55 protein-coding genes and 4 tRNA genes (1 of these 59 only partly in view) are annotated in these 55,220 nt (G+C 70.0%); 33 read left to right on the top strand and 26 right to left on the bottom strand.

The window, feature by feature from the left end; all coding sequences use genetic code 11:
- The first annotated feature begins 93 nt into the window (after positions 1-93).
- The 3 genes from J3S20_RS17770 to J3S20_RS17780 all read left to right on the top strand — a co-directional run bounded on the left by J3S20_RS17770 (position 94) and on the right by J3S20_RS17780 (position 3,692).
- Positions 94-1,266, top strand: a complete 1,173-nt coding sequence (locus J3S20_RS17770; protein WP_216837855.1) for a thiolase domain-containing protein — start codon at positions 94-96, stop codon at positions 1,264-1,266.
- A 5-nt stretch (positions 1,267-1,271) separates the two neighbouring features.
- Positions 1,272-1,670 carry a Zn-ribbon domain-containing OB-fold protein gene (locus J3S20_RS17775; protein WP_216837856.1) on the top strand — a complete coding sequence of 133 codons (399 nt, stop codon included), beginning with the start codon at positions 1,272-1,274 and terminating at the stop codon, positions 1,668-1,670.
- Between the two features lie 135 nt (positions 1,671-1,805).
- A complete protein-coding gene (locus tag J3S20_RS17780) occupies positions 1,806-3,692 on the top strand; it encodes a hybrid sensor histidine kinase/response regulator (protein ID WP_216837857.1) in 1,887 nt (628 codons plus the stop codon).
- 61 nt (positions 3,693-3,753) lie between these two features.
- Here the strand turns inward: J3S20_RS17780 and J3S20_RS17785 are convergent, their stop codons facing one another.
- The 7 genes from J3S20_RS17785 to rfaD all read right to left on the bottom strand — a co-directional run bounded on the left by J3S20_RS17785 (position 3,754) and on the right by rfaD (position 9,809).
- Complete coding sequence (locus tag J3S20_RS17785; RefSeq protein ID WP_216837858.1) at positions 3,754-4,068, bottom strand: hypothetical protein; 315 nt, start codon at positions 4,066-4,068, stop codon at positions 3,754-3,756.
- Positions 4,069-4,171: 103 nt separating this feature from the next.
- The gene (locus tag J3S20_RS17790) at positions 4,172-5,104 is read right to left on the bottom strand and encodes a ribose-phosphate pyrophosphokinase (protein WP_216837859.1); all 933 of its coding nucleotides are present in this window, start codon (positions 5,102-5,104) and stop codon (positions 4,172-4,174) included.
- A 159-nt stretch (positions 5,105-5,263) separates the two neighbouring features.
- Positions 5,264-6,208 (bottom strand): hypothetical protein, encoded by a 945-nt coding sequence (locus tag J3S20_RS17795; protein WP_216837860.1) that lies wholly within the window; start codon positions 6,206-6,208, stop codon positions 5,264-5,266.
- 59 nt (positions 6,209-6,267) lie between these two features.
- On the bottom strand, positions 6,268-7,038 hold the full coding sequence (gene pgeF / locus J3S20_RS17800) for a peptidoglycan editing factor PgeF (RefSeq protein ID WP_216837861.1): 771 nt from the start codon (positions 7,036-7,038) through the stop codon (positions 6,268-6,270).
- Positions 7,035-8,030 carry a class I SAM-dependent methyltransferase gene (locus tag J3S20_RS17805; RefSeq protein ID WP_216838152.1) on the bottom strand — a complete coding sequence of 332 codons (996 nt, stop codon included), beginning with the start codon at positions 8,028-8,030 and terminating at the stop codon, positions 7,035-7,037. Before J3S20_RS17805 ends, pgeF begins: the two co-directional genes overlap by 4 nt.
- 2 nt (positions 8,031-8,032) lie before the next feature.
- Positions 8,033-8,827 carry a prolipoprotein diacylglyceryl transferase gene (gene lgt, locus J3S20_RS17810; RefSeq protein WP_216838151.1) on the bottom strand — a complete coding sequence of 265 codons (795 nt, stop codon included), beginning with the start codon at positions 8,825-8,827 and terminating at the stop codon, positions 8,033-8,035.
- Between the two features lies 1 nt (position 8,828).
- On the bottom strand, positions 8,829-9,809 hold the full coding sequence (rfaD, locus tag J3S20_RS17815) for an ADP-glyceromanno-heptose 6-epimerase (RefSeq protein ID WP_216837862.1): 981 nt from the start codon (positions 9,807-9,809) through the stop codon (positions 8,829-8,831).
- A gap of 219 nt (positions 9,810-10,028) precedes the next feature.
- Between rfaD and J3S20_RS17820 the strand changes: the two genes are divergently transcribed.
- The 5 genes from J3S20_RS17820 (at position 10,029) to J3S20_RS17840 (ending at position 13,334) form a co-directional block, all read left to right on the top strand.
- Positions 10,029-10,343, top strand: coding sequence for an accessory factor UbiK family protein (locus J3S20_RS17820; protein WP_216837863.1), 315 nt, complete (start codon positions 10,029-10,031; stop codon positions 10,341-10,343).
- A 173-nt stretch (positions 10,344-10,516) separates the two neighbouring features.
- Complete coding sequence (locus J3S20_RS17825; protein ID WP_216837864.1) at positions 10,517-11,023, top strand: type III secretion system chaperone family protein; 507 nt, start codon at positions 10,517-10,519, stop codon at positions 11,021-11,023.
- 94 nt (positions 11,024-11,117) lie between these two features.
- Positions 11,118-11,918, top strand: a complete 801-nt coding sequence (proC, locus tag J3S20_RS17830; RefSeq protein ID WP_216837865.1) for a pyrroline-5-carboxylate reductase — start codon at positions 11,118-11,120, stop codon at positions 11,916-11,918.
- Between the two features lie 239 nt (positions 11,919-12,157).
- Complete coding sequence (locus tag J3S20_RS17835; protein WP_216837866.1) at positions 12,158-12,754, top strand: TetR family transcriptional regulator; 597 nt, start codon at positions 12,158-12,160, stop codon at positions 12,752-12,754.
- A 148-nt stretch (positions 12,755-12,902) separates the two neighbouring features.
- Positions 12,903-13,334, top strand: a complete 432-nt coding sequence (locus J3S20_RS17840; RefSeq protein WP_246602969.1) for a phasin family protein — start codon at positions 12,903-12,905, stop codon at positions 13,332-13,334.
- 47 nt (positions 13,335-13,381) lie between these two features.
- On the opposite strand, the gene J3S20_RS17845 is transcribed toward J3S20_RS17840, so the two are convergent.
- Genes J3S20_RS17845 through J3S20_RS17855 form a run of 3 tightly spaced genes read right to left on the bottom strand, consistent with a single transcriptional unit; the run spans position 13,382 to position 16,094 of the window.
- Positions 13,382-14,779, bottom strand: a complete 1,398-nt coding sequence (locus J3S20_RS17845) for an ATP-binding protein (RefSeq protein WP_216837867.1) — start codon at positions 14,777-14,779, stop codon at positions 13,382-13,384.
- The gene (locus J3S20_RS17850) at positions 14,776-15,483 is read right to left on the bottom strand and encodes a response regulator (protein WP_216837868.1); all 708 of its coding nucleotides are present in this window, start codon (positions 15,481-15,483) and stop codon (positions 14,776-14,778) included. Before J3S20_RS17850 ends, J3S20_RS17845 begins: the two co-directional genes overlap by 4 nt.
- Positions 15,480-16,094: a MarR family winged helix-turn-helix transcriptional regulator gene (locus J3S20_RS17855; protein ID WP_216837869.1), complete on the bottom strand. Its 615-nt coding sequence runs from the start codon at positions 16,092-16,094 to the stop codon at positions 15,480-15,482. Before J3S20_RS17855 ends, J3S20_RS17850 begins: the two co-directional genes overlap by 4 nt.
- Before the next feature lie 202 nt (positions 16,095-16,296).
- On the opposite strand from J3S20_RS17855, the gene J3S20_RS17860 reads away from it, so the two are divergent.
- Together J3S20_RS17860 and J3S20_RS17865 are read left to right on the top strand one after the other, a co-directional pair.
- On the top strand, positions 16,297-16,821 hold the full coding sequence (locus tag J3S20_RS17860; protein WP_216837870.1) for a GNAT family N-acetyltransferase: 525 nt from the start codon (positions 16,297-16,299) through the stop codon (positions 16,819-16,821).
- A gap of 62 nt (positions 16,822-16,883) precedes the next feature.
- The gene (locus tag J3S20_RS17865) at positions 16,884-17,237 is read left to right on the top strand and encodes a nuclear transport factor 2 family protein (RefSeq protein ID WP_216837871.1); all 354 of its coding nucleotides are present in this window, start codon (positions 16,884-16,886) and stop codon (positions 17,235-17,237) included.
- A gap of 10 nt (positions 17,238-17,247) precedes the next feature.
- On the opposite strand, the gene J3S20_RS17870 is transcribed toward J3S20_RS17865, so the two are convergent.
- The 9 genes from J3S20_RS17870 to J3S20_RS17910 form a co-directional block, all read right to left on the bottom strand.
- Complete coding sequence (locus J3S20_RS17870) at positions 17,248-18,663, bottom strand: hypothetical protein (protein WP_216837872.1); 1,416 nt, start codon at positions 18,661-18,663, stop codon at positions 17,248-17,250.
- A complete protein-coding gene (locus J3S20_RS17875; protein ID WP_216837873.1) occupies positions 18,660-20,009 on the bottom strand; it encodes a hypothetical protein in 1,350 nt (449 codons plus the stop codon). The genes J3S20_RS17870 and J3S20_RS17875 overlap by 4 nt, the downstream gene beginning before the upstream one ends.
- Positions 20,006-20,467, bottom strand: a complete 462-nt coding sequence (locus J3S20_RS17880; RefSeq protein WP_216837874.1) for a molybdenum cofactor biosynthesis protein MoaE — start codon at positions 20,465-20,467, stop codon at positions 20,006-20,008. The genes J3S20_RS17875 and J3S20_RS17880 overlap by 4 nt, the downstream gene beginning before the upstream one ends.
- A 1-nt stretch (position 20,468) precedes the next feature.
- Entirely contained in the window at positions 20,469-20,720 is a 252-nt protein-coding gene (gene moaD / locus J3S20_RS17885) for a molybdopterin converting factor subunit 1 (protein WP_216837875.1), read from the bottom strand.
- Positions 20,721-20,730: 10 nt separating this feature from the next.
- Entirely contained in the window at positions 20,731-21,453 is a 723-nt protein-coding gene (locus tag J3S20_RS17890; RefSeq protein ID WP_216837876.1) for a hypothetical protein, read from the bottom strand.
- Between the two features lie 8 nt (positions 21,454-21,461).
- Positions 21,462-22,109, bottom strand: a complete 648-nt coding sequence (gene pgsA / locus J3S20_RS17895; RefSeq protein ID WP_216837877.1) for a CDP-diacylglycerol--glycerol-3-phosphate 3-phosphatidyltransferase — start codon at positions 22,107-22,109, stop codon at positions 21,462-21,464.
- A gap of 26 nt (positions 22,110-22,135) precedes the next feature.
- On the bottom strand, positions 22,136-24,088 hold the full coding sequence (gene uvrC, locus J3S20_RS17900; protein ID WP_216837878.1) for an excinuclease ABC subunit UvrC: 1,953 nt from the start codon (positions 24,086-24,088) through the stop codon (positions 22,136-22,138).
- A 315-nt stretch (positions 24,089-24,403) separates the two neighbouring features.
- The gene (folB, locus tag J3S20_RS17905) at positions 24,404-24,814 is read right to left on the bottom strand and encodes a dihydroneopterin aldolase (protein WP_216837879.1); all 411 of its coding nucleotides are present in this window, start codon (positions 24,812-24,814) and stop codon (positions 24,404-24,406) included.
- Complete coding sequence (locus J3S20_RS17910; RefSeq protein WP_216837880.1) at positions 24,811-25,596, bottom strand: SDR family oxidoreductase; 786 nt, start codon at positions 25,594-25,596, stop codon at positions 24,811-24,813. The genes folB and J3S20_RS17910 overlap by 4 nt, the downstream gene beginning before the upstream one ends.
- 117 nt (positions 25,597-25,713) lie before the next feature.
- Here J3S20_RS17910 and J3S20_RS17915 point away from each other — a divergent pair, with 117 nt between their 5' ends.
- Positions 25,714-26,040 (top strand): hypothetical protein, encoded by a 327-nt coding sequence (locus tag J3S20_RS17915; RefSeq protein ID WP_216837881.1) that lies wholly within the window; start codon positions 25,714-25,716, stop codon positions 26,038-26,040.
- A gap of 119 nt (positions 26,041-26,159) precedes the next feature.
- Here J3S20_RS17915 and J3S20_RS17920 read toward each other — a convergent pair whose 3' ends face one another.
- Both J3S20_RS17920 and uvrB read right to left on the bottom strand, forming a co-directional pair.
- A complete protein-coding gene (locus J3S20_RS17920; protein WP_216837882.1) occupies positions 26,160-26,402 on the bottom strand; it encodes a hypothetical protein in 243 nt (80 codons plus the stop codon).
- A gap of 101 nt (positions 26,403-26,503) precedes the next feature.
- The gene (gene uvrB / locus J3S20_RS17925; protein ID WP_216837883.1) at positions 26,504-28,717 is read right to left on the bottom strand and encodes an excinuclease ABC subunit UvrB; all 2,214 of its coding nucleotides are present in this window, start codon (positions 28,715-28,717) and stop codon (positions 26,504-26,506) included.
- 63 nt (positions 28,718-28,780) lie between these two features.
- On the opposite strand from uvrB, the gene J3S20_RS17930 reads away from it, so the two are divergent.
- The 5 genes from J3S20_RS17930 to mdoH all read left to right on the top strand — a co-directional run bounded on the left by J3S20_RS17930 (position 28,781) and on the right by mdoH (position 34,931).
- The gene (locus J3S20_RS17930; RefSeq protein WP_216837884.1) at positions 28,781-29,266 is read left to right on the top strand and encodes a CYTH domain-containing protein; all 486 of its coding nucleotides are present in this window, start codon (positions 28,781-28,783) and stop codon (positions 29,264-29,266) included.
- A 133-nt stretch (positions 29,267-29,399) separates the two neighbouring features.
- Positions 29,400-30,293: a hypothetical protein gene (locus J3S20_RS17935; protein ID WP_216837885.1), complete on the top strand. Its 894-nt coding sequence runs from the start codon at positions 29,400-29,402 to the stop codon at positions 30,291-30,293.
- A gap of 46 nt (positions 30,294-30,339) precedes the next feature.
- Positions 30,340-31,032 carry a hypothetical protein gene (locus J3S20_RS17940; RefSeq protein WP_216837886.1) on the top strand — a complete coding sequence of 231 codons (693 nt, stop codon included), beginning with the start codon at positions 30,340-30,342 and terminating at the stop codon, positions 31,030-31,032.
- 204 nt (positions 31,033-31,236) lie between these two features.
- Entirely contained in the window at positions 31,237-32,757 is a 1,521-nt protein-coding gene (locus J3S20_RS17945) for a glucan biosynthesis protein (RefSeq protein WP_246602970.1), read from the top strand.
- A complete protein-coding gene (gene mdoH / locus J3S20_RS17950) occupies positions 32,745-34,931 on the top strand; it encodes a glucans biosynthesis glucosyltransferase MdoH (protein WP_216837888.1) in 2,187 nt (728 codons plus the stop codon). Before J3S20_RS17945 ends, mdoH begins: the two co-directional genes overlap by 13 nt.
- 3 nt (positions 34,932-34,934) lie before the next feature.
- Here mdoH and J3S20_RS17955 read toward each other — a convergent pair whose 3' ends face one another.
- The 5 genes from J3S20_RS17955 to rlmB all read right to left on the bottom strand — a co-directional run bounded on the left by J3S20_RS17955 (position 34,935) and on the right by rlmB (position 37,287).
- Positions 34,935-35,099, bottom strand: a complete 165-nt coding sequence (locus J3S20_RS17955) for a hypothetical protein (protein WP_216837889.1) — start codon at positions 35,097-35,099, stop codon at positions 34,935-34,937.
- Between the two features lie 78 nt (positions 35,100-35,177).
- A tRNA-Thr gene (locus J3S20_RS17960) sits at positions 35,178-35,252 on the bottom strand.
- Positions 35,253-35,320: 68 nt separating this feature from the next.
- On the bottom strand, positions 35,321-35,548 hold the full coding sequence (locus J3S20_RS17965) for a hypothetical protein (protein ID WP_216837890.1): 228 nt from the start codon (positions 35,546-35,548) through the stop codon (positions 35,321-35,323).
- Between the two features lie 120 nt (positions 35,549-35,668).
- Positions 35,669-36,436, bottom strand: coding sequence for a 2-keto-4-pentenoate hydratase (locus tag J3S20_RS17970; RefSeq protein ID WP_216837891.1), 768 nt, complete (start codon positions 36,434-36,436; stop codon positions 35,669-35,671).
- A complete protein-coding gene (rlmB, locus tag J3S20_RS30315; RefSeq protein WP_246602998.1) occupies positions 36,433-37,287 on the bottom strand; it encodes a 23S rRNA (guanosine(2251)-2'-O)-methyltransferase RlmB in 855 nt (284 codons plus the stop codon). Before rlmB ends, J3S20_RS17970 begins: the two co-directional genes overlap by 4 nt.
- An 813-nt stretch (positions 37,288-38,100) precedes the next feature.
- Here rlmB and J3S20_RS17980 point away from each other — a divergent pair.
- The 17 genes from J3S20_RS17980 to rplC all read left to right on the top strand — a co-directional run.
- Positions 38,101-38,182 (top strand) — tRNA-Tyr (locus J3S20_RS17980).
- Positions 38,183-38,274: 92 nt separating this feature from the next.
- Positions 38,275-38,348: transfer RNA gene (locus tag J3S20_RS17985), tRNA-Gly, on the top strand.
- 91 nt (positions 38,349-38,439) lie between these two features.
- Positions 38,440-39,627: an elongation factor Tu gene (gene tuf / locus J3S20_RS17990; RefSeq protein WP_216837893.1), complete on the top strand. Its 1,188-nt coding sequence runs from the start codon at positions 38,440-38,442 to the stop codon at positions 39,625-39,627.
- Positions 39,628-39,778: 151 nt separating this feature from the next.
- Positions 39,779-39,855: transfer RNA gene (locus J3S20_RS17995), tRNA-Trp, on the top strand.
- 105 nt (positions 39,856-39,960) lie between these two features.
- Complete coding sequence (gene secE / locus J3S20_RS18000; protein WP_216837894.1) at positions 39,961-40,158, top strand: preprotein translocase subunit SecE; 198 nt, start codon at positions 39,961-39,963, stop codon at positions 40,156-40,158.
- Between the two features lie 8 nt (positions 40,159-40,166).
- Complete coding sequence (gene nusG, locus J3S20_RS18005) at positions 40,167-40,703, top strand: transcription termination/antitermination protein NusG (protein WP_216837895.1); 537 nt, start codon at positions 40,167-40,169, stop codon at positions 40,701-40,703.
- A 333-nt stretch (positions 40,704-41,036) separates the two neighbouring features.
- Positions 41,037-41,471, top strand: a complete 435-nt coding sequence (gene rplK, locus J3S20_RS18010) for a 50S ribosomal protein L11 (RefSeq protein ID WP_216837896.1) — start codon at positions 41,037-41,039, stop codon at positions 41,469-41,471.
- A gap of 3 nt (positions 41,472-41,474) precedes the next feature.
- The gene (gene rplA, locus J3S20_RS18015; RefSeq protein ID WP_216837897.1) at positions 41,475-42,176 is read left to right on the top strand and encodes a 50S ribosomal protein L1; all 702 of its coding nucleotides are present in this window, start codon (positions 41,475-41,477) and stop codon (positions 42,174-42,176) included.
- A gap of 307 nt (positions 42,177-42,483) precedes the next feature.
- The gene (rplJ, locus tag J3S20_RS18020) at positions 42,484-43,014 is read left to right on the top strand and encodes a 50S ribosomal protein L10 (RefSeq protein WP_343215246.1); all 531 of its coding nucleotides are present in this window, start codon (positions 42,484-42,486) and stop codon (positions 43,012-43,014) included.
- Positions 43,015-43,112: 98 nt separating this feature from the next.
- Positions 43,113-43,490, top strand: a complete 378-nt coding sequence (gene rplL, locus J3S20_RS18025; protein WP_216837899.1) for a 50S ribosomal protein L7/L12 — start codon at positions 43,113-43,115, stop codon at positions 43,488-43,490.
- 253 nt (positions 43,491-43,743) lie between these two features.
- Positions 43,744-47,931, top strand: a complete 4,188-nt coding sequence (rpoB, locus tag J3S20_RS18030) for a DNA-directed RNA polymerase subunit beta (RefSeq protein ID WP_216837900.1) — start codon at positions 43,744-43,746, stop codon at positions 47,929-47,931.
- A gap of 100 nt (positions 47,932-48,031) precedes the next feature.
- Complete coding sequence (gene rpoC, locus J3S20_RS18035) at positions 48,032-52,207, top strand: DNA-directed RNA polymerase subunit beta' (RefSeq protein ID WP_216837901.1); 4,176 nt, start codon at positions 48,032-48,034, stop codon at positions 52,205-52,207.
- A 281-nt stretch (positions 52,208-52,488) separates the two neighbouring features.
- Positions 52,489-52,860: a 30S ribosomal protein S12 gene (rpsL, locus tag J3S20_RS18040; RefSeq protein WP_168034994.1), complete on the top strand. Its 372-nt coding sequence runs from the start codon at positions 52,489-52,491 to the stop codon at positions 52,858-52,860.
- Between the two features lie 11 nt (positions 52,861-52,871).
- Positions 52,872-53,348: a 30S ribosomal protein S7 gene (gene rpsG / locus J3S20_RS18045; RefSeq protein WP_216837902.1), complete on the top strand. Its 477-nt coding sequence runs from the start codon at positions 52,872-52,874 to the stop codon at positions 53,346-53,348.
- 56 nt (positions 53,349-53,404) lie between these two features.
- On the top strand, positions 53,405-54,592 hold the full coding sequence (gene tuf, locus J3S20_RS18050) for an elongation factor Tu (RefSeq protein WP_216837893.1): 1,188 nt from the start codon (positions 53,405-53,407) through the stop codon (positions 54,590-54,592).
- 32 nt (positions 54,593-54,624) lie between these two features.
- Complete coding sequence (gene rpsJ, locus J3S20_RS18055; protein WP_092961082.1) at positions 54,625-54,933, top strand: 30S ribosomal protein S10; 309 nt, start codon at positions 54,625-54,627, stop codon at positions 54,931-54,933.
- 23 nt (positions 54,934-54,956) lie between these two features.
- Positions 54,957-55,220: the 5' portion of a 50S ribosomal protein L3 gene (rplC, locus tag J3S20_RS18060; protein WP_216837903.1), read on the top strand. 456 nt of this gene lie beyond the right edge of the window; the window shows 264 of its 720 coding nt (coding positions 1-264); the start codon lies at positions 54,957-54,959; its stop codon lies off the right edge, out of view.

Genomic DNA, 55,220 nt, shown 5'->3' on the forward strand with positions numbered 1-55,220 from the left:
CAGCATAGCGCATCCGTGGCCGCTAGGGATGCTGGACGCGCGCGCCTGGCGGCGGCAGGTTTGGCCCCGAACAACGCCAGGAACACCCCTCGGATGAGCCTTCGCGGCCGCGCCTGCATCGTCGGCGCCTTCGAACACCCCACCCGCAAGGCGCCCGACAAATCCGTGGCCCAGCTGCATGCGGAGGTCGCCTTCGGTGCGCTGCAGGATGCCGGGCTGACCAAGGCGGATGTCGATGGCTATTTCTGCGCCGGCGACGCCCCCGGCATGGGCCCGCTGGCCATGGCGGATTACCTGGGCCTCGACCGCCTCAGCCATGTCGATTCCACCGATATCGGCGGCAGCTCCTACCTGGCGCATGTGGCGCATGCGGCGGCCGCCATCGCGCTCGGCCGCTGCAACATCGCGCTGATCACGCTGGCCGGCCGTCCGCGCAGCGAGGGCCAGGCCACCGGCACCGGGGCGCGGGCCCAGAACCCCACCGTGCCGGATGATCCTTTCGAGATCCCGATGGGCCGCACCGTCGCTGGCAGCTACGCGCTGTGCGCCATGCGCCACATGCACGAATTCGGCACCACCAGCGAGGACCTAGCCTGGATCAAGGTCGCCGCCAGCCAGCATGCGCAGCACAATCCCCATGCGATGCTGAAGAAGCCCGTGACGGTGGAGGAGGTGGTGAATTCGCCCATGGTGGCGGACCCGCTGCACCGCCTGGATTGCTGCGTCATCTCGGACGGCGGCGGCGCCCTGATCGTCGCCCGCCCGGAGATCGCCCGCAGCCTGAAGCGCCCCGTGGTGACGGTGCGCGGCACCGGCGAATCCATAAAAGGCCAGTTCGGCGGCTATCCCGACCTGACCTTCTCCGGCGCCCGCTTCTCCGGCGCCCGCGCCTTCGCGGAAGCCGGCGTGACGCCCGCCGATATTCGCTACGCCAGCATCTATGACAGCTTCACCATCACCGTGCTGATCCAGCTGGAAGACCTCGGCTTCTGTGCGAAGGGGGAGGGCGGGCGCTTCGTGCGCGACGGCAACCTGATCTCCGGCGTGGGCCGCCTGCCCTTCAACACGGATGGCGGCGGGCTGTGCAACAACCACCCCGCCAATCGCGGCGGCATGACCAAGGTGATCGAGGCGGTGCGGCAGCTGCGCGGCGAGGCGCATCCGGCGGTGCAGGTGCCCGATTGCGGCCTGGCGCTGGCGCATGGCACGGGCGGGCTGCTCGGCCACCGGCACGGCAGCGCCACGCTCATCATGGAAAGGGAGTGAGCGCCATGTCCGAACGCATCATCGCAGCCCCGGTCATCGACCCCTCCACCCAGTCCTTCTGGGACGCGGCCCGCGAGGGCCGGCTGATGCTCGGCCTGTGCCGTGACACGGGGCGGCACTTCTTCTACCCGCGCGGCGCCTCGCCCTTCACCCTGTCGCCGAATGTCGAGCTGGTGCCGGCAAGTGGCTTCGGCACCATCTACAGCTACACGGTGATGCGGGTCGCAGAGCCCTATGCCTGCGCCTATGTCGAGCTGGCGGAAGGCCCGCGCATCTTCACCAACATCGTCGATTGCGCCTTCGAGGACATCCGCATCGGCATGAAGGTGCGCGTGGTCTTCAAGCCGACGCGGGATGCGGAAGGTGCGGCCGGCGCACCCGTGCCGATGTTTGCGCCCGCCTGAGGCCGAGGCCGTACCCACCGGATCAATATTAACTTTTTGTTCACACGAGAGGTGCAGACAGGCTGCTTTCCATGGGCGCGGCGCTGCCTGGCGGCTGGATAGGGCAACGCCTCCGCCAGAGAGGTAGCCCAAGCCATGATGGCCGATGTGTCGCGCTGGCTTTTCGACCCGGCGGGCCTCACCCCGCACGGCTTCTGCCTGATCTGGGAGCCGGGGCTGATCTGGGCGCACGCCTTGGCCGGTTTTGCCATCGGCCTGGCCTATTTCACCATTCCGGTGGCCTTGGCCGTCTTCGCAAGGCGCCGGCGCGACCTGGTCTATCGCCCGGTGATCTGGCTCTTCGCCGCCTTCATCATGCTCTGCGGCGTTGGTCATTGGCTGGACATCCTGACGCTCTGGGTGCCGGCCTATGGCATCCAGGCCGTGGTGAAGGTGGCGACGGCGCTGGTGTCCGTGGCGACGGCGATCGCCCTCTGGTGGGTGCTGCCCTACCTGCTCGCTTTGCCTTCCCCCGCCCGGCTGCGCGCGGCCGACCAGGCGCTGGCGGAATCCCGCCGTCGGGCCAGCTTCGAGCATTCGCCGGTCCCGCTTTTCACGCAGACCTTCGACGGCCTTGTGACCGACGTTTCCAATTCCTGGCTCGCCTTGCTCGGCTACGCCCATGGCGAGGTCGTCGGCCGGCCGCTGACGGATCTGCAACCGGCAGGCGCGACGGGTTGGGACAGCGGTCAGCGGAGGCTGCTGGAATCCGGGGAGTCCTGCGAATCGGAACAGCGGTTCCTGCATGCCGATGGTCGGATCGTCGATGCCTTGGTGACCGCGCGGCTGGAACACAAAGGGGCGGATGCGAACCTCTCCTGCGTCCTGGTGGACATCACCGCCCGCAAGCGTGCCGAGGCGGCGCTGCGCACCAGCGAGGAGATGCTGCGGCAGTCGCAGAAGATGGAGGCCATCGGACGGCTCGCCGCCGGTGTGGCGCACGACTTCAACAACATCCTGCAAAGCATCGTGGGCGCGCTGGAGCTGGTGCTCGACGAACTGCCGGAGGGAACCACGGGGTACGAATATGCCGGCGTGGCGCTGGATGCGGCGGAACGCGGCTCCTCATTGACCCACCATATGCTGTCCTACGCCCGCAAGCAGATCCTGCGGCCGCGCAACATCGCGCTCGGGCCCTTCCTGGCGGATATGCAGAAGCTGCTGGAACGCACGCTGGGGCCGCACATCACCGTCATCCTCCGTCCCACCGCAGCGCCCTCGACCTTGGCAGATCCCGGCCAGCTGCAGACGGCCCTGCTGAACCTCGCCATCAATGCCGCCCACGCCATGCCGCATGGAGGAACGCTGACGCTCGATGCCCAGCGCAGGTCCTATGGCGGCCGGGGCTGGGCCTGCCTCCGCGTGGCGGATACCGGAACGGGCATGGATGCGGAGACCCTGGCCCATGCGGTCGACCCCTTCTTCACCACCAAGGGGCTGGAGGGAACCGGCCTCGGCCTGTCGATGGTCCAGGGCTTCGCCGAACAATCCGGGGGAAGGCTGCATCTGGTCAGCGTCCTGGGCGAGGGAACCACCGTGGAACTCTGGCTGCCCATGGTCTCGGCCGAGGCGCAGCTGGTGCAGCCGGCGGCCGTGCCTCGCCCGCTCAAGGGCCGAATCCTGCTGGTCGACGATTCGGCGGATGTGCTGCTGACAACCGGAAGCTATCTGGAGAAGGCGGGGTTCGAGGTGGTGCGCGCCGAAAGCGGCGACCGGGCGCTGGCCTTGCTGAAGGATGGGATGGTCTTCGACGTCCTCATCACCGACTACGCCATGGCCGGGATCAACGGGGCGGACCTGATCGTCGAGGCCCGCCTGCTGCTGCCGAGCATGCGGGCGCTGATGATCACCGGCTTTGCCGATCTGCGCTACACCGACCTCCTGCCGGCCGGCACGCTGGTGTTGCACAAGCCATTCCAGCGCAAGGACCTGGCAGACGCGCTGCAAACCATCGTGCAGTCCGACCAGAAGCCGGTGGGATAACGGCCTGGCGCCCGTCCAGCAGGAGTCCAGTCGGATGCCTGCTGGGGCGAGCCGCCGAGGCTCAGCGGCAGACGCGCTGGTCCACCCAACGGACGCGGATATAGCCGAAGCGGTCGCGGTAGCGGATGCGGCGGCGCTCCACCCAGCAGCGACGGCGCCCGCGGCCCCGCGGCCGGCCGGGCGGCGGGCCCCACTGCGCCTCGGTCAGCAACTCCTCCATCTCGGCCTCGGTCAAGATGGCCGGTTCCGCCTGGGGCGCCTCGGGGGCGGGGATTTCGGGCAGCGTCGCGCGGCTGGCGGCGCTGGCGGCCCCGGCCGCGAGCGCGCTGCCCAGCGCGCCAGCCAGGCTGGCGAAGAGAAAACGACGGCGGTCCATGACGGGTCACTCCCTGCGTTCAGGATGCCCAGTCAACGCCGGGATCGTGTCCGCAAACGGCGCCAAACCATGGCGGGTTTCGGGAGGCGTGCGACGATCCGTGTCAGTTGAACAGCGAACTGACCGAGGATTCCTCGCTGATCCGCTTCATCGCCTCGGCCAGCAGCTGGGCGATGGTCAATTGCTTGATATTGCGGGAAACCCGCACCGCTTCCGTGGCCAGGATGCTGTCCGTGACGACCATATGCTCGATCTGCGCCGCGCCCACGCGCGCCACGGCGCCGCCCGAGAAGACACCATGCGTTACATAGACGCTGGCCGATTTCGCGCCGTTCTTCAGCAGCGCCTCTGCCGCATTCACCAGCGTGCCGCCCGAATCGACGATGTCGTCCACCAGGATGCAGTCGCGGCCCTCCACCTCGCCGATCACGTTCATCACCTCCGACACGCCGGCCCGGGGGCGGCGCTTGTCGATGATGGCCAGGTCCGTATGGATGCGCGCCGCAATGGCGCGCGCGCGCACCACGCCGCCGACATCGGGCGAGACCACGATCAGGTCGCGGCCGGCGAAGCGTTCCTGGATGTCGCGCGCGAAAAGCGGCGCCGCGAACAGGTTGTCCACGGGGATGTCGAAGAAGCCCTGGATCTGCCCGGCATGCAGATCCATGGTCAGCACGCGATGCGCCCCGGCCTCGACGATCAGGTTCGCCACCAGCTTGGCAGAGATCGGCGTACGGCTGCCGGATTTCCGGTCCTGCCGGGCGTAGCCGAAATAGGGGATCACCGCCGTGATGCGCCGCGCGCTGGCGCGCCGCAGCGCGTCCAGCATGATCAGCAGCTCCATCAGGTTGTCGTTCGCGGGATAGCTGGTGGACTGCACCACGAAGACGTCCTCGCCGCGGACATTCTCATGGATCTCGCAGAAGATCTCCATGTCGGCGAAGCGGCGCACGGAGGCCTGGGTCAGCGCGATGCCGAGCGCCGCGGCGACCGCCTCGGCCAGCGGGCGGTTGCTGTTGCAGGCGATGATCTTCATGGCAGGCGCGAACCCCAAGGGATGGAGTGGGGAGGAAGTAGCAAAGATCAGGCCGAACCCAGGAAAATCCCCGGCCGACGCGGCGCTTGGTAGCAACGTGACGTTATGGTGTCCATCGCGGGCGGATGACGGCGGCGCATGGCCGCCCCGCCCGCAGGCTCAGCGTGCCGCGGCCGGAGTCGCCGCCGGCCCCGTGGCGGGGGATGCGGAGGGTGCGGCCTGGGCCCCGGCGGCGCCCGGGAAGCCGCCGGCATTGAAGACCACGTCCCGCACGCCGGTCGAGGCTTCCTCCGCCACCACATAGGCGACGTCGCCCCAGAGCCCGGCCAGCGTGCCGCTCGGCACCTCGTTCAGCTGCAGCACCCGGCCCAGATCCTCGCCATCGCGGCGGGAGACGATCCAGACGATCTCGACGCGCTGCAGGCCGCGGCCGGAGGGCACCACCGTGACCTCCCCCTGCACCGCGAATTGCGCGCCCTCCGCCTCCTCCTGCACCCGGAAGCCGAGGCCGGCCAGGCTGTCCCGCATGCGGGCGGTCAGGCTGCGATTGCCATCGCCCGGCGCGCCGCGGACCGGCAGCAGCCGCAGCACCGGCGGCCCGCTGCCGGAGGCTGCCTCATCCCCCGTGCGGCGCTGGGCATCGATGCGCCCGACCAGCGTGGCAAGCTGGGGCGCCACCTCGCCTGCGATCCGCTCATGCAGGGCGGCGCCGCCCTCCGCCCAGTCCCGCGCCGGAACCGGCTGGCCCACCAGCATGCCCAGCGCCCGGCCATCGGCATCGCGCAGCGCATAGCGCGGCACCACCTGGACGCCCTGGCGCTCCGCCACCACCGCCAGCTGCCAGTCGAGCGGCAGGGCCGGGCCGGCCACCGCCGGCACCTCATTCGCCACCAGCCCCTCCGCCAGGGCGCGGGAGAGGCTGGCCGAATCGGCATCCGTCAGCAGCAGCTGGGTCGAATTCGGCACCGCGATCCGATAGCCCGGCGGCACGCGCAGCCGCCGCGCCACGGCCCCCGGCCGGCCGCGGAAGGGCTGCGGCAGCCCGGTGCAGGCCGCCAGCGCCAGGGGCGCCAGCAGCAGGAGACGGCGGCTATGCGAAGACACAGGAGACCAGCAGGGTGAGCACCATCAGGACCATGAACATGACGACGTAGGGCATTGGCTCACCCAGGGCCAGCGAGGGGGATAGCGATGGCGGAAAGCTGGTGGCCCAGCGGCCCACCGCCAGCCAGGGTCCGCCGCCGATGGCTGAAGAATTTTTCCTCCAGCGCCAGCGTGTCCTGGAACAGCGCCTCGGCGCGGGCGAGGCCGGCGGCGGCGAGGCGCGCCTGGCAATAGCCGGCCAGGTCGAATTGCCAGCGATCCTCCCGCCGGCCGGGGGCGAAGAAGCGTGAAGCTTCGGCGCTTTGGGCCAGGACCGCGTCCCGCAGGTCCGGGCCGACCTCGTAGCTCGCCTGGCCGATGCAGGGGCCCACCACCGCCTCGATATCCTTTCGAGCTGCCCCGAGGCCTTCCATGGCGGCGATGGTGGCTTCCAGCACGCCGGCCACGGCGCCGCGCCAGCCGGCATGGGCGGCGCCGATCACGCCGGCGCGGCGGTCGGCGAAGAGCACGGGGGCGCAATCTGCCGTCAGCACGCCGATCGCCTGGCCGGGGAGGTTCGTGACCAGCGCATCGGCGGTGGGACGGGCGGCATCGGTCCAGCCGGGGCGGGCATCGGCCACCGCCACCCCATGCACCTGCACCAGGCCGAGCACCGCCTCCGCCCCCAGCACGCCGGCGCAGGCCGCGCGGTTGCGGCGCACCGCCTCCGGATCATCCTGGCCGGACAGGGAGCAATTCAGGCTGGCATAGGCGCCGGTAGAGACGCCGCCCTCGCGGGTGAAGAAGCCATGCGGCAGGCCCAGATCGGCCGTCAGGAAGCCGGGGGTCATGCGGGGTCGAATCCTGGCAGGGTGGGCAGGCGAGGGTCGCAGAGGGCCAGGGCCTTGAACAGCCGGCCCATCCCCTCCGCCGCCACCAGCCGCTCGGCGCCCGATAGGATCTCCCCGGCCAGCCGCGGACGGGACCGGGCCAGCATGGCGGCGCGGGTCATCAGGCCCAGGCGCTGCAGGAACAGCCCCTGCGGCAGCGGCCCCAGCGCCGCGGCGCCGGCGGCGCGGGCGGTGCGGGCGAGGGCGGCGAAGTCCACATGGGCGGTCAGGTCGGCGCTGCCCGGCTCGGCCAGGGGGTCGAGGCCGGTGGCCTGGCCGCGCACCGCCTGCAGGCTTTCGCCGAAGCCGGATTCGGCCGGACCGTAATCCAGGAACAGCGCCGCGCCGCCCTGCGTCGCGAGCCGCCGGGCGAGTTGCGCTGCCACCGCCTGCGCGGCCTCACCCACCTCCTGCACCGCGCCCTCCGGCGCCTCGGTGGGCAGCGTCATCTCCGCCGGCTGTTCAACGAAGCGGCCCTCGGCGAGGAAGCGTTCCCGCCAGGCGCCCTCGCGGCGGATGAATTGGCGGATCGGCAGCGCGTCCAGGAACTCGTTGCCGATCAACAGCATGGGGCCGGCGGGCAGGGTGGAGAGGTCGTCATGCCAGGCCGCCACCGCATCGCCCAGCATGCGGCGCTGCTGGTCGCGGAGCGTTGGCGAGGTCTCGACCAGATGCAGCCTCAGCGCCGCCCGAAAGGGGGCCGCCACCTCGCTCACCGCGCGCAGCGCATCGGCCATCAGCGTGCCGCGGCCGGGGCCCACCTCCACCAGCAGCACCGGGTCGGGCCGGCCCATCATCTCCCAGGTCACCGCCGCCCAGCCGCCCAGCACTTCCCCGAATGCCTGGGAGATTTCCGGCGCCGTGGTGAAATCCCCCGCCCGACCGAAGGGCGAGGCGGGCCGCGCGTAGTAGGCGGCGATGGCCCGCGCCATGAAGTGGTCGAGGCGCTCCATCGTCACGCGGGGCGGCGGGCCCGCAGCATCAGTACGGCGCCGGCCAGGATCATCGGCAGGGACAGCAGCTGGCCCATGGTCGCGCCGGCAAACAGGAAGCCGAGATGCGCATCCGGCTGCCGGAAGAACTCACCCACCAGTCGCGCCACGCCATAGCCCGCCAGGAAGGCGCCCGTGACAAACCCCTCGCGCTCCCGAATGCCGGGGATGCGGACCAGGATGTTCAGCGCGATGAAGAGCAGCACGCCTTCCATCGCCGCCTGATAGAGCTGGCTCGGATGGCGCGGCTCCGGCCCGCCGGTCGGGAAGACCATGGCCCAGGGCACGTCGGAGACGCGGCCCCACAATTCGCCATTGATGAAATTCGCCAGCCGTCCGAGCCCGAGCCCGATCGGCACCACCGGCGCCACCCGGTCCCCAAAACGCAACGCCGGCAGCCCCTGGCGCCGGCAGAACCACAGCGCGGCGACGATCACGCCCAGCATGCCGCCATGGAAAGACATGCCGCCCTGCCAGACATACAGCGCCTCCCACGGCGCGGTAATGTAGTAGCCCGGCCGGTAGAACAGCACGTAGCCGAGCCGCCCGCCCAGGATGATGCCCAGCGTGGTCCAGGTGACGAAGTCGTCCAGCTGCTCCCGGCTGGCGGCGACCGGCGCCAGCGCCACCAGCCGCCGCGCCAGCATCCAGCCCAGCACGATGCCGGCGATATAGGCCAGCGCGTACCAGCGCAGCGCGAAGGGGCCGATCTCGATCAGCACCGGGTCGATGACGGGGAAGGCGATCACGAACATCAGGTCACCGGTGCGGATCGGGGTTCAGCAGGAAGTCCCGCACATAGCGGCCGACGCCGTCTTCCAGCGTCGTGGGCGCCCGGTCGAAGCCGGTCGCGCGCAGCTTCGCCATCGGGGCTTCCGTAAAGTACTGGTATTTGCCGAGCAGGTCCGGCGGCATGTCGATGAATTCGATGCGGGCGTTCTGGCCGAGGCCGGCGAACATCGCCCGGATCAGGTCGACGAAGCTGCGCGCCTGGCCGGAGCCGATGTTGAACAGCCCGCTGACCTTCGGATGGTCCAGCAGCCAGAGGATGGCCGCCACGCAGTCGTCCACATGCACGAAGTCCCGCATCTGCGCGCCATCGGCATAGTCGGGACGGTCGGAGCGGAAGAGCCGGGCCGGCTCCCCGCGCTGCACCTCGTGGAATTTATGAAAAACCACGCTGGCCATGCGGCCCTTATGGTATTCGTTCGGCCCATAGACGTTGAAGAAGCGCAGCCCCGCCCATTGCGGCGGCGCCGGCTGGCCGCGCGCCAGCAGATCCGCCACGCGCCGGTCGAAGGCCAGCTTCGACCAGCCATAGAGGTTCAGCGGTCGCAGCGCGGCCAGCGCCGCCGGGCTCTCGTCATCGGCAAATCCCAGCGCGCCATCGCCATAGGTGGCGGCGGAAGAGGCGTAGATGAAGGGGATGCCGCGCGCCGCGCATTCCGCCCAGAGCGTCAGCGGCAGGGCCAGGTTGGTGTCCGCCACCAGGTCGCCATCGGTCGCCGTGGTCGCGCTGATCGCGCCCATATGCAGCACCGCGGTGACCTTGGGCTGGGTCTTCCAGAAATCGGGCAGCTGGTCCGGGTGCAGAATGCCGGCGATGCCGTGATGCGCCAGGTTGCGCCACTTCACGCCATCCCGCAGCCGGTCCACCACCAGGACCTCCTCGCCCCGGTCACAGAGTGCGGCGACCAGGTTGGACCCGATGAAACCGGCCCCGCCGGTCACGACATACATCGGCGGTTGTCCCTTCGCGTCGCGGCCCCTATCTCGCCGCGGGCGGGGTATAGGCCGCGGGATCGCGGCCGGACAAGGCGCACAGCATTTGGGCAGGAGGTCGTGATGACCAGCGAAACCGGAGCCGGCAGTAGCGGATCCAGCGGGGCGGGCACCGGAGGCACAGGCACCGGAGGCACCGGCGGCACAGGTAGCGGGACCGGCGGCCCAGGCTGGGGCATGGGCGGCGGCAGCGGGCCGAAGCGCGGCCTCTTCGACGACCTGGCCGGCATGGCCGGCGGCGCATTCTCCGTCCTGGCCGGCGCCCGGGCGGAGGCCGAGGCCATGGGCCGCGCGCAGGTCGAGGCCATGGTGCAGCGCCTGGAGCTGGTGCGGCGCGAGGATCTGGACGCCGCCCTGGAAGTGGCCCGACGCGCCCGCGAACAGGCCGAGGCGCTGGAAGTCCGCGTTGCCGCGCTGGAGGCGAAGCTGGCCCAGGCCGCGCCGGCCGCCGACGCTTCCATCGATCCCGGCCAGTCCGTCGACGGCGGTTGAAAGCCGCGGCCGAGGTGCCATTCGCACCTTGGCCGCCAAGCCCTTGGCTTGCATTAAGGAAGCGGCTCTTGCGGTGGCGTTTCGCACCTGCGTAATCTAGCCATTGTGGCGATTCGGGTGGGCAGCCCCTATTACAGGGGGCACCGCCCTGGTCGGGCGAAGGAGGTGCCGCGATGTCCGCTTATGTCGGATACGAGGAACGCGACCGATCCGCGAACCCGCTCGATGTGCTGGAACAGATCGTGACAGCGAATGAATGGGTGTTCGACCGCCGGTCGGACAGCGAAATGGCGGCGGAAGCCCCGGGCAAATGGTGCGACTACGGCCTGTATTTCTCCTGGTCGCAGGAAATCAGCGCCATGCATTTCTCCTGCACCTTTGACCTGAAGGTGCCGGCCGCGAAGCGGGACCGGCTGTTCGAGCTGCTGGCCCTGGCGAATGAGAAGCTCTGGATCGGCCATTTCGGCCTGGACAGCGACGATGGCGTGCCGGTCTTCCGCCATGCGGTGCTGCTGCGCGGCGCGCCCGGCGCCTCGGCCGAGAGCCTCGAGGACATGGTCGATATCGCGCTGACCGAATGCGAGCGCTTCTTCCCCGCCTTCCAGTTCGTGCTCTGGGGCGGCAAGCCGCCGGCCGAGGCGCTGCAGGCCGCCATGCTGGACTGCGTCGGCGAGGCCTGACGAAAGCCCTCTCCCCCCATTCATGGGGGGAAGGGTTGGGTGAGGGGGCTTCCACCCGCTTGCCAAGCGCGCGGGCGACGGCAAGGCTGCCCGCATGACCGAGACCCTTCCCCCCCTCCTCCTCATCGGCTGCGGCAAGATGGGGGGCGCCATGCTGACCGGCTGGCGCGAACGCGGCCTGGGCGAGACGATCGTCGTCGACCCCTTCGCCAACGGCCCCATCCCGCGCGCGACGCTGCTGCGGGACCCGGCGGAGATCCCCCGGGACTTCGCACCCGCCGCGGTGATCCTGGCGACCAAGCCGCAGGAGGCGCCGGCCACCTTGCCCGCCTATGCCCGCTTCGCCGGCGGCGCCGTCTTCGTCTCCATCATGGCGGGCAAGACGGTGGGCTTCATGCAGGGGCTGCTCGGGGCCGGCGCCGCCGTGGTGCGCGCCATGCCCAATACCCCCGCCGCCGTCCGCCAGGGTTTCACCGTGGCCTTCGCCGGCCCGGGCGTGACGGCGGCCCAGCGCAGCCTGGCCGATACGCTGCTGGCCGCGACCGGGGAGGTGGACTGGGTGGAGCAGGAAGGCCTGCTGGACCCGGTGACCGCGGTCTCCGGCGGCGGCCCCGCCTATGTCTTCCTGCTGGCGGAGCTGCTGGAGGCCGCGGCGGTGGAACAGGGCATTCCGCCGGACCTCGCCCGCCGCATGTCCCGCGCCACCGTCGCCGGCTCCGGCGCCCTGCTGGCCGCGAGCGCCGAGGATGCCGCGCAGCTCCGCAAGAACGTCACCAGCCCCAAGGGCACGACGGAGCGGGCGCTGGCGGTGCTGATGGCGGAGTCCGCCTGGCCGCAGGCGATTTCCCAGGCCATCGCGGCGGCCACGGCGCGGTCGCGCGAACTCGCCGGCTGAGAGACCATTTGAGAACAGCGGCGGGTCGGCCCCGCGGTGCTTTTCCGCCCCTGCGTCGCGCCTCGGGCGCGCTGCTCGCGCGACGCCGGATTTGCCGATGCAACCAGCATCGGCTGTATCCGGCGCCTGGCAAGGACGAAAAATCACCTGCGGGCCCTCAACCGCCGCCATTCTCAAATGGTCTCTGAATTCACGCATTTCCCATTGGCGCGGCGCGGTTCCGCCCCCAACATCGGGTCATGCAATCCACCGACACCCAGCTGCTCGACGCCTTGTTCACCGTGATCGCCGAGCATGGCTGGCGCGGCGTGACACCCGGCCGGCTCGCCGCCCTGTCCGGCATCCCGGCCGGGGAGCTGGTGCGGCGCTTCCCCTCCCGCCTTGATCTGCTGCGGCTGCATGCCGATGCGGTGGCCGAAAGCGTCTCGGCCGGCACCGTCCCCGGCCAGGGCGGCACGCCGCGGGACCGGGTCTTCGACGTGCTGATGCGCGGCGTGGATGCGCTGCTGCCGCATCGGGCCGGCATGCTGCGGCTGATTTCCGACATGCGCCGGGACGGCGTGCTGGCCGTGGCGCTGGCGCCGATCCTGCAGCGCAGCATGGAGCGCATGCTGGAGGCGGCCGAACTGGACTCCTCCGGCCTGCAGGGCAAGCTTCGCGCCGCAGGGCTGGTGGGCGTCTGGCTGATGACGATCCGCGCCTGGGAAAAGGACGACACCGTCGATATGGGCCCCACCATGGCCGCGCTGGACCGGGCACTGGATCGCGCCGAGCAGACCGCGCGCAGCCTGCGGATCGAGCCCGGGGATCGCGCCCTGCCGCCGGACCTCGCGTGATCGGGAAGCGAGTCCCGCGCTGCAAGACGGAGTCCTGAGAAGACTAAGTTTTTTTGTGCGTTGCAGCATTTTTCGCCTTCTGCCGCCCACTGGCCTCCGGTATAGGCCGCGCGTCCTTTTTTCCCCCCACGCCTGAGGAGCCGTTGCGATGTCCGACCGCTTTGGCATGAAGCCCGACGAGATGATGCGCATGCTGTCCGAATTCCGCATGCCGGCGATGCCCGACATGTCGGGCCTGGCCGAGGCGCAGCGCCGCAACCTGGAGGCGCTGTCCAACGCCAATCGCGTGGCGCTGGAAGGCGCGCAAGCCGTGGCCCGCCGCCACATGGAGATCCTGCAGGCCTCGATGGCCGAGATGACGGACGCCATCCGCATGATGTCCGGCACCGAGAGCCCGCAGGCCCGCGCCGCCAAGCAGGCCGAGCTGCTGAAGTCCGCCTATGAGCGCGCGGTGGCCAACATGAAGGAGGTCGCCGACCTCATCCAGAACTCCAATTCCGAGGCGCTGGGCGTGCTGAACAAGCGCTTTACGGAGGCCATGGACGAGGTGAAGACCCTGGTCGCCAAGCAGGGCGGCTGATTTCTGCGCGTTCCTCTCCCCCGCCCGGGGGAGAGGCTTGCGCGCCGCTAAAGCGGTAGCCGCACCCTGGCCCGCAGCCCGCCCAGCGGGCTTTGCTCCAGCACGATATCGCCGCCATGCGAGCGGGCGATATCCCGCGCGATGGCCAGCCCCAGCCCGGTGCCGCCCGCCGTCAGCGTGGCAAACGGGCGAAAAGCCTCCTCCCGCTGCGCCTCCGGAATTCCGGGGCCGTCGTCATCCACCGTGACCTGCGCCCAGGCCCCGGCCTCGGCGCGGGGAATCTCCGCTACCGTCACGCTGATCCGCCGCGCATGCTTGCGGGCATTGTCCAGCAGATTGCCCAGGCAGCGCCGCAGCGCATCCGGCCGCAGCGGCAGTTCCAGCGCCTCCGGCGCCTCCACGACCACCACCGCGCCATCCCGCTGCGCCTTCTTGGCCACGTCGCGCACGATGGCGGCGAGATCGGTCGGCTGGGTCTGCTCCTGCGCCTCCCCGCGCGCGAAGGCGAGATAGGCGGCGACCATCCGCTCCATCTCCTCCACATCCTCCGTCAGCGCCGCCACATCCTCCTCCGCCTCCGCCCGATGGGGCAGCATGGCCAGCGCCAGGCGCATGCGGGTCAGCGGTGTGCGCAGGTCGTGGCTGATGCCGGCCAGCATATCGGTGCGCTGGGCGACGAAGCGGCGGATGCGGTCCTGCATGCGGTTGAAGGCGCTGGCGGCCTGGCGGACCTCCGCCGCGCCCTCCGGCTTCATCAGCCCGATGTCGCGGCCAAGCCCGAAGGCCTCCGCAGCGCCGGCCAGCCGCCTGATGGCGCGCACCTGGTTCTTCATGAACAGCGCCGCCACGCCGAACAGCAGCAGGGACGATCCCACCAGCCAGATGAAGAACAGGTAGAGCGTGCCGGTAAACAGGCGCTTGCGCGGCGCCTCCACATGCAGCACGCCGTCCGGCAGCTGGATGCGGATGATCACGCTGCGGCGGTCGGATTGCCAATCGGCATCGAAGGGCCGCCGCACCCGCTCCGCCATGGCATGCGCCAGGTCGTCCTCCAGCGGCAGCAGGGGCAGGGAGGCCGCGCGGTCCGGCGGGGCGCCGAGGCTGGCCCCGGCTTCGAAAGCCAGCGCCAGGTCCAGCCGCCAGGCGGCATCGCGGAACAGCCAGGCCCGGTCGGCGGGGTCCGGCATGCGCTGCATCATCTCGATCACCAGCCCGATCTCGCCCGCCACGCCGCCGGCCAGGCGGCGGGAGATGACATCCAGGTGGTTGCCGTAGAACAGCTGCAGCGCCACGCCCTGCAGGATCAGCAGCGGCAGCAGGATGATGAGCAGCGACCGGCCGAGCAGGCCGCGCGGCAGAAGCGTACGCAGGCGCTGGCCGAAGGCGCGCACCGGCCGCGCGGGCGGTGCCGCGGGCAGCGGCTTGGCGGCCGGCGCCAAGCTCATGACCCGGGCCTCAGCACATAGCCGCGGTGCCGCACGGTCTGCACGAAGCGCGGCTCCCGCGGATCGGGCTCGATCTTGCGGCGCAGGCGGGTCACCTGCACGTCGATCGCGCGCTCACCGGCCTCCGGCGTGCCGAGCGCCACGGCGATCTCCTCCCGGCTCAGCACCTCGTTCGGGCGCTGGGCGAGGGCCAGCAGCAGCGCCTGCTCGCCGCCCGTCAGCCGCACCACCCCCTCCGGCCCGCGCAGCTCCGCCCGCTGCGGGTCGAACCAGCGGATGCCGAGCTGCACCGGGCTGCCCGAGAGATCCGCCACCGGCGGCGGCGCGGCGCGGCGCAGGATGGTGCGGATGCGCAGCGCCAGCTCCCGCGGGTCGAAAGGTTTCGCCAGGTAGTCGTCGACGCCGTGTTCGAAGCCGGTCACGCGGTCATCCGGGGCGCCGCGGGCGGTCAGCATCAGGATGGGCAGTTCCTGGCCCTCCCGCCGCAGGCTTTCGGTCAGCTCCAGGCCGCTTTCGCCGGGCATCATCACGTCCAGCACCATCAGGTCGAAGCTGACTGAGGTCAGGGCATGGCGGGCGGCGGCGGCATCGGCGGCGGCGGTGATGCGGAAACCCTGCTCGGTCAGGAAACGCTGCAGCAGGGCGCGCAGCCGGGCATCGTCGTCCACCACCAGCAGATGCGGCGCATCCGATGTGGCGCTCATCGGCCCGCCTCCGGCCCCGGCCCGGCCTCCAGCCGTTCCAGCGCCGCGCGCGCCTCCGGCCCCATCAGCCCGCGCATGACGCGCCGGAAGCCGTCCACCGCCTGCGGCCCGGCCTCCCGATAGGCGCGCATCACCGTATCCCGCTGCCGCTCGAACAGGCTGCGCTCCAGCGCCGCGCCCTTTTCCGTCAAGGTCAGCAGGCGCTGCCGGCGGTCGCTGCGGCCGGGGCTTTGCGTGACGAAGCCATCCTCCACCAGCGGCGTCAGCACGCGGCCGAGTGATTGCTTGGTGATGCCGAGAATGCCCAGCAGGTCGCCCACCGTGATGCCCGGCCGGCGGCCGACGAAATGCAGCACGCGATGATGCGCCCGGCCCATGTCCAGCCCGGCCAGGATGGCATCCGCCCCGGCAGTGAAGTCGCGATAGCCGAAGAACAGCAGGTCCTGCGCCAGGCGCAGCTCCTCCTCCCGCAGGAAGAGCAGGTTGCGGCCGGCATGCGGGCCGCTGGAGGCGCCAGCCGGGCTGGCCCTTTCGTCTTCCCGCCCCCGCTTGTCCTCCGCGGCCGAACGCGCCGGCAGCGGCTTGGCTTGGGGATCAGTTTCCAGCGGCATGGCCGATATGCGTTCCCATGAGCCTCCCGTCCCCTTCAGGGCCGGTTATCGATGCTTTCCGCGCCGCCATGGCCTGCATGGCATCGCGCGGCACGATTTCCCCCGATATAGGGCACCGGCGCCGCCGAGAGTAGCGATGCGCGCGACGGCAGGAGGATAGGGCGATGGCATCCATGCCAGCTATGCGGCAGGTGGCCCGCTGATGCCGCTGGAACTGCGCACGGCGCGGGTCGGGGATGTGGCGCGGATCAGCCAGCTGCATGCCGACCTCTGGCGCGTCTCCCATGCCGGCATCTTCGACGCCGATTTCATCGAGGACCCGCTGGAGGCGGCGCTGATCCTGCACTGGCAGGAACAGCTGCGCGGCCGCAAGCGCCCCGGCCAGGTGGTGGTGGCGGTGACCGGCCACCAGCTGGAAGGCTTCGCCCATGCGGCGCTGGTCTCCGGCATCGCGCAGATCGACCATTTGGAGGTGCGGGAGAAGATGCGCGGGCGCGGCATCGGGCGCAGCCTGCTCGGCCTGCTGGCGCAGCGCATGCGCCAGGACGGCGCCCGCGCCGCCACGCTGGCCGTGCCGGCGGGGCGTGAGGGGCTGCCGCGCTTCGCGAAACGCTTCGGCGGCATCCTGGGGCCGGTGGTGCAGCGGGAGAGGCTGGGCCATGCCATGCCCGAACGCAGCATCGCCTGGGCCGATATCACCCGCTTGATCGCAGCCTGCGCGAACTGACCTTGCTTCCCGCCGGCGCCTTTGGTTAAGCTCCCATTAGTGAACATAAAGGGAACAGACCGATGGATACCCGGGAGATCGCCGAGGATTTCGCCGCGCTCTGCAAGGCTGACCGGCATGAGGAGGCCGGCGCGCGCTACTGGTCCGAGGATGTGGTGAGCCGCGAGGCGATGGACGGCCCGATGGCGGAGCTGCGCGGGCGGGAGGCGGTGAAGGGCAAGGGCGAGTGGTGGTACGCCAACCACGAGATCCACTCCGCCACCACCGAGGGCCCCTTCGTGCACGGCGACCAGTTCGCGCTGCGCTTCGAGATGGATGTGACGGTGAAGGAAAGCGGCCAGCGCATCCAGATGGCCGAGATTGGCCTCTATACGGTCAAGGACGGCAAGGTGGTGGAGGAGCGCTTCTTCTACTGATTCCAGACCCTCAGGCGCCTCGTGCCGGAGGCACGCCTGCGGCGTGACGCGCGCGCTCCGCGCGCTGGGCTCGCCCGCTTTCACCGGACGCATGCGGCCCGGCACCCCTTCGCGGGATGGCGGCCAGCCCGACTGCCAGTGGCAGCAGCCAGGCGATGCGCGCCTGGTAGCGGTGATGCGGCTTGGACAGCGCGCCGGCCGCCGCCGCATTGGCGGCCAGCGCGCCCAGCGCGAAGGCCAGCAGCGCCAGGCGCGACAGGTCCCGCGCCCGTGCCGCCCGCCACCCCAGCCAGAGCGCCAGCGGCAGGCTGGCCAGCAGCACCGGCAGATGCGGCCATAGCCAGGGCTTGGCCAGGCTGGGCAGCGCGCCGCGCATCTGCGCCCCGGCATCGAAGCGGGCCAGCTCCGCCGCCGGGAAATGGCCGGCGATGGCGCGGCGGGCCGAGAGGTCGAGATGCTCGGCCGAGAGCGTGTCGCCCACCCGCGTCAAGCCCAGCTGCGCCCAGGCATTGCGCAGTGCGGCGGCGGCGACCTGCAGCGGATAGGCGCGCAGCGTGGCGGCGACGATCTCCTGTGCCTCGGCCGCGCCGCGCATGGCGCCCATGGCGCGCGGACTGCCATCGGCCTCCCGGTTCAGCGGGCTGGTGCCGTCCCAGAGCAGCTCGTCGCTGTCCATCGGCAGCCGGTCGGTGAAGGCACACAGGTGCCAGCCGGCTTCCGGGCAGCGGTCGCGCAGCAGCGCCGCCGCCGGGCCATCCGCCTGCAGCCGCGCCAGCAGAAAGGCGGCGCCGTGCGGGGAGGGGGTGAAGCGCCCGAAGGCCAGGGCATTGGCGGTACACAGGAACAGCACCGCCAGCGCCACCGGCAGCCCGGCCCGCAGCAGGGGGCGCATCCGCCGGCCGAGCAGCAGGGTCAGCGCCAGCAGTGCCAGGGCCAGCGGCAGATGCGACAGGTGGGACGCCACCGCCAGCACCGCGACCCCCCCGACCCAGGCCGTCATCAAGGGACCCAGCCCGCCGAAGGCCAGCAGGAACAGGCTCAGCGGCACCAACCCGGTCAGTGCATCCGGCATCAGCGTGGCCAGGAACCAGGGCGCCGAGGTCAGCAGGCCCAGCCCGGCGCAGAGCATCAGGTGCCAGCCCGGCTGCGCCGCGCCGCGCAGCGCCCGCTGGGCCAGCCAGATGAGGTGCGAGGCGATCAGCCCCTGCGCCAGCACCGCGGGCCAAAGGCTGAGCTGCCAGTGGAACAGGTGCAGGAAGGGCCCATAGGCCTGGGTCTTGTCCCAGGGCACTTCCGGCGCGGTGGTGTGCAGCAGGTAGGAGACGGTGTCGATGAAGACCAGCGGATAGAAGTTCAGGAAGGCCGGCCAGACCAGCAGCGGCGCCCCCAGCAGCACCGCGACCAGGGCGAGGCGGCGCGGCGTCACCGGATTTCGCCGCGATCCGCGCCCGGCTGCGGCCGGGACCGCGGCAGCAGGGCGAGGCCCGCGATCACCGGCATCAGCCAGAGGATCCGCGCCTCATAGCGCAGATGCGGTTTCGACAATCCACCGGTGGCCAGCGCATTGGCCGAGACACCGACCAGCACCCCCACCACCAGCCCGATCCGCCGGCGATCGCCGAGCCCGCGCCACCAGGCGAAAAGCGCCAGCGCCGCGCCGGCCAGCAGCACGGGGACGTGCCCGAACAGGAAGGGCGACACGGCTGCCGGCAGCAGGCCGCGGGGCTGCAGCGCCGCGTCATAGGTGGCGAGTTCGCGGCCCGGAAAGGCCTCCGCGATGCGCGGGCGCACGGCGGCGGCCAGGTGGGTCTCGACCAGCGTATCCCCCACCGTCGCCAACCCCATCTGGCGCAGCGCATTCAGGGCCGTGGTCCAGGCCACCTCCAGCGGATGGGTCCGCAGCGTCTCCCCCACGATGACGCTGGCCTCGGCCGAGAGCAGCGCGCCGCCCAGGAAGCGCGGCGTGCCGTCCGGCGCGCGGTTCACCGGGCTGTCCGGCTCCCAGAGGAAGGCGTCGCTGTCCATCGGCAGCCGGTCGGCGAAGGCGCAGAGATACCAGCCGGATTCGGGGCAGCGGTCGCGGATCACGGCGGCGGCGGGGCCATCCGCCTGCAGCCGGGCCAGGGCGAAGGTCGCGCCATGCGGCGACAGCACCGCCCGCCCATGCCCCCAGTAGTTCGTGCCGAGCAGCAGCAGGATCGCCGCCGCCAGCGGCGCTGCCGCGCGCAGCACCGGCCAGACCCGCCGCGCCACCAAGGCCACGAAGACCACCAGGGCGAGCGCCAGCGGCAGATGCGACAGATGCGTCGCGATGCCGATGGACGCCAGCAGCCCCAGCCACAGCACTTCCACCCGGCTGAGCGAGTCCCGGGCAAACCCCAGCAACAGCAGTGCCAGCAGCACCACCGGGGCGAAGACATCCGGCATCAGCAGCGCGATGGTGAAGGGCGCGGTGGTCAGCAAGGCGGTGGCCAGGCAGCAGGCCAGGTGGACACCCGGCCCGGCGCTGCCGCGCAGCGCCCGCTGCGCCAGCCACAGCAGGTGCGACAGGCAGAGCCCCTGCGCCAGCAGCGGCCCCCAGAGGCTGGTGTGCCAGTGGAACAGGGCCATCAGCGGCCCATAGACATGCGGCTTGTCCCAGATCACCAGCGGCCCCGTGGTCTGGTGCAGGAAGGCGCCGGTATCGCTGAACAGCAGCGGATAGCCGTTCAGGAAGGCCGGCCAGACCAGCAACAAGGCACCGAGCAGGATCGCCGAGAGGCGCAGGATCAAGCCGGCTTCGCCCAGCGCGCGGCGGCGGCCTCGTCCGTCGCCTTGGCCTCCACCCAGCGGCTGTCGCCGCTCGCAAATTCCTCCCGCTTCCAGAAGGGGGCGGAGGTCTTCAGCCAGTCGATCAGGAAGGCGCAGGACTCGAGCGCCGCGGCCCGGTGCGCGGAGGCGGTGAGCACCAGCACGATCGGCTCCCCCGGCACCAGCCGGCCGACGCGGTGGATCACGGTGCAGCCGGTCAGCGGCCAGCGCGCCCAGGCCTCCGCCGCGATTTTTTGCAGCGCCCGCTCGGTCATGCCCGGATAATGCTCCAGCACCAGCGCGGCCAGCCCGTCATCGGCGCGGCAAAGGCCGACGAAGCTGGCCAGCCCGCCGATATCCGTCCGGCCCGCGGTCAGCGCCGCCGATTCGGCGCCAAGGTCGAAGGGCGCTTCCTGCACGCGGATGGTCGGGCCGGCCATCTCAGCCGCCCGTCACAGGCGGGAAGAAGGCCACCTCGTCGCCCGCCGCCACCGCCTGGTCGGGCGTCGCGAAGTCCTGGTTCACCGCGGCGCGGAGCTGGCGCGGATCGGCGAAGGCGCTGGCATGGCCGGGGCTGCGTGTGGCCAGCCAGGCGATCAGCCCGGCCACGTCCCGCACCTCGGCCGGCGGCGCGACATCCTCCTCGGCCAGCCCGACCCTTTGGCGGACCCAGGCGAAGTAGAGGATCTTCAAGGGCTCGCCCTCAGTTCGGCACCACGCGCGTGCGGGTCTGGCCGTCCGGGCCGATCCAGGTCTCGATATTGCCGTCGCGCACCACGGCGCCGCCGCCCTGCGGGCCGGTATAGCCCTGGACGCGGGAGGTGCCGCCGGTGCCCGTGACAACGCTGCCGGAGGGGGTGGTCATCGGCCGCCCCTCCAGCCGCGGCGGCGGCGGGGTATAGGCGCCGGCGGGTGCAGGGCTCGCCGGATTGCGTGCGAAATCGCCCGGCGCGGCCAGGCTGCCCGGCGGGGTGGAGGAGCCGCGCCGCACCGGCCGTTCCCCCGGCGTCGGCACCGGGGAGGAGGCGGCCGGAGCGCCCTCGATCAGGGAGGGGCGATAGACCGGGATATTGCGCATCGCCTCGTCCGGCCCGCCCAGCAGCGTCGGCCGCTCGGCTTCCTGCACCGGCCAGACATCGCCGCCCTCCGGCACCAGCGGTTCCACCGCGGGGTTGCCGCCACGCACGCGCTGGACGGTCAGGCTGTCCGAGGTCACCACATTGGTGGAGCCCATGAAGGGCGACCAGAGGCGGTCGAGGCTGGAGCTGATGCTGCTGCCGATACCCCCGTTGGAGCAGCCGGCCAGCAACAGGAGCGCCAGCAGCGGCGCGCCTCGGGCCGGGCTCTTCGGGGATGGGCAGGTGGGTGCGGCGGCCATGTCGGCTCCCGTGATCGCGATGTTCGGGCGGAAGATGCGCTGCAGCATGGCACGCCTCAAGAGCGAAGCGGAGTCTGCAAGGGGGCCGGGGCTGGGGCCGGCCCTGGGGACGGCGGCGCCGGCGGCTGGGCCGCCGCCCCGCCTACATGGCGCAGCCCGGCCTGCAGATAGTCCCAGCCCGTCACCAACGTGAGAATGGCGGCCGCCAGCAGCATCACCTCCCCGATCAGGGAGACGGGCAGCCAGGACAGCCAGATGACGGAGGCGCCGCTGTCGCCGGCCAGCAGCGCGCCCAGCGCGCCCATCTGGAAGCCGGTCTTCCACTTGGCCAGGTTGGTGACCGGCAGGCCGATCTTCAGCCCCGCCAGGTATTCGCGCAGGCCGGAGACCAGGATCTCCCGCAGCAGGATGACGATGGCCGGGAACAGGCCGAAGGTGCTGAGCTGGCCATTGCCGGCCAGCAGCATCAGCGCGGCGCCGACCAGCAGCTTGTCCGCGATCGGGTCCAGCATGCGGCCGAAATCGCTGATCTGCTTCCGCGACCGCGCCAGCTTGCCGTCGAAATAGTCGGTGATCGCCGCCGCCGAGAAGACGATGCAGGCGACCAGGTTCGTCCACGGCTCGCCCAGTGTGGCGAACAGGACGAGCACCGGGATGGCCGCGATGCGCGACAGCGTCAGGAGGTTGGGAAGGTCGGTCGGCACAAATTCATCCGGGTGTTCATCTTGGCTCAGCCTTCCGGCACTCTACGCGTCCCGGCCCCCGGGTGGAAATGCCCATGGATGCGTCGCGCCACTGCGGGGCCGATTCCCGGCGCATTCTCCAGGTCGGCCAGCGCCGCATTCCGCACCCCGCGGGCGGAGCCGAAGTGATTGAGAAGTTTCCGTTTCAGCGCGGCGCCCACACCCGGCACATCGTCCAGCTCCGACCGCACCAGCGCCTTGGACCGGCCGCTACGATGGGTGGTGATGGCGAAGCGATGCGCCTCGTCCCGCAGCCGCTGCAGGTAGTACAGGACCGGGTCGCGCGGCGGCAGCTGGATCGGGTCGCGGCCCGATTGATGGAACCATTCACGGCCGGCGTCGCGATCCGGCCCCTTGGACATGGCGACCAGCGGGATGTCGTCCACGCCGAGCTCGGCCAGGATTTCGCGCGCCGCGGAAAGCTGGCCGGCGCCGCCATCGATCAGCACCAGGTCGGGCCAAGCCTCGCTCTCGCGGCCCGGGTCTTCCTTCAGGGCGCGGCCGAAGCGGCGTTCGAAGACCTCCCGCATCATGGCGAAGTCGTCGCCGCCTCTTGGGATCGGTGCAGGGGCCATGCTGGGGAGGGCGGGGGCCGGGCCCTTGATGCCGTATTTGCGATAGGCCGACTTCAGGAAGCCGCCGGGGCCGGCCACGATCATCACGCCATAGGCGTTGGTGCCCATGATGTGGCTGTTGTCATAGACCTCCACCCGCTCCGGCGGGGCCGGCAGGTCGAAGATGCGGGCGACGCCGGCCAGCAGGTCGGCCTGGGCGGCGCCCTCCGCCATGCGGCGCTCGATCGCCTCCCGCGCATTGGTCAGGGCATGGTCCATCGCGGCGCGCTTCTCGCCGCGCTGCGGGCGGTGGATCTCGACCTTGCGGCCGGCCTTGAGGCTCAGCGCCTCGGCCAGCAGGGGTTCGTCCTGGGGGTCGTGGCTGACCAGCACCAGGGGCGGCGGCGGCAGGTCGTCATAGAGCTGGGCCAGGAAGGCGCCCAGCACCTCCTCCGCGCTCTGCTCGGCCTTGGCGTGGGACAGGAAGAAGGGCCGGTTGCCGTTGTTGCGGCCGCCGCGGAAGAAAAAGACCTGCACGCAGGACTGGCCGGCCATCTGGTGCAGCGCCACCACATCGGCGTCGTTCACCCCATCCAGGTGGATGCGGTCGCTGCCCTGCACATGGGTCAGGCCGCGGATGCGGTCGCGCAGGCTGGCGGCCCGCTCGAACTCCAGCCGCTCCGCCGCCTCCTCCATCTCCGCCGCCATCTTGCGTTGCAGGGAGGGGATGCCGCCGCCGAGGAAATCCTTCGCCTCCCGCACCAGCGCCGCATATTCCTCCTTCGAGACGCGCTCGACGCAGGGGGCGGAGCAGCGCTTGATCTGGTGCAGCAGGCAGGGCCGGGTGCGGCTGTCGAAGACCGTGTCGCGGCAGGTGCGCAGCAGGAACACCTTCTGCAGCGCGGTCAGCGTCTGGTTCACCGCCCAGGCGCTGGCGAAGGGGCCCCAGTAGCTGGCGCCCTTGCGGCGCTCCCCGCGATGCTTGCCGATCTGGGGGAAGGGGTGGTCCTCGGTCAGCACCAGCCAGGGATAGGACTTGTCGTCCCGCAGCACGATGTTGAAGCGCGGCCGCAGCCGCTTGATCAGGTTGGCCTCCAGCAGCAGGGCCTCGGCCTCGCTGCCGGTGGTCACCACCTCCAGGCTGCGGGTCTCGAAGACCATGCGGCGCAGGCGCTCGGGCAGGCGGGCCAGCTGGGTATAGGCATGCACCCGCCGCTTCAGGCTGCGCGCCTTGCCGACATAGAGCGCATCGCCCTTGGCATCGAGCATCCGATAGACGCCGGGCGCCAGCGGCAAGGTCTCCAGCGCGCGCTCGATCACGGACAGCCCGCTGGGCGCGGCGGGGCCGGGGTCGGGCAAGAATTCGCGCGGATCAGCTTCGGTCATCACGATCTCGTGTTATCAGTTGACGGCCGACATCAAGAGCTAAAGGGGTGTGCAGGCTTTTCCACCGAAGCTGTGGACAAGTCTGTGGAGATACGGCTCCGGAAGGGCCTGGAATGGCCGTCATCCGCCAGTCACACATGTTTGCCTATGATTTGAGCGGTTTTGTTAACCATTTGATTGCGCAGGAGATTTGCCGCGGCCCCTCCGGCAATCGCGCGGGCAGTGTAACCGCTGATTTTACAAGATCACGCCGCTCTCGTTTTCGTGAGTTCAGTGGACAAGTTGAGCGTCCAGACCTTTCGTGCCCGTATCCTTTCATGCCGCGTCGCGACAACGCTCCACCACCACCCCCACCGTCGCCACATCGGCAAAGGCATCCGGCTTTTCCACGGTGACGCGGGCCCGTTCCACACGGGCATCGGCCAGCGCGGCCAGGGCCACCTTCTCGGCCAGCGTTTCCACCAGCAGTACATGCCCCTCCGCCACCACGGCGCGGGCGGTCTCCACCAGCCGGGCATAGTCCACCACCCGGCGGAAGTCGTCCGGCCCGATGGCGGCCGGCGCGGCATCGTCCTGCACCACCAGCTCCAGGCTCAGCACCACGCGCTGCGGCGCCGCCTTCTCATGCGGATGGATGCCGAGGCGCGCCATCAGCGCCAGGCCGCGCACGAAGACCACCCGGTAACCGCGCTCCGCATCGGGGGCATAGAGGGGGGCGTGGATCATTCCAGGATCTCCGCGGCACCGCCGCCGGTGGGCGCCCATTGCAGGTGTTGCCCGCCATCGAGGGCGATCATCTGCCCGGTCATGGCGGGCAAAGCGAGGATGGCGAGCAGGGCACGCGCCACCTCCTCCGGCCCCGTGCCATGGCGCAGGGGGACGGAGGCGCATTGCCGGTCGAACTGCGCCTGGCTCTGGCGCGGGGAAGGCAGGGCCGGGCCAGGGCCGATCGCATTCACCCGGATGCGCGGCGCCAGCGCCAGGGCCAGGGTCTGCGTCAGGGTCCAGAGCGCGGCCTTGGAGACGGTGTAGGAAACGAAATGGGGCGTCAGCGACCAGACCCGCTGGTCCAGCATATTGACGATCACACCCTCCGCCGTCGCCGGCAGCGCGCGGGCCATCGCCTGACACAGCACGAAGGGCGCGCGGAGGTTGGCCTCCAGATGCGCATCCCAGCTTTCGCGGGTCGCATCGTCCCATTCGTCGCGTTCGAAGGTGGAGGCATTGTTCACCAGCACGCCGATCGGGCCGAGGGCGGCGATCGCCTGGTCGATCAGCGGCGCCACCTGCGCCTCCCGCGCCAGGTCGGCCTGCAGCGCCACGGCGCGGCGGCCGAGGGCCCGGATGCGGGCCACCGTCTCCTCCGCCGCCGCGGCGCTGGTGCCGTAGTGGATGGCGATGTCGAAGCCGGCCTCGGCCAGGGCCAGGGCCATGGCCTGGCCCAGCCGCTTGCTGCCGCCGGTGATGAAGGCCGCCCGCGGCAAAGCGGGGGAGAGGGGGATGCTCATGCGGGACGGGAGATAGCCCTTCGCCGCCGCCAAGACCACTCCGCCCGGACCCAAGCCTGCCAGCTTGACCCGCGCCCGCGCCCCGGGCTTTGTGGCCCGAAGGGGCGGGAGGTTCGGATGCGGCTGGCGCTGGCCATGGTGACGATGCTGGCGGGACCCGCCTTCGGCCAGGGCTTCGCCCTGCCCGGACGTGGCGCGTCCGGCATCCCCGGCGTGCTCGCCCCGGCCGAGACGCCGCAGCAGCAGCGCGAATTCTGCCAGCGCCTCGCCACCGCAGCGGGACGCTGCGCCATGGCCGGCGGCATCGCCGCCCCCGCCTTGGCCGCCTGCCTGGCGCAGGGGCTGCCGGCGCAGGATTCGATTCGGGTGGCGCAGCTGGCGCAAGCCTCCCGCGGCAGCCTCGCCGGGCTGCTCTCCGAATGCGGAATCGGGCTCGGCCGCTAAAGCACCATCCGATGACACCGAATCAGCGTTATCGGATTTCGTGCTTTAGAAACAATGGCTTCTAGAGCACGAGATCCGTCCGAGAGGACGGATCGTGGTCTACGGCCCGAGCCCGGCCCTCAGCGTCGGCCGCCGCCGGTCAGCGCGCCCACCGCCGCGCCACCGGCGCCGCCGATCAATGCGCCGGTCACCGCCGAGCCGCCGGTCAGCGCGCCCACCGCGGCGCCGCCGGCCGCGCCGATGGCACCGCCCGAAAGCGCGCGCTGCTCGCGCCGCGAAAGGCCCTCGCAGGCGGCGAGAGGGATGATGAGGGCGCTGGCCAGCGCCAGGCGCAGCAGGCCGCGGGTTGCGAAGGTCGCCATGGAGATTGATCCCTGTCCGGTTGCACAGGGCACCAATAGGCCAGGAGCTTGCGGCGGGGATAGGGCAGGCGCTGCCTTCTGCTCGCCCTATCCGGGGCAGGTCAGCCGCGCCGCCGGCCGCGCCCGCCCTTGGCCTTGTTCGGGTCGTAGCCGCCGCCGCCGGGGCCCATCGGCTTCGGCTTCCAGTCCTGCTTCGCGCGCCCCTTGCCGCCGCCCGTGCCCTGGCGCGGCGCGCTGTCCTGCAGCGACCGCCCGGCCAGGTTCGGCTGCAGGCCGAGGTCCAGCGCCTCCAGCCGCTTGATCTCGTCGCGCAGCCGGCCCGCCTCCTCGAATTCCAGGTCGGCGGCGGCGGCGCGCATGCGCTTCTCCAGCTCCGCGATGGTGGCGCCGATATCCTTGCCGACGAATTGCGCGGTGGCATCGCCCTCCACCGCCTCGACCGTCACATAATCCTGCTCATAGACCGATTGCAGCACGTCGGAGATGTCGCGGCGGATGCTGGTCGGCGTGATGCCATGCGCGGCGTTCCATTCCTGCTGCTTCTGCCGCCGCCGCGCCGTCTCGCCCAGCGCCTTCTTCATGCTCTCCGTCATCACATCGGCGTAGAGGATAACGCGGCCCTCCACATTGCGCGCGGCGCGGCCGATGGTCTGGATCAGCGCGGTGGTGGAGCGCAGGAAGCCCTCCTTGTCCGCATCAAGGATCGCCACCAGCGAGCATTCGGGAATGTCGAGCCCCTCGCGCAGCAGGTTGATGCCGATCAGCACGTCGAAGACGCCGCGGCGCAGGTCGCGGATGATCTCGATGCGCTCCAGCGTATCCACGTCGCTATGCAGGTAGCGGCAGCGGATGCCGGTTTCCGTCATGTATTCGGTCAGGTCCTCCGCCATCCGCTTGGTCAGTGTCGTGACCAGCACGCGGCCGCCCTCGGAGGCCACCTTGCGGCATTCGGCCAGCAGGTCGTCCACCTGGCCTTCCACGGGCCGGATTTCCGTCACCGGATCCACAAGGCCGGTGGGTCGGATCACCTGCTCCGCGAAGGTGCCGCCGGTGCGCTCCATCTCCCAGGGCCCCGGCGTCGCGCTGACGAAGATCGTGTCGGGGCGATAGGCGTCCCATTCCTCGAACTTCAGCGGGCGATTGTCCTTGCAGGAGGGCAGCCGGAAGCCGAACTCGTCGAGGATCGACTTGCGCGCAAAGTCGCCGCGATACATGCCGCCGATCTGCGGCACGGTGACGTGGCTTTCGTCCACGATCAGCAGTGCATTCTCCGGCAGGTATTCGAACAGCGTCGGCGGCGGCTCGCCCGGCTTGCGGCCGGTGAGGTAGCGCGAATAGTTCTCGATGCCCTTGCAGACGCCGGTCGTCTCCAGCATCTCGATGTCGAAGGTGGTGCGCTGTTCCAGGCGCTGCGCTTCCAGCAGGCGGCCGGCCGCCTGCAGCTCCGCCAGCCGCTCCTTCAGCTCCGCCTTGATGCTGACGATCGCCTGCTGCATCGTCGGCCGCGGCGTGACGTAGTGGCTGTTCGCGTAGATCGCCACGCGGTCGAGATCCGCCGTGATCTCCCCCGTCAGCGGGTCGAATTCCTTCAGCCCGTCGATCTCGTCGCCGAACAGGCTGACACGCCAGGCGCGGTCCTCCAATTGCGACGGCCAGATATCCACCGTCTCGCCACGGATGCGAAACGTGCCGCGCTGGAAGGCGCTGTCGTTGCGGCGGTATTGCTGCTCGACCAGCCCCTTGATGAGGATGTCGCGCTCGATCTTCCCGCCGCGCTCCAGCTTCACCACCATCCGGCTATAGGTCTCGACCGAGCCGATGCCGTAGATGCAGGAGACGGAGGCAACGATGATCACATCCGATCGTTCGAGCAGCGACTGCGTGGCGGAATGCCGCATGCGGTCGATCTGCTCGTTGATCTGCGCGTCTTTTTCTATGTAGGTGTCGGTGCGCGGGACATAGGCTTCCGGCTGGTAGTAGTCGTAGTAGCTGACGAAATACTCCACCGCATTGTCGGGGAAGAAGCTCTTCATCTCGCCATAGAGCTGCGCGGCCAGCGTCTTGTTCGGCGCCAGCACCAGCGCCGGCCGCTGCGCCGCCTCGATCACCTTGGCCATGGTGAAGGTCTTGCCGGAACCGGTGACGCCGAGCAGCACCTGGTCGCGCTCCGCCTTCGCCAGCCCCTCCAGCAGGGTGGCGATGGCGGTCGGCTGGTCGCCATTCGGCTCATAGGGCGATACGACGCGCAGCGGCGTGCCGGAGGGAGGCACGGGCCGCTTCTGCGGGAAGAACTCGACGGGGGTCAGGATGTTCATGGCGCCGCGAATGTGGGCGCTCCGCCGCGGCAATGGTAGTGGTTTGGGGCGGGGGCAGTCGGCATGGGCATCGAGATCGAGCGCAAGTTCCTGGTGGCGGGGGAGGGCTGGCGCCGGGTGGCGCGCGGCCCGGGCCTGCCAATCCGCCAGGGCTACCTCTCCGCCGGCGCCGGCCCTGCGGTGGTGCGGGTGCGGATCGCCGGGCCGCAGGGCTTCCTGACCATCAAGGGGCCGGGCGGGCTGGTACGGGCGGAGTTCGAATACCCGATCCCGCTGGACGATGCGCAAAGCCTGCTCGCCCTCTGTACCGCGCCGCCGCTGGCCAAGACGCGCCATGAGGTGCCGCATGAAGGCCACCTCTGGACCGTGGATGTCTTCGAAGCGCCGGAACGCCTGGCCGGGCTGGTTCTGGCTGAGGTCGAGCTGCCGGATGCCAAGGCCGCGCCACCCCTGCCGGACTGGCTGGGGCCGGAGGTCACCGAGGATCCGCGCTATACCAATGCCGCCCTGGCGAAGTCCGGGCCGCCGGCAGGCGCCGTGAAGGCCTGACGCCCAAGGCCTGAAGCGGCCGATCCTCGCGCCGCTGTGCGGCCCCATATCGGCCGCGAGACGAACGGCGCGCAGCGCCCCGCGTTCTGTCGTCATGGGTGCCCTGCACCCGAACAGAATGTGGAGGAAACGGATGCCCCATCGTCATACGGCCCTGGCGGGCGCGGTTGCCGCGACGCTCAGCCTCGCCGGCGCCGCCTTCGCCCAGAGCACCACGCCCAGCGCCACCACCCCCAATCTCGGCGCGGCCGGCCAGCCGGTGACGCAGCAAGGCCAGCGCGGCGGCCAGGATGCGGGCGCCACGGCGCAGTCGGTGAACCCCACGCCGATGCCCCCGGGCAGCCGCGCCGGCAATGCCCCCGGCATGGGCGGCACCACGGGCCCGGCAGGCCCCGCGAACCAGGGCGCCGCCGGCGGCCAGGCGGGCACCGCACCGCGCGTCGCGCCGGCCGATCCCGCGCAGCCGCAGGGCGGCCGCGGGCAGGCCGCCACCACGGCGCCGGATACGGCCGGCACCCGCGCCCAATCGGCGCCTGGCACCCGCGCCGAATCGGCGCCTGGCGCCAGCGTCGGCGCCGGTACCGCGCCGGCTACCGTGCCGCCCGGCCAGGCCGCGGCGCCGCTGCCTGGCTCCCGTCAGCCGGCGGGCACCGAGCGCCCCGGCACCACGGCGCAGCGCCCGCTGCCGGACGGCACCACCACCACCAGCCCGGGCGCTGGCGCCGGCACCATGCCGCCCGGCACGACTGCGACGGCGCCCGGGACCCCTGGTGCGGCGACTGGCGCCACCCGTCCGGCCGCCCCGGTCCAGGGCGGCGGCGAGGCGCGGCGCGAGGGCGCTCCGCTCTCCGGCGCCAATTCCTTCACCGAGGGCCAGGCCCGCGCCCGCATCGCCGATGCCGGCTACGCGGATGTCCAGCAGCTTCGCCTGGACGAGCAAGGCGTCTGGCGCGGCCGCGCGATGCGCAATGGCCAGATGACCGGCGTCGCCATGGACTACCAGGGCAACATCGTCGCCACCCCGTGACCCGTGAGACTTCGGCCCGGCCCTGCATTTCATTGAGGAAACGATCATGACCCAACGCACCATCGCCCGGCTTTTCGACAGTTCCAGCTCCGCCCATGCGGCGGTCCGCAGCCTGGAGGCCGCCGGCTTCGCGCATGGCGACATCACCTACATGGGCAGCGCCGCCGAGGCCGGCTCCACCGTCACCGGCGCGGATTCGCTGGCCGGCGGCGCCGGCACGACGCGCAGCACCACGACCGAACCTGCGACGGAGACGGGGGCGGCCACCGGCGCCTCGCTGGGCACCGTGGTGGGCGGCGGCGCGGGCCTGCTGGCCGGCATCGGCGCCCTGGCCATCCCCGGCGTCGGCCCGCTGGTCGCGGCGGGCTGGCTGATCGCGACGCTCACCGGCGCAGGCGTCGGCGCCGCGGCGGGCGGCCTGCTCGGCGCGCTCACCTCCGCCGGCGTCTCGGAGGAGCATGCCACCACCTATTCCGAGGGCCTGCGGCGCGGCGGCCACCTGGTGGCGGTCCGCACCGATGAAAGCCGCGCGGCCGAGGTGGAGCGGATCCTGCAGCAGCACAACCCGATCGACACGGATGCGCGCCAGCAGGAATGGCGCAGCGGCGGCTGGGATCCGACGGCGGAAAGCGGCCGCAATCCCAAGCCCTATCCCTCGAACCGCCCGATCGGCCAGGCGCATGCCGATGCGCCCCTGGCGAATGACCCGACGCTGCGCCGCCCTGGCGACGTGGCCTGAGCCAAGGCCCCGGCGGGCTGAACCGGCCCTGGCACCGATCCGGTGCCAGGGCCCTTTCGCCGAAAACGTCCGGGAAATTTTTGCGCTGCGGCATCGGCGATGCAACCGCCCCCGCTTCGTCCCCGTTACGCGGGTGTCGGTTCAGCCGCGGCAGGCAGCCGGGGCCGGGGACCGGTGATCCTTTCGCGCCGATTGGGGGCCCACTTGTACCGTCGACATGCCCTGGCCGCCGCCGCGGCCGCCGCGCTCTTCTTCAAGGCGAGCGGGGAGGAGGTGGAAGCGCAGCAGGCGACCCCCGCCGCCGGCACCGCCTTCAGCGACAGCACCGTGCGGGACCTGGCGCGGGAGATGGCCAAGGGCGCCTATCGCGCGCCGGATGCGACCCTGCCGCGCGCCTTCACCGATCTCGGCTACGATCAGTATCGCGACCTCCGCTTCAAGCCGGAGGCCGCGCTGTGGCGGGACGCGGATCGCGGCTTCCAGGTGCAGCTGTTCCATCGCGGCTTCCTCTACGCCCAGAAGGTCGAGCTTCATGAGGTGGTGGACCGCCAGGCGCGTCCGATCCCCTATGACCCCACGGCCTTCACTTTGGGCGATCGCCCCCCCCCGCCGGCCGATTTCGGCTATGCGGGCTTTCGCATCCACCACCAGCTGAACACGCAGGGCGTCTTCGACGAGATCTGCGCCTTTCTCGGCGCCTCCTACTTCCGCGCGGTCGGGCGGGGGCTGAACTACGGGCTGTCCGCCCGCGGCCTCGCCATCAAGACCGCCGATCCGGCCGGGGAGGAATTCCCGGTCTTCCGCGCCTTCTGGCTGGAACGCCCGCATGCCGGGGCGAATTCGGTGGTGGTGCATGCGCTGCTCGACAGCCCGAGCGCCACCGCGGCCTTCCGCTTCACCATTCGCCCGGGCGACAACACCGTCTTCGACGTGCAGGCGGTGATCTATCCGCGCGTCGAGGTCGCGGCGGTCGGGATCGGCCCGCTGACCAGCATGTATTTCTTCGCCCCGAACGACCGCAGCGGCGCCGATGACTACCGCAATGCGGTGCATGATTCGGACGGGCTGATGATCGCCACCTCCCGCGGCGAGCAGCTGTGGCGCCCGCTGCACAATCCGCGCGACCTGCAGGTCAGCCAGTTCGCCGAGGTCAATCCCCGCGGCTTCGGCCTGATGCAGCGCCGCCGCGACTACCAGGGCTACAACGACCTGGAGGCCTTCTACGAGCGGCGCCCCTCGCTCTGGGTCGAGCCGATCGCGGATTGGGGGCCGGGCAGCATCCAGCTGGTCGAGATCCCGACCGATAGCGAGATCCACGACAATATCGTGGCCTTCTGGCGCCCCCAGCAGCCGATGAAGCCCGGGGAGGAATACAACTACGTCTATCGCCTGCACTGGATGCCGGTCTTCCCCGGCAATCCGGAGCTGGCCCAGTTCCGCGAGACGCGGGTGGGCGCGGCCGGCCGCAGCGGCCGCCTGTTTGTGCTGGATGTCGCCGGCGGCAAGGCGGGCGAGGTGCCGGCCGATGTCACCCCGACGCTGGAACTGTCGAAGAGCGCGGGCGAGATCCGGAACCCGGTGGTGCAGCGCAATGCGCAGAATGGCGGCTGGCGGGTGCATTTCGAGCTGGTGCCCGGCGCGGCGCGGCTGGTGGAGCTGCGCGCCCAACTGAAGCTGGGCGACCGGCCGCTGACCGAAACCTGGCTCTACCGATGGACGGCCTGACCCGCGACTTCGCCCCGGCGCTGCCGCCGGCGGCGCCGCTAGAGATGCCGGTGCAGTCGCTGCGCGCGAAGGCCGAGGGCGGGCCGACCAGCCGCCCCTCCGCCCCGCGGCTGATGGCGCTGCGGCGGATCCTGGTGCTTGGCGGGGCCGTGGCGCTGACCGCCTTCGGCGCGAATGAAATGGGCTTGGCGCTGGATATCCGGCGGCCGACCGCGCTGCAGATCATCCTGCTGGGTCTCTTCGTCCTGCTCTTCGCCTGGATCGCGCTGTCCTTCATCAGCGCGCTCTGCGGCTTCGGCAGCCTGTTGGCAGGCGGCGGCAGGCGGCTGGGGATCGACCCGGCCGCACCCCTGCCGGAGCTTCGCCAGCGCACCGCCCTGCTGATGCCGGTCTACAACGAGCCCCCCGAGCGGGTAATGGCCGGGCTGCAGGCGATCCATGAAAGCTTGGCGGCGACCGGCCGCGGCGGGCACTTCGACATCTTCATCCTGAGCGACACCACCGACCCGGATGCCTGGGTGGCGGAGGAAGCGGCCTTCCTGGCGCTGCGCGCCCGCACCGACGACCACGACCACATCTTCTATCGCCGCCGGCCCAAGAACCATGAGCGCAAGGCCGGCAATATCGCCGAATGGGTGCAGCGCTTCGGCGCGGCCTATCCCTTCATGCTGGTGCTGGACGCCGACAGCGTGATGGAGGGCGAAGCCCTCGTGCGCCTGGCCGCCGCCATGGAGGCACATTCGGATGTCGGCCTGATCCAGACCCTGCCGGTGATCGTCAACGGCAATTCCTTCTTCGCCCGGATGCAGCAATTCGCCGGCCGGGTCTATGGCCCGATGATCGCGGCCGGGATCGCCTGGTGGCATGGGGCGGAGGGCAACTATTGGGGCCACAATGCCATCATCCGCACCCGCGCCTTCGCGGACCATGCCGGACTGCCGACGCTGCGCGGCCGAAAGCCCTTCGGCGGGCATATCCTGAGCCACGACTTCGTCGAGGCCGCGCTGCTGCGCCGCGCCGGCTGGGCGGTGCACATGGTGCCGGCGCTGCGCGGCAGCTACGAGGAAAGCCCGCCCTCGCTCACCGATCTCGCCGTGCGCGACCGGCGTTGGTGCCAGGGCAATCTGCAGCACGCCGCGGTGCTGCCGGCGCGCGGGCTGCACCCGATCAGCCGGCTGCACCTGCTGACCGGCATCGGCAGCTATGTTACCGCGCCGCTCTGGCTGCTGTTCCTGGTGGTGGGCGTCTTCGGCGCGCTGGAGGTGCGCTTCATCCGGCCGAACTACTTCCCCTCCGGCCCCTCCCTGTTCCCGGACTGGCCGGTGGTGGATCCGGTGCGCGCCATGTGGCTGTTCATCGGCACCATGTCGCTGCTGCTGGTGCCCAAGCTGCTCGCCTGGTTCCTGATGCTGCTGAAGCCGGACGAACGGCGCGGCATTGGCGGGGCGATCCGGTCCTTCCTGAGCATGCTGGTGGAGACCGTGGTGGCGGGCCTGCTGGCGCCCGTGACCATGCTGACGCAGAGCGTGGACGTGGCCTCCATCCTGACGGGCCGCGATTCCGGCTGGCAGCCGCAGCAGCGGGATGACGGGTCGCTGCCCTGGCGCGCCGTGGTGCGGCTGTATTGGCGGCACACGCTGTTCGGCCTGCTGTTCGGCATCGCGTCCTGGCTCGTCTCGCCCTTCCTGGCGCTCTGGATGCTGCCGGTGACGCTGGGCCTGGCGCTGGCCGTGCCGCTGGCGGCGCTGACCGCCCGCCCGGCGCGGCTGCTGCGCCATGTGGGATTGCTCGCCATCCCCGAGGAGAGTGCCCCGCCCGCGGTGTTGAACCGCGCCAATACGCTGCGCCGGCGCCTGGTGGCGGAGGCGCAGCCGATGGAGGCGGTGCAGCGCCTGGCGGCGGACCCGGCGCTGCGCGTGGCGCATCAGCGCATGCTGCCGCCGCCGCGCCGCCCGCGCCTGGATCCGCTGGACCCGGCGCTTGTCATGGGCCAGGCAAAAGTGGCGGAGGCCGAGGAACTGCCGCAGGCGCTGGCCGCGCTGAACCGGGCGGAAAAGGCGGCGGTGCTGGGCGATGCCGCGGGCCTGTCGCGGCTGCTCGCCCTGGCCGGGGCGGCGGAGGAGCTGCCCGCGGCGCGTCCGGTGCCGCAGGAGAGTCTCAAGGTTGCTGGCTGAAGATCAGCCCGCGAGCAGCGCCGCGACCTGAGCGATGCCCAGCCAAAGCAGGGCGGAGGCCCCGCCGATGATCGCCAGCGACCAGCGCAGGCTCAGCCGATCCCTGGCGCGCGGCCGCGCGAGACCGATCTCCGGCAGGGCATGCGGGGAGGCGGGATTGAGGGACATGGGACGGGATGATCCGGCTGATGCTCACGTCTTTGTGAGGCATCCCGGACGGGAAAGCAATGGCTCTTTGCGGGGCGCTGGTGCCGGGTGAGGGGATCGAACCCCCGACCTTCGGTTTACAAAACCGCTGCACTACCGCTGTGCTAACCCGGCGCCCCCGCAGCACTAGCGCGGCCTTCCTGCCCACTCAAGCTGGCCCCGGTCGGGTAGGTCCAGGTTAATCAGGCGTGACCGATCTGGCCGAAGGCATCATCATTGGTCGCGCGCACCACTGCGGCGAAAAGCCGCAGGGCATCCGGCCCGCCGCGGTCGGAGAGCGTGCCGCGCTCCATTTCCTCGGCCAGCAGTTCCGCGTGTTCAGCCAGCGTCTCCGCGGCGCGGCGCAAGGCTTCACGCGACAGGACCAGCTGCAGGTCTTCGGGAAGTGTGTTCCATTCGGCAATACGCATGGCGGTCCCACAGTCGGGCGCCTTCCTGGCGAATGGCCGCAGGGTGGATCGCGGCGGGGATCATCCTGCCATCGCGGGATTGCCGGAGCGTGAACGCGCCCCAGCCGTCTGAAGCCTGCTTCAGACGAAGTGCAGCTCCACCCGGCCCAGCGTGTCGAATTCCACCACCACCTCGGTCGGGCCTTCGATCCAGATCGGCGGGGTGACCGAGCCGAGGAAGACCACCTGGCCGGCCCGCAGGCCGCCAAAGACCGCCGCGGCCGGGGATGCGGCGAGCCAGGCCAGCGCCTCCATCGGATGGCCGAGCAGGTCGGCACCCAACCCCTCGCCGCGCAGCTCGCCCCCCACCTGCATGCGGCCTCGAGTCGCGCCGAGGTCCAGCCCGCGCCAGCCCGCGGCCGGGGCGCCGATCACGCCGCCGGCGTGGAAGACCTGGTCCGCGATCAGGGTCGGCGTGCCGAGGGCGGCCAGGTCGTCGTAGCGCTTTTCGACGATCTCGATGGCGGCGAAGACCTCGGCCACCGCGGACTGGGCCTGCTCGCGGGAGCAGGGGCCGGCCGGCAGGTCGGCGCCGAGTCGCAGCCCGACCTCGCATTCCACGCCCGGCGCCACGAAATCCGCGAATCTCACCCGCGCCGGCGTGGCATGCAGCCCGCCGGCGGGCACGAAGCCGGCGGCCGGGCCGGTCAGGCCGAGATAGGCCTGCATCTGCCGGGTGGTGGCGCCGATCTTGAAGCCGGCGGGCGGGATGGCGCCCATCGCCTGCGCCACCTCCCGCTGCACGGCGTAGCCGCCGGCGGCATCGGCGGGCGCTGCCGCGCCGAGTGGCGCCAGGTTCTGCCGGGCCTGGCGGGCGGCAAGGATGGCGGCGGCGGCGGGGCTGGTCATTCCGGGTCTTCCTCCTCCGCGACGTCGAGAACGTCCTCGTCGCTGTCGATCAGGCCGTCCTGCGGGTCCGGCGCCTCGTCATCCGGCAGGGCGCCGCGGGCAATTTCATACAGCGCGACGGCGGCGGCGGCGGCGACGTTCAGGCTTTCCACCTCGGGCGCCATTGGCAGGCGCACCAGCTCGTCGCAGGTCTCCCGCTGCAGGCGGCGCAGCCCGGCATCCTCCGCGCCCAGCACCAGCACGCAGCGGCGGTCGCGCGGCACCGCCTCGCTCAGGGTGCGGGTGCCTTCGCCGGCCAGGCCCAGCACCCAGCAGCCGGCGCGTTGCAGGGCAACGATGGCGCGGGAGAGGTTCACCTCCCGCGCGATCGGCACCAGTTCCAGCGCGCCGGAGGCAGCGCGCGCCAGGGCGCCCGTCTCCGGCGGGGCATGGCGGTCCTGCATCACCACGCAGGCGGCGCCGAAGGCGGCGGCGGAGCGCAGGATGGCGCCGACATTGCGCGGATCCGTCACCTGGTCGAGCACCAGCACCGGGCCGGGGCGGGCGGCGAGGCAATCCTCCAGCGGCAGCGGCGGCAGCGGCTCGCACAGCAGGGCCGCGCCCTGGTGGATCGCATCCTCGGCCAGGAAGGTCTGGAAGCGGTTGCGCTCCACCCGCTCGGCGGGGAGGCGCCAGGATTGGCGGGGCAGACGTTCGGCCAGCGCGGCCTCGCCCTCCACCGTCAGCAGCAGGCGGCGCAGGCGGCGGCGGGGATTGGCCATCGCCGCGGCCACGGCGTGCAGGCCGTGCAGCCAGAGCGTGCCGCCCGGCGGGGCGTCGCGCGCGACGGCGGCCTGGGAGGGGCGGGGCAGGCGGGTGGGGCTGGGCGGCGGGGCGCTTCGCGGCGTCTTGGGCTCGCCGCTGCCGCGCCGGTCGCGGCCGCGCGTCGGGGCCTCGGCGGGTTCGGGCGCATTGGGCGCGGGGGTATAGGGCACGCGGGCCGGGGCTGCGGCCGCGTCGCGCGGCGCGCGGGAGGCGAACCGATCCGAGCCGGTGCGAGGCGCGGACCTGTCAGAAGACGCGCGGGGCGCGCGATCGGTCGGGTTGCGGGCGAAGCCGCGGCCGGGCTTGTCGTCGAAGCTGCGGGAGGGCTTGGCGGCCGGGGCCGGGCGCTTGCCGGCGGTGCCGCGCAGGGCCGGCCCGCCGACGCTGCGGGACGGACGCTCGCCGAGGGGGCGGAAGGGCCGGTCCTCGGCCTCGCGGGCCGGGCGCTCGGCCGCCCGCGGGCTGCGCGGGCCGGATTCGCGAGGGCCGGATTCGCGCTGGGGCGCTGCCTCGCGCGGCGGGCGCGGCGCGTTCTCACGCTCCGGGCGCTCGCGGTTCGGCCGGGGGGGCTTGCCGCCGGCGGAGGCGCCGGTGCCCCGCGCAGCTTTGCCCGAGGGCGGGCGGCCGGAGCCGGAGGCGGGACGACGAGGCGGGGGACGTGACATGGCGCCATTCTGCGCCGCCGCGGCCGCGCTGTCCAAGCGCATGGTCCGCAGGCCTGCCCCGAGTCGCGCGGCGCGGGCCGGAAAGCCCCGCCCGCCTGCGCTTCCCGCGCCCGCGCCGTTGACAGGCGCCGCGCGACGGGGCAAGTCCCGGCGCGCTCTCGGTGACGGGGGCGCGGCAGGCCTGGTCAGGGCTGCGGAGGGGTGCCCGAGTGGCTAAAGGGGGCGGACTGTAAATCCGCTGGCTTCGCCTACGTTGGTTCGAATCCAACCCCCTCCATATTCCCCCCCGGGCCAGCCCGCCGCCGGCCCGATACTGCCGCCCGGCCGGGCGATCGGGTGACGTGGCGCCTTATGTTTCCAGAATGCGCCGCGGGTGTAGCTCAATGGTAGAGCTCCAGCCTTCCAAGCTGGCTATGCGGGTTCGATTCCCGTCACCCGCTCCACGCGCGCGGGCCGGCGGCAGCAGCAACAGGCGCGGGACATCTCAGGCAGCCCAACGGGGACATCCCGGCCGGGCGGATAACGGGAACAGCAATGGCCAAGGCGAAATTTGAGCGGAACAAGCCGCACTGCAACATCGGCACGATCGGGCACGTGGACCACGGCAAGACGTCGCTGACGGCGGCGATCACGAAGGTTCTGGCGAAGGTGGGCGGTGCGACCTTCACGGCGTATGACCAGATCGACAAGGCGCCGGAGGAGCGTGCGCGCGGGATCACGATCTCGACGGCGCATGTCGAGTACGAGACGGCGAACCGCCACTACGCGCATGTGGACTGCCCCGGCCACGCCGACTACGTGAAGAACATGATCACGGGCGCGGCGCAGATGGACGGCGCGATCCTGGTGGTGTCGGCGGCGGACGGCCCGATGCCGCAGACCCGCGAGCATATCCTGCTGGCGCGCCAGGTGGGCGTTCCGGCGCTGGTGGTGTTCCTGAACAAGGTCGACATGGCGGACCCGGACCTGCTGGAGCTGGTCGAGATGGAGGTGCGCGAGCTGCTGTCCTCCTACCAGTTCCCGGGCGACGACATTCCGATCATCCACGGCTCGGCGCTTATGGCGCTGGAGGACAAGCAGCCGGAGATCGGCGAGCAGGCGGTGCTGAAGCTGATGGAGGCGGTGGACGCCTACATCCCGCAGCCGGCGCGCGCGACGGACCGTCCGTTCCTGATGCCGGTGGAAGACGTGTTCTCGATCTCGGGCCGCGGCACGGTGGTGACGGGGCGCGTGGAGCGCGGGATCGTCAAGGTTGGCGAGGAAGTCGAGATCGTTGGCCTGAAGAACACGGTGAAGACCGTGGTGACGGGCGTGGAGATGTTCCGCAAGCTGCTGGACAGCGGGCAGGCGGGCGACAACATCGGCGCGCTGCTGCGCGGCACGAAGCGTGAGGATGTGGAGCGCGGTCAGGTTCTGGCGGCGCCGGGCAGCATCACGCCGCACACCGGCTTCAAGGCCGAGGCCTATATCCTGACGAAGGAAGAGGGCGGCCGGCACACGCCGTTCTTCACGAACTACCGTCCGCAGTTCTATTTCCGGACGACGGACGTGACGGGCATCGTGAAGCTGCCGGAAGGCGTGGAGATGGTGATGCCGGGCGACAACGTGGCGATGGACGTCGAGCTGATCGCGCCGATCGCCATGGATGAGGGCCTGCGGTTTGCCATCCGCGAAGGCGGCCGCACCGTCGGCGCCGGCGTCGTCGCCAAGATCGTCAAGTAAGCCGGGCCAGCCTGGCCAGCCTGGGGGGGTGGGGCGCGGGTGCGCCCCGCCCCTTTCGCGTTTCAGGGGGGGGCGGGCCAAAAACGCGCCGTCACGGCATCTCGACAGGCCTCGCCGGCTGGGATAGATGACCGCGCTCGCGCGGAGCCGTAGGGGCGTAGCTCAATTGGCTAGAGCGCCGGTCTCCAAAACCGGAGGTTGGGGGTTCGAGACCCTCCGCCCCTGCCAAGCGGCCGCGCGAGATCGTGGCCGAAGGCCCCTCCCCAAGGGAGGGGCCTGCGACGCGCAGCCCGAAATACCTTCGTTTGTCGTCCATCCGAAAAGGGGCCCGTCTTGGCCAAGTTCGATCCCACGCAGTATGTCCGCGAGGTGCGGCAGGAAGTGGGTCGCGTCACCTGGCCGTCGCGCAAGGAGACGCTGATCACCACCGGCCTCGTGCTCGCCCTTTCGGCCGTGGCGGCGGTGTTCTTCCTGGTGGTGGACCAGATCATCGCCTTCGCGATGCGCTGGCTGTTCGGTGTGGGAGCCTGAGGCGGGTCATGGCGGACAAGAAGTGGTACGTGGTCCACGTCTATTCGGGCTTCGAGAAGAAGATCGCCCAGCAGCTGCGTGAGCAGGCGGCCCAGAAGGGCCTGGCCGATGCCTTCGAGGAAATCCTGGTTCCGGCCGAGGAGGTGGTGGAAGTCCGCCGCGGCCAGAAGACCAACCAGGAACGCAAATTCTTCCCAGGCTATGTGCTGGTGAAGATGGATATGACCGACGACGCCTGGCACCTGGTGAAGAACACGCCGAAGGTGACCGGCTTCCTGGGCGAGAAGAACCGCCCAACCCCGATCCGGGAAAAGGAAGCCCAGGCCATGCTGCGCCAGGTGCAGGAAGGCGCCGAAAAGCCGAAGCGCCCCGCCATCGTCTTCGAGGTGGGCGAGCAGGTCCGCGTCGCCGATGGCCCCTTCACCAGCTTCAACGGCACGATCGAGGAAGTGGACGAGGAGCGCGGCCGCGTGAAGGTGTCCGTCTCCATCTTCGGGCGCTCGACGCCGGTGGAGCTGGAATACGGGCAGGTCGAGAAGCTGTAGCTATTGAGAAGCTGGCGGACCGGCTCTTTCGCCGGTCCGAGGCCGCGAACGCGGCCCGCCGCTCATGCGTCGTGCCGTAGGCACGCCTGCGGCGTGACGAGCCAAGGCCGCGGAGCGGCCGCCCGGCGCTTGAGGGCAGATACCAAGGGGCTGGATGGCGACATCCGGCCCTTTTGCGTTTCCGGCTGGACTCACCCCGGGCGGGGGGCTATAGGCCCGCCTCCGCAGACCGGCCCGGGGCTTTCCCGGGCCGTTTCGCGTGGCTTGGAACGCGGGAGACGCCCAGGGGGGTGTCGCAGGCACCGCGGTCCTCAGACGAGGATGGATCGCCCGATGGCGAAAAAGATTGTTGGCTACATCAAGCTGCAGGTGCCCGCCGGCAAGGCGAACCCCTCGCCGCCGATCGGCCCGGCGCTGGGTCAGCGCGGCCTGAACATCATGCAGTTCGTGAAGGAATTCAACGCGGCGACGCAGCAGATGGAGCCGGGCACCCCGACCCCTGTCGTCATCACCGCCTATTCCGACCGCACCTTCTCCTTCATCACCAAGACCCCGCCGAACACCTACTTCCTGATGAAGGCCGCCAAGATCGAGAAGGGCAGCCTGACCCCCGGCAAGGGTGCGACCGTGGGCCGCGTCAGCAAGACGCAGCTGCGGGAGATCGCCGCGGTGAAGATGAAGGACATGAACTGCACCGATATCGAGAGCGCGGTGCGCATGCTGGCCGGTTCCGCCCGTTCCATGGGCATGACCGTGGTGGAGGGCTGAGCCATGGCCAAGCAGGGCAAGCGCCTCAAGGCGATCGTCTCTGGTCTCGACCAGAACAAGAACTACGCGCTGGATGAGGCCATCAAACTGGCCAAGGCCAATGCCAAGGCCAAGTTCGACGAGACCATCGAGATCTCGATGAACCTCGGCATCGACCCGCGCCATGCCGACCAGATGGTCCGCGGCGTGGTCGGCCTGCCGAACGGCACCGGCAAGACGGTGCGCGTCGGCGTCTTCGCCCGTGGCGCGAAGGCCGAGGAGGCCCTGGCCGCCGGCGCCGATGTGGTGGGCGCGGACGACCTCGCCGCCGCCGTGCAGGAAGGCAAGATCGAGTTCGACCGCTGCATCGCGACGCCGGACATGATGGCCCTGGTGGGTCGCCTGGGTAAGGTGCTCGGCCCGCGCGGCCTGATGCCGAACCCGCGCCTCGGCACCGTGACCATGGACGTCAAGGGCGCCGTGCAGGCGGCCAAGGCCGGCCAGGTGGAGTTCCGCGCCGAGAAGGCCGGCATCGTGCATGCCGGCATCGGCAAGGCGAGCTTCGAGGCCGAGAGCCTGCTGGCCAATGCCCGCGCCTTCATCGACGCGATCCAGAAGGCCCGCCCGACCGGCGCCAAGGGCACCTATGTGAAGAAGGTGGCGCTATCCTCCTCCATGGGTCCCGGGCTGAAGGTCGACCTGGCCTCGCTGTCCAGCGGCAGCTGATCCCTTTCCCGCCCCGGATCCGGGGCGGGCGCTATTCGGCACCTTTCGGGGTGCCGGGCAGGGCAGGGGCGCAAGCCCCTGTCCGAACCTGTCGGAGACCTCCTGTGGCCGGAAGGCCTTGAATTGGCGCAAGCCGCGCAGGTGAGAGATGGGGTGCCGAGAAGTTCTGCCGGTCCGGTCGCCCTGGGCGCCCGGCCTGGCTTGGCTTGGTAGGTCCCGTTCCAGCAGGCCTTTCGGGGTGGTTCCCACCCCGCGCTTGAACCGGCCAGGGCCCCTCCACAAGGTCCGGCCATTTACGGAGACGGACGTGGACCGTACGGAAAAGCAGGCCTTCGTGCAGGCCCTGCAAGCGGTGTTCGCGGAGACGTCCTTCGTCCTCGTCAGCCAGAACAAGGGCCTGACGGTGGCGGATGCGACGACGCTGCGACGGCGCATGCGGGATGCCGGCGCGACCTACAAGGTCGCGAAGAACCGGCTGGCCGCGCTCGCCCTCGATGGTACCAGCTTCCAGGGCATCTCGCCGCTGCTGAAGGGCCCGACCGCGCTTGCGTGGTCGCGGGACCCGGTGGCCGTGGCGAAGACCGCCGTGGATTTCGCCAAGGGGAACGACAAGTTCGTCATCCTTGGCGGGGCGCTGGGGAAGCAGACGCTGGACGCCGACGGCGTCAAGGCGCTGGCAGCCCTGCCGTCGCTCGAGACCCTGCGCGCACAGCTTCTGGGCCTGATCCAGACGCCGGCGACGCGGATCGCGGGCGTTCTGCAGGCCCCGGGTTCCCAGCTGGCGCGGGTGTTCGCCGCGTATGCCAAGAAGGACGAGGCGGAAGCGGAGGCGGCCTGAGGCCCCTTCGCATTGCCTGACGATTCGGCCCTGGGGGAAGGGTTCCCTCACGGGTCTTGCAAATACCAAGCCAAGCCATTAGATCGAAGGATACACACATGGCCGACCTCGCAAAGCTGGTTGACGAGCTCTCCAGCCTGACCGTCCTGGAAGCCGCTGAGCTGTCCAAGATGCTGGAAGAGAAGTGGGGCGTTTCCGCCGCGGCGCCGGTCGCCGTTGCGGCGGCGCCGGCGGCTGCGGCCGCCGCTGCCCCGGCCGAGGAGAAGACGGAGTTCACCGTCACTCTGAAGTCCGGCGGCGACAAGAAGATCAACGTGATCAAGGAGATCCGCACGATCACCGGCCTGGGCCTGAAGGAAGCCAAGGACCTGGTCGAGGGCGCCCCGAAGGTCGTCAAGGAGGCCGCGAGCAAGGACGAGGCTGCCAAGATCAAGAAGGTGCTGGAAGAGAACGGCGCCGTGGTCGAGATCAGCTGAGCCGCTTGCACGCCTGGCCCAGCCCGATCAGGTCGGGCCGGGCGTGCGAAATCCCGGCGGAGGGCCTTCGGTTGGCCGCTGGGCGACATATCTACGGGAACGGGCGGAACTCCCCTGCGGGAGTCCCGCCCGCGCCCGCGTTTGACGATGAAGCGCAGGGCGGTTGGGCCATCTGGCCCCGGCAAGCGGCGCAAACTGGCGAAATTCCTCCGGGCGCGGTGCGCTGCCGGCAGGCACGGGAAGCGGGACAGGCATGAACGCTATCACGAAGTCGTTCACCGCGCGGAAGCGCATCCGGCGGTCGTTCGGGCGGTTGCCCGAAGTGGCCCCGATGCCAAACCTCATCGATGTGCAGCGCGCCTCCTACGAGGCCTTCCTGCAGATGGGCGTGGACCCGGATGTGCGGCTTCACGCGGGACTTCAGGAAGTCTTCAAGTCGGTCTTCCCGATCGACGACTTCGGTGGCCGGGGCCGGCTGGAATTCGTCCAGTACGAGCTGGAGGAGCCGAAGTACGACGTCGAGGAATGCATCCAGCGCGGCCTGACCTTCGCCGCGCCGCTCAAGGTGCGGCTGCGCCTGATCGTCTGGGACGTGGATGAGGACACGGGTTCTCGTTCCGTGCGCGATATCAAGGAGCAGGACGTCTACATGGGCGACATGCCCCTGATGACGGACAACGGCACCTTCATCGTCAACGGCACCGAGCGCGTCATCGTCTCCCAGATGCACCGCAGCCCGGGCGTGTTCTTCGACCACGACAAGGGCAAGACGCATAGCAGCGGCAAGTACCTGTTCGCCGCGCGCGTCATCCCCTATCGCGGCTCCTGGCTCGACTTCGAATTCGACGCCAAGGACATCTGCTACGTCCGCATCGATCGCAAGCGCAAGTTGCCGGCGACCACGCTGCTCTATGCGCTGGATTCCGGCTGGACGCAGCAGCAGCGTGCGGAGCGGGCCGAGGCTGGCCTGCCGCCGCTGGAGATCAACGAAGTCCGCGGCATGGATGGCGAGGAGATCCTGAACGCCTTCTACGGCCAGGTCGTCTTCGCGCGCGGCCCCAAGGGATGGTCGCGCCCGTTCGACCCCGATGCCTTCCGCGGCGTGAAGCTGCAGGAGCCGCTGATCGACGCCCGCACCGGCGAGGTGGTGGCCGAGAAGGACGTGAAGCTGACGCCGCGCGCGGCGCGCAAGATCGCCGAGGGCGGCACGACCGAGGTGCTGGTCGGCCGGATGGACCTGCTCGGCCGCTTCGTCGCCGAAGACATGGTCAATATGGAGACCGGCGAGATCTGGGCCGAGGCCGGCGAGGAGCTGACCGAGCCGAAGCTGAATGCCATCGAGGAAGCCGGGCTGGACCGCCTGGCGACGCTGGCGATCGACCAGGGCGCCGGCCCGTGGATGCGCAATACCCTCGCGGTGGACAAGAACAGCAACCGCGACGAGGCGCTGATGGACATCTACCGGGTGATGCGCCCGGGTGAGCCGCCGACCGCCGATACCGCGGAGACGCTGTTCCGCGGCCTGTTCTTCGACAGCGAGCGCTACGACCTCTCGGCCGTGGGCCGCGTGAAGATGAACATGCGCCTCGGCTTCTCCGCCGAGGAGGTGCCGGACACGCAGCGTACGCTCCGCAAGGAAGACATCGTCGAGACGCTGCGCGTGCTGCTGCAGCTGAAAGACGGCAACGGTTCCATCGACGACATCGACAATCTCGGCAATCGCCGCGTGCGCTCGGTCGGCGAGCTGATGGAGAACCAGTACCGCGTCGGCCTGCTGCGCATGGAGCGCGCGATCAAGGAGCGCATGGGGTCGGTCGATATCGACACCGTCATGCCGCATGACCTGATCAATGCGAAGCCGGCGGCGGCCGCGGTGCGGGAGTTCTTCGGCTCCTCCCAGCTGTCCCAGTTCATGGACCAGACCAACCCGCTGTCCGAGGTGACGCATAAGCGCCGCCTCTCGGCGCTCGGCCCGGGCGGCCTGACCCGCGAGCGTGCCGGCTTCGAGGTGCGCGACGTGCACCCGACGCATTACGGCCGCATCTGCCCGATCGAGACGCCGGAAGGCCCGAATATCGGCCTGATCAACTCGCTGGCGACCTTCGCCAAGGTGAACAAGTACGGCTTCATCGAGACGCCGTACCGCCTGGTGAAGGACGGCAAGGTGACCGGCGCGCCGCGCTACCTCTCCGCCATGGAGGAGGAGCGCCTGGTGGTCGCGCAGGCGGATGCCGAGGTCGACGCCGATGGCAGCTTCAAGTCGGAGCTGGTCAGCGTGCGCGATGGCGGCGACTTCCGCCTGGTGAAGCCGGAGGAGGTGACGGCGATCGACGTCTCGCCGAAGCAGCTCGTCTCCGTCGCCGCGGCGCTGATCCCGTTCCTGGAGAACGACGACGCGAACCGCGCGCTGATGGGCTCCAACATGATGCGCCAGGCAGTGCCGCTGATCCAGGCGGATGCGCCGCTGGTCGGCACCGGCATGGAAGCGGCGGTGGCCCGCGACAGCGGCGCCACCATCGTGGCCAAGCGCGACGGCATCGTGGACAGCATCGACGGTGCGCGCATCGTGGTGCGCGCGACGGGCGATGACGGCACGACGCGCGGCGTCGACATCTATCGACTGCGCAAGTTCATGCGCTCCAACCAGTCGACCTGCATCAATCAGCGTCCGCTGGTGAAGGTGGGTGACCGCTGTCGGGCCGGCGATATCATCGCTGACGGTCCGTCCACGGAATTCGGCGAGCTGGCGCTGGGCCGCAATGCCCTCGTCGCCTTCATGCCGTGGAATGGCTACAACTTCGAGGACAGCATCCTGATCAGCGAGCGTATCGCGCGGGATGACGTCTTCACCTCGATCCATATCGACGAGTTCGAGGTGAATGCCCGCGACACCAAGCTGGGCCAGGAAGAGATCACCCGCGACATCCCGAACGTCGGTGAGGAAGCGCTGCGCAACCTCGACGAGGCCGGCATCGTCTACATCGGCGCCGAGGTGCAGCCGGGTGACATCCTAGTCGGCAAGGTGACGCCGAAGGGCGAGAGCCCGATGACGCCGGAGGAGAAGCTCCTCCGCGCCATCTTCGGCGAGAAGGCCTCCGACGTGCGCGACACCTCGCTGCGGCTGCCGCCGGGCGTGGCGGGCACCATCGTGGATGTGCGCGTGTTCAGCCGCCGCGGCGTCGACAAGGACGAGCGCGCCATGGCGATCGAGCGCGCGGAGATCGAGCGCCTGGCCAAGGACCGCGACGACGAGAAGGCGATCCAGGAGCGGTCCTTCCATTCGCGCCTGCGCGAGCGACTGCTGGGCCGCAAGGCCTCCGGCGGGTTCCGCGGCGTGAAGGCCGGCACGGAGATCACCGACGAGGTGCTGGACCAGTTCGCCAAGCAGACCTGGCGCCAGATCGGCGTGCAGGACGATGCGGCCATGGCCGAGATCGAGGCGCTGAAGCGCGAGTTCGACGCGGCGGTGGAGCGTCTGCAGAAGCGCTTCGAGAGCAAGGTCGAGAAGCTGCAGCGCGGCGACGAGCTGCCGCCCGGCGTGATGAAGATGGTCAAGGTCTTCGTCGCGGTGAAGCGGAAGCTGCAGCCGGGCGACAAGATGGCCGGCCGTCACGGCAACAAGGGTGTCGTGTCTCGCGTCGTGCCGATCGAGGACATGCCCTTCCTGGAGAATGGCCAGCCCGTCGACCTGGTGCTGAACCCGCTGGGCGTGCCGTCCCGCATGAATGTCGGGCAGATCCTGGAGACGCATCTGGGCTGGGCCTGCGCCAATATCGGCCGCCAGATCGGCGACCTGGTCGAGGAGTATCGCCGCGGCGGTGCGATGCGCGAGGAGCTGATCACCAAGCTGCGCGAGGCCTATCCGGAGGAGACGATCAAGGCCGAGATCGAGCCGATGGATGACGACCAGCTGATCGAGCTCTGCGAGAACCTGAAGAAGGGCGTCGCCATCGCGACGCCGGTCTTCGACGGCGCCCGCATGGCGGATATCGAGGGCATGCTCACCAAGGCCGGTCTCGACAAGTCGGGCCAGTCCTGGCTGACCGATGGCCGCTCCGGCGAGCGCTTCGAGCGCAAGGTGACGGTCGGCTACATCTACATGCTGAAGCTGCATCACCTGGTGGACGACAAGATCCACGCCCGCTCCATCGGCCCCTACTCGCTCGTCACCCAGCAGCCGCTGGGCGGCAAGGCGCAGTTCGGTGGGCAGCGCTTCGGCGAGATGGAGGTCTGGGCGCTGGAAGCCTATGGCGCCGCCTATACGCTGCAGGAGATGCTGACGGTGAAGTCCGACGACGTCTCCGGCCGCACCAAGGTCTATGAGGCGATCGTGCGCGACCAGGACAACTTCGAGGCGGGCGTGCCGGAGTCCTTCAACGTGCTGGTGAAGGAGCTCAAGTCGCTCGGCCTGAATGTCGATCTCGAGAATCGCCCGGGCTGATCGGCCGATCTGACGTCCCCGCGCCGGCTTCGGCTGGCGCGGGTCTCTCCCTTTTCGTGGCGCGAGGCCTTGGGCTGACGCGCCGGACGGAGTGGACCGCATGAACGAACTGATGAAGATCCTCGGCCAGACCGGCCAGGCCATGACCTTCGATCAGATCCGCATCTCGATCGCCTCGCCGGAGCAGATCCGCTCCTGGTCCTATGGCGAGATCAAGAAGCCGGAGACGATCAACTACCGCACCTTCAAGCCGGAGCGGGACGGGCTGTTCTGCGCCCGCATCTTCGGACCGATCAAGGACTACGAGTGCCTGTGCGGCAAGTACAAGCGCATGAAGTTCCGCGGCATCATCTGCGAGAAGTGCGGCGTGGAGGTGACTCTGGCCAAGGTGCGCCGCGAGCGCATGGGCCATATCGAGCTGGCGAGCCCGGTCGCGCATATCTGGTTCATGAAGTCGCTGCCCTCGCGCGTCGGCCTGATGGTCGACATGTCGCTGAAGGAGCTGGAGAAGGTTCTGTACTTCGAGAGCTATGTGGTGCTGGAGCCGGGCCTGACGGACCTGAAGCTGCACCAGCTGCTGACCGAGGACCAGTTCCAGAACAAGCAGGACGAGTTCGGCGAGGATGCCTTCAGCGTCGGCATCGGCGCGGAAGCGGTGAAGCAGATGCTCGCCGCCATCGACCTGAACAAGGAAGCCGCCCAGCTTCGCGCCGACCTGAAGGAGACCACCTCCGAGGCGAAGCGCAAGAAGCTGGTGAAGCGGCTGAAGATGCTGGAGAGCTTCGCCGAGGGCGGGGCGCGTCCGGAGTGGATGATCCTGGACGTCGTCCCGGTGATCCCGCCCGAGCTGCGCCCGCTGGTGCCGCTGGATGGCGGCCGCTTCGCGACCTCCGATCTGAACGACCTGTATCGCCGCGTCATCAACCGCAACAACCGCCTGAAGCGGCTGATCGAGCTGCGCGCGCCGGACATCATCGTGCGCAACGAGAAGCGCATGCTGCAGGAAGCGGTGGACGCGCTGTTCGACAACGGCCGCCGCGGCCGCGCCATCACGGGGGCCAATAAGCGCCCGCTGAAGTCGCTGTCCGACATGCTGAAGGGCAAGCAGGGCCGCTTCCGGCAGAACCTGCTCGGCAAGCGCGTCGACTATTCCGGCCGTTCGGTCATCGTGGTGGGCCCGGAGCTGAAGCTGCACCAGTGCGGCCTGCCGAAGAAGATGGCGCTGGAGCTGTTCAAGCCCTTCATCTACTCGAAGCTCGAGAAGTATGGCCACGCCACCACCATCAAGGCCGCGAAGCGGATGGTGGAGAAGGAGCGGCCGGAGGTCTGGGACATCCTCGAGGAGGTGATCCGCGAGCACCCGGTCCTGCTGAACCGCGCGCCGACGCTGCACCGTCTGGGCATCCAGGCCTTCGAGCCGACGCTGGTCGAGGGCAAGGCGATTCAGCTGCACCCGCTGGTCTGCACCGCCTTCAACGCGGACTTCGACGGCGACCAGATGGCGGTGCACGTGCCGCTGTCGCTCGAAGCGCAGCTCGAAGCCCGCGTGCTGATGATGTCCACCAACAACATCCTCAGCCCCGCGAACGGCAAGCCGATCATCGTGCCGTCGCAGGACATCGTGCTCGGCCTGTACTACCTCTCGCTCGAGACGCCGGAGTTCAAGGCGACGGATGAGCAGAAGGCGCCGGCCTATGCCTCGATCGGCGAGATCGAGCAGGCGCTGGCGGCTGGCGTGATCAACCTGCACAGCAAGATCCGCGCCCGCCGCAAGGCGGCCGACAAGGACGGCAACATCGTCACCGAACGTGCGGTGACGACGGCCGGCCGCATGTTCATGGGCGCGCTGCTGCCGCTGCATCCGGCGGTGCCCTTCAGCCTGATCAACCGTCAGCTGACCAAGAAGTCCATCTCGGACGTCATGGACGCGGTCTATCGTCACTGCGGCCAGAAGGAATCGGTGATCTTCGCCGACCGCCTGATGGGCCTCGGCTTCAAGCACGCGGCTATGGCCGGCATCTCCTTCGGCAAGGATGACATGGTCATCCCCGAGACGAAGGATGCCATGATCAACGGCACCAAGGATCAGGTGAAGGAGTTCGAGCAGCAGTATCTCGACGGCCTGATCACCGCCGGTGAGCGCTACAACAAGGTGGTCGACGCCTGGTCGCGATGCACCGAGGAAGTGGCGCAGGCGATGATGAAGGAGATCATGAAGCAGGAGATCGGCAAGCCCGCCAACTCCGTGTGGATGATGTCCCATTCCGGTGCGCGTGGCTCGCCGGCGCAGATGCGCCAGCTGGCCGGCATGCGCGGCCTGATGGCCAAGCCCTCGGGCGAGATCATCGAGCAGCCGATCATCTCCAACTTCAAAGAAGGCCTGACCGTGCTGGAGTACTTCAACTCCACCCACGGCGCCCGCAAGGGCCTGGCCGATACCGCCTTGAAGACGGCAAACTCCGGCTACCTGACCCGCCGCCTGGTCGACGTGGCGCAGGACTGCATCATCGTCGAGGATGATTGCGGCACCGAGCGCGGCATCACCGTGCGCGCCGTGATGGATGGCGGCGAGACCGTCTCCTCGCTCTCCGAGCGCATCCTGGGCCGGACGACGCAGGAGAATGTCATCGACCCCGCCGATGGCCAGGTGCTGGTGAAGATCGGCACGCTGGTCGAGGAGCCGGAGGCCGAGCTGATCGAGAAGGCAGGCGTGGAGGCGGTGAAGATCCGCTCCGTGCTGACCTGCGATGCGCGCATCGGCGTCTGCGGCATGTGCTACGGTCGTGACCTGGCGCGCGGCACGCCGGTGAATACCGGGGAGGCCGTGGGCGTGATCGCGGCGCAGTCGATCGGCGAGCCGGGCACGCAGCTGACCATGCGCACCTTCCACATCGGTGGCGCGGCGCAGCGCGGCGCGGAGACCTCGGCCGTCGAGGCGATTGCGGATGGCACGGTGAAGTTCCTGAACCGTCAGGTCGTCATCAACAGCCAGAACGCCGCCATCGTCATGAGCCGCAACTGCGAGGCGGTGCTGTACGACGTGAACGGGCGGGAGCGCGGGCGCAACCGCGTGCCCTATGGCGCGCGCCTGCTGACCGAGGAGGGGGAGACCGTCACGCGCGGCCAGAAGCTGGCCGAGTGGGACCCCTTCACCCTGCCGATCATCACCGAGCGCCAGGGCAAGGTCGAATTCGCCGACATGCTCGAGAACATCACGCTGATGGACCGCACCGACGAGGTGACGGGCCTCAGCTTCAAGGAGGTGGTCGAGTACAAGTCCACCGGCCGTGGCGCCGACCTGCGCCCGCGCCTGATCCTGCGCGATGCCAATGGCCAGGTGGTGAAGCGCGAGAATGGCGCCGAGGCCATCACCTTCCTGCCGCCGGGCTCGATTCTCTCGATCGAGAACGGCAAGGAAGTGAATGCCGGCGACGTCATCGCCCGCATGCCGCGCGAATCCTCCAAGACGCGCGACATCACCGGCGGTCTGCCGCGGGTGGCGGAGCTGTTTGAGGCACGGCGCCCGAAGGATGCGGCGATCATCGCCGATGTCGATGGGCGGGTGGAATTCGGCAAGGACTACAAGGCAAAGCGCCGCATCCTGGTGGTGCCGGAGCAGGTGGGCGACGAGCCCTCCACGCCCCGGGAATACCTGGTGCCCAAGGGCAAGCACGTCTCGGTGCAGGAAGGCGACTATGTGAAGGCCGGCGACCCGCTGGTCGACGGTCCCCGCGTGCCGCATGACATCCTGCGGGTGCTGGGCGTCGAGGCGCTGGCGAACTACCTGGTGAACGAAGTGCAGGACGTCTATCGACTGCAGGGCGTGAAGATCAACGACAAGCACATCGAGGTCATCGTCCGGCAGATGCTGCAGAAGGTCGAGATCCTCGATCCGGGCGACACGACCTACCTGGTGGGCGAGACGGTCGAGCGAATCGAGTTCGAGATCGAGAACGAGAAGCGCCTGGCCGCCAAGGAACGGCCCGCACGGGCCGAGCCGGTGCTGCAGGGCATCACCAAGGCGTCCCTGCAGACCACCTCCTTCATCTCCGCCGCCTCCTTCCAGGAGACGACGCGGGTGCTGACTGAGGCGGCGACCGCGGGCAAGGTGGATAACCTGATGGGCCTGAAGGAAAACGTGATCGTCGGGCGCCTGATCCCGGCGGGCACGGGCTCCGTCATGAACAAGCTACGGGCGGTGGCCGCGCAGCGCGATCGGGGCCGTCTGCCGACGGCGCCGACCCCGCTGGCCGGGCCTGCCCGGGCGGCGGAATAGTGAAGGATGGCGCCTGTCACCCGTGTGGGGGGCGCCATTCGCTTGACTCAACCAGGGCCGCCGGATATTAGGCGCGACCTTGGTCGGATATGGCGCAGCCTGCGCTGACACGGCCGGGCTGATATTTGGTTCCAGCGACGCGCTTCCGGCACCGCCCCCCAGACGGGGAGCCTAGGCCGGGGGTCGGACAGGTGCCCGCAGGGAAGAGCCACTTGGCCTTCCAGGCGGGCCGTCCTGTTTGCGGCGCAAGGGAACGGACGAGACGAGCACGAAGGGGCGTCATGCCGACGATCAACCAGCTCATTGCCCAGGGGCGTGAGCCTATCGCGAAGCGGAACAAGGTTCCGGCCCTGCAGGGTAGCCCGCAGAAGCGGGGCGTCTGCACGCGCGTCTATACGACCACGCCGAAGAAGCCGAACTCGGCGCTTCGCAAGGTCGCCAAGGTGCGCCTGACGAACGGCTACGAGGTGGTGAGCTACATCCCCGGCGAGGGCCACAACCTGCAGGAGCACTCCGTGGTGCTGATCCGCGGTGGTCGCGTGAAGGACCTTCCGGGCGTCCGCTACCACATCCTGCGCGGCGTGCTGGACACGCAGGGCATCGCGAAGCGTCGTCAGCGCCGGTCGCTGTACGGCGCCAAGCGTCCGAAGTGAGGAACTGAGAGATGTCGCGCCGCCATAGCGCCACCAAGCGCGAAGTCCTGCCGGACCCGAAGTTCGGTGACCTCGTGCTGTCCCGTTTCATGAACGTGCTGATGTACGACGGCAAGAAGAGCACTGCCGAGGGCATCGTCTATGCCGCGATGGACACGCTGCGCCGTCGTGGCGGCGCCAATGCCGATCCGCTGAGCGTCTTCCACCAGGCGATGGACAATGTGAAGCCGGCCGTTGAGGTCCGCTCCCGCCGCGTCGGTGGCGCCACCTACCAGGTGCCGGTCGAGGTTCGGCCGGAGCGCCGCCAGGCACTGGCGATCCGCTGGATCATCGACAGCGCGCGCAAGCGCGGCGAGCACACGATGGAAGACCGGCTGTCCGCCGAGCTGATGGACGCCGCGAACAACCGTGGCTCCGCCGTGAAGAAGCGCGAAGACACGCACCGCATGGCCGAGGCGAACAAGGCCTTCAGCCACTATCGTTGGTAAGAGCGCGCTTGCGCGCGACCGCTGGTAACACGATCCGATCCTGAGGATTTGAGACAATGGCCAAGGCGAAATTTGAGCGGAACAAGCCGCACTGCAACATCGGCACGATCGGGCACGTGGACCACGGCAAGACGTCGCTGACGGCGGCGATCACGAAGGTTCTGGCGAAGGTGGGCGGTGCGACCTTCACGGCGTATGACCAGATCGACAAGGCGCCGGAGGAGCGTGCGCGCGGGATCACGATCTCGACGGCGCATGTCGAGTATGAGACGGCGAACCGCCACTACGCGCATGTGGACTGCCCCGGCCACGCCGACTACGTGAAGAACATGATCACGGGCGCGGCGCAGATGGACGGCGCGATCCTGGTGGTGTCGGCGGCGGACGGCCCGATGCCGCAGACCCGCGAGCACATCCTGCTGGCGCGCCAGGTGGGCGTTCCGGCGCTGGTGGTGTTCCTGAACAAGGTGGACATGGCGGACCCCGACCTGCTGGAGCTGGTCGAGATGGAGGTGCGCGAGCTGCTGTCCTCCTACCAGTTCCCGGGCGACGACATTCCGATCATCCACGGCTCGGCGCTTATGGCGCTGGAGGACAAGCAGCCGGAGATCGGCGAGCAGGCGGTGCTGAAGCTGATGGAGGCGGTGGACGCCTACATCCCGCAGCCGGCGCGCGCGACGGACCGTCCGTTCCTGATGCCGGTGGAAGACGTGTTCTCGATCTCGGGCCGCGGCACGGTGGTGACGGGGCGCGTGGAGCGCGGGATCGTCAAGGTTGGCGAGGAAGTCGAGATCGTTGGCCTGAAGAACACGGTGAAGACCGTGGTGACGGGCGTGGAGATGTTCCGCAAGCTGCTGGACAGCGGGCAGGCGGGCGACAACATCGGCGCGCTGCTGCGTGGCACGAAGCGCGAGGATGTGGAGCGCGGTCAGGTTCTGGCGGCGCCGGGCAGCATCACGCCGCATACGGGCTTCAAGGCCGAGGCCTATATCCTGACGAAGGAAGAGGGCGGCCGGCACACGCCGTTCTTCACGAACTACCGTCCGCAGTTCTATTTCCGGACGACGGACGTGACGGGCATCGTGAAGCTGCCGGAAGGCGTGGAGATGGTGATGCCGGGCGACAACGTGGCGATGGACGTCGAGCTGATCGCGCCGATCGCCATGGATGAAGGCCTGCGGTTTGCGATCCGCGAAGGCGGCCGCACCGTCGGCGCCGGCGTCGTCGCCAAGATCGTCAAGTAAGCGACGACAGAAGGGATACGGGCCACTCCGCCATGGACAGCCAGAACATCCGCATTCGCCTGAAGGCGTTCGATCACCGCGTGCTGGATGGCAGCACGCGGGAGATCGTCAACACGGCCAAGCGGACGGGTGCGCGGGTGCGCGGGCCCATCCCGCTGCCGACGCAGATCGAACGTTTCACCGTCAACCGCTCGCCGCACGTCGACAAGAAGTCGCGCGAGCAGTTCGAGATCCGCACGCACCGTCGCCTGCTCGATATCGTCGATCCCACCCCGCAGACCGTGGACGCGCTGATGAAGCTCGACCTGGCCTCCGGCGTGGACGTCGAGATCAAGCTCTGAGCGACGGATAAAGGACCGACATTATGTCCATCACAGGCCGTCAGGTTACGGGCCGTTCCGGGCTGATCGCCCGGAAGCTGGGGATGACCCGGCTTTTCAATGAGGACGGGTCCACCGTCCCTGTCACCGTTCTGCACGTCGACAACGTTCGCGTCATCGCGCAGCGCACGATGGAGAAGGACGGCTACGTCGCCGTCCAGATCGGCATCGGCGTGGCGAAGCCGAAGAACGTGACGAATCCGCAGAAGGGCCACTTCGCCAAGGCCGGCGTCGAAGCTCCCCGCAAG

It is taken from the genome of Falsiroseomonas tokyonensis (genome assembly GCF_019024325.1).
Taxonomy (GTDB): Bacteria; Pseudomonadota; Alphaproteobacteria; order Acetobacterales; family Acetobacteraceae; genus Falsiroseomonas; species Falsiroseomonas tokyonensis.

Excerpts from the sequence above, each read along its gene's own strand:
- J3S20_RS17770 (WP_216837855.1), top strand. The coding sequence starts at position 94 with ATGAGCCTTCGCGGCCGCGCCTGCATCGTCGGCGCCTTCGAACACCCC.
- J3S20_RS17775 (WP_216837856.1), top strand. The coding sequence starts at position 1,272 with ATGTCCGAACGCATCATCGCAGCCCCGGTCATCGACCCCTCCACCCAG.
- J3S20_RS17780 (WP_216837857.1), top strand. The coding sequence starts at position 1,806 with ATGATGGCCGATGTGTCGCGCTGGCTTTTCGACCCGGCGGGCCTCACC.
- J3S20_RS17785 (WP_216837858.1), bottom strand. The coding sequence starts at position 4,068 with ATGGACCGCCGTCGTTTTCTCTTCGCCAGCCTGGCTGGCGCGCTGGGC.
- J3S20_RS17790 (WP_216837859.1), bottom strand. The coding sequence starts at position 5,104 with ATGAAGATCATCGCCTGCAACAGCAACCGCCCGCTGGCCGAGGCGGTC.
- pgeF (WP_216837861.1), bottom strand. The coding sequence starts at position 7,038 with ATGACCCCCGGCTTCCTGACGGCCGATCTGGGCCTGCCGCATGGCTTC.
- J3S20_RS17805 (WP_216838152.1), bottom strand. The coding sequence starts at position 8,030 with ATGGAGCGCCTCGACCACTTCATGGCGCGGGCCATCGCCGCCTACTAC.
- rfaD (WP_216837862.1), bottom strand. The coding sequence starts at position 9,809 with ATGTATGTCGTGACCGGCGGGGCCGGTTTCATCGGGTCCAACCTGGTC.
- J3S20_RS17820 (WP_216837863.1), top strand. The coding sequence starts at position 10,029 with ATGGGCGGCGGCAGCGGGCCGAAGCGCGGCCTCTTCGACGACCTGGCC.
- J3S20_RS17825 (WP_216837864.1), top strand. The coding sequence starts at position 10,517 with ATGTCCGCTTATGTCGGATACGAGGAACGCGACCGATCCGCGAACCCG.
- proC (WP_216837865.1), top strand. The coding sequence starts at position 11,118 with ATGACCGAGACCCTTCCCCCCCTCCTCCTCATCGGCTGCGGCAAGATG.
- J3S20_RS17835 (WP_216837866.1), top strand. The coding sequence starts at position 12,158 with ATGCAATCCACCGACACCCAGCTGCTCGACGCCTTGTTCACCGTGATC.
- J3S20_RS17840 (WP_246602969.1), top strand. The coding sequence starts at position 12,903 with ATGTCCGACCGCTTTGGCATGAAGCCCGACGAGATGATGCGCATGCTG.
- J3S20_RS17845 (WP_216837867.1), bottom strand. The coding sequence starts at position 14,779 with ATGAGCTTGGCGCCGGCCGCCAAGCCGCTGCCCGCGGCACCGCCCGCG.
- J3S20_RS17850 (WP_216837868.1), bottom strand. The coding sequence starts at position 15,483 with ATGAGCGCCACATCGGATGCGCCGCATCTGCTGGTGGTGGACGACGAT.
- J3S20_RS17855 (WP_216837869.1), bottom strand. The coding sequence starts at position 16,094 with ATGCCGCTGGAAACTGATCCCCAAGCCAAGCCGCTGCCGGCGCGTTCG.
- J3S20_RS17860 (WP_216837870.1), top strand. The coding sequence starts at position 16,297 with ATGCCGCTGGAACTGCGCACGGCGCGGGTCGGGGATGTGGCGCGGATC.
- J3S20_RS17865 (WP_216837871.1), top strand. The coding sequence starts at position 16,884 with ATGGATACCCGGGAGATCGCCGAGGATTTCGCCGCGCTCTGCAAGGCT.
- J3S20_RS17880 (WP_216837874.1), bottom strand. The coding sequence starts at position 20,467 with ATGGCCGGCCCGACCATCCGCGTGCAGGAAGCGCCCTTCGACCTTGGC.
- J3S20_RS17890 (WP_216837876.1), bottom strand. The coding sequence starts at position 21,453 with ATGCTGCAGCGCATCTTCCGCCCGAACATCGCGATCACGGGAGCCGAC.
- uvrC (WP_216837878.1), bottom strand. The coding sequence starts at position 24,088 with ATGACCGAAGCTGATCCGCGCGAATTCTTGCCCGACCCCGGCCCCGCC.
- folB (WP_216837879.1), bottom strand. The coding sequence starts at position 24,814 with ATGATCCACGCCCCCCTCTATGCCCCCGATGCGGAGCGCGGTTACCGG.
- J3S20_RS17910 (WP_216837880.1), bottom strand. The coding sequence starts at position 25,596 with ATGAGCATCCCCCTCTCCCCCGCTTTGCCGCGGGCGGCCTTCATCACC.
- J3S20_RS17915 (WP_216837881.1), top strand. The coding sequence starts at position 25,714 with ATGCGGCTGGCGCTGGCCATGGTGACGATGCTGGCGGGACCCGCCTTC.
- J3S20_RS17920 (WP_216837882.1), bottom strand. The coding sequence starts at position 26,402 with ATGGCGACCTTCGCAACCCGCGGCCTGCTGCGCCTGGCGCTGGCCAGC.
- uvrB (WP_216837883.1), bottom strand. The coding sequence starts at position 28,717 with ATGAACATCCTGACCCCCGTCGAGTTCTTCCCGCAGAAGCGGCCCGTG.
- J3S20_RS17930 (WP_216837884.1), top strand. The coding sequence starts at position 28,781 with ATGGGCATCGAGATCGAGCGCAAGTTCCTGGTGGCGGGGGAGGGCTGG.
- J3S20_RS17935 (WP_216837885.1), top strand. The coding sequence starts at position 29,400 with ATGCCCCATCGTCATACGGCCCTGGCGGGCGCGGTTGCCGCGACGCTC.
- J3S20_RS17940 (WP_216837886.1), top strand. The coding sequence starts at position 30,340 with ATGACCCAACGCACCATCGCCCGGCTTTTCGACAGTTCCAGCTCCGCC.
- mdoH (WP_216837888.1), top strand. The coding sequence starts at position 32,745 with ATGGACGGCCTGACCCGCGACTTCGCCCCGGCGCTGCCGCCGGCGGCG.
- J3S20_RS17955 (WP_216837889.1), bottom strand. The coding sequence starts at position 35,099 with ATGTCCCTCAATCCCGCCTCCCCGCATGCCCTGCCGGAGATCGGTCTC.
- J3S20_RS17965 (WP_216837890.1), bottom strand. The coding sequence starts at position 35,548 with ATGCGTATTGCCGAATGGAACACACTTCCCGAAGACCTGCAGCTGGTC.
- J3S20_RS17970 (WP_216837891.1), bottom strand. The coding sequence starts at position 36,436 with ATGACCAGCCCCGCCGCCGCCGCCATCCTTGCCGCCCGCCAGGCCCGG.
- tuf (WP_216837893.1), top strand. The coding sequence starts at position 38,440 with ATGGCCAAGGCGAAATTTGAGCGGAACAAGCCGCACTGCAACATCGGC.
- nusG (WP_216837895.1), top strand. The coding sequence starts at position 40,167 with ATGGCGGACAAGAAGTGGTACGTGGTCCACGTCTATTCGGGCTTCGAG.
- rplK (WP_216837896.1), top strand. The coding sequence starts at position 41,037 with ATGGCGAAAAAGATTGTTGGCTACATCAAGCTGCAGGTGCCCGCCGGC.
- rplA (WP_216837897.1), top strand. The coding sequence starts at position 41,475 with ATGGCCAAGCAGGGCAAGCGCCTCAAGGCGATCGTCTCTGGTCTCGAC.
- rplL (WP_216837899.1), top strand. The coding sequence starts at position 43,113 with ATGGCCGACCTCGCAAAGCTGGTTGACGAGCTCTCCAGCCTGACCGTC.
- rpoB (WP_216837900.1), top strand. The coding sequence starts at position 43,744 with ATGAACGCTATCACGAAGTCGTTCACCGCGCGGAAGCGCATCCGGCGG.
- rpoC (WP_216837901.1), top strand. The coding sequence starts at position 48,032 with ATGAACGAACTGATGAAGATCCTCGGCCAGACCGGCCAGGCCATGACC.
- rpsL (WP_168034994.1), top strand. The coding sequence starts at position 52,489 with ATGCCGACGATCAACCAGCTCATTGCCCAGGGGCGTGAGCCTATCGCG.
- rpsG (WP_216837902.1), top strand. The coding sequence starts at position 52,872 with ATGTCGCGCCGCCATAGCGCCACCAAGCGCGAAGTCCTGCCGGACCCG.
- tuf (WP_216837893.1), top strand. The coding sequence starts at position 53,405 with ATGGCCAAGGCGAAATTTGAGCGGAACAAGCCGCACTGCAACATCGGC.
- rpsJ (WP_092961082.1), top strand. The coding sequence starts at position 54,625 with ATGGACAGCCAGAACATCCGCATTCGCCTGAAGGCGTTCGATCACCGC.